The organism is Viridibacillus sp. KH_047, assembly GCF_057838945.1.
Window position 1 is genome coordinate 3,748,648 of the sequence record NZ_CM174479.1, and the last position, 57,671, is coordinate 3,806,318.

53 protein-coding genes, 1 pseudogene and 2 riboswitches (1 of these 56 running past the window's edge) are annotated in these 57,671 nt (G+C 36.2%); of the genes and pseudogenes, 15 read left to right on the forward strand and 39 right to left on the reverse strand.

Annotated features, from left to right (window positions below; translation table 11 throughout):
* Window positions 1-4 precede the first annotated feature (4 nt).
* Complete coding sequence (locus tag AC3IS5_RS18375; protein WP_489425682.1) at window positions 5-766, reverse strand: DUF4230 domain-containing protein; 762 nt, start codon at window positions 764-766, stop codon at window positions 5-7.
* A 190-nt stretch (window positions 767-956) separates the two neighbouring features.
* On the opposite strand from AC3IS5_RS18375, the gene AC3IS5_RS18380 reads away from it, so the two are divergent.
* The 5 genes from AC3IS5_RS18380 to AC3IS5_RS18400 all read left to right on the forward strand — a co-directional run bounded on the left by AC3IS5_RS18380 (window position 957) and on the right by AC3IS5_RS18400 (window position 5,163).
* Window positions 957-1,220 (forward strand): hypothetical protein, encoded by a 264-nt coding sequence (locus AC3IS5_RS18380; RefSeq protein ID WP_489425683.1) that lies wholly within the window; start codon window positions 957-959, stop codon window positions 1,218-1,220.
* 144 nt (window positions 1,221-1,364) lie between these two features.
* On the forward strand, window positions 1,365-2,198 hold the full coding sequence (gene thiD, locus AC3IS5_RS18385) for a bifunctional hydroxymethylpyrimidine kinase/phosphomethylpyrimidine kinase (RefSeq protein WP_489425684.1): 834 nt from the start codon (window positions 1,365-1,367) through the stop codon (window positions 2,196-2,198).
* A gap of 352 nt (window positions 2,199-2,550) precedes the next feature.
* Entirely contained in the window at window positions 2,551-2,901 is a 351-nt protein-coding gene (locus AC3IS5_RS18390; protein WP_053417949.1) for a YojF family protein, read from the forward strand.
* Window positions 2,902-2,917: 16 nt separating this feature from the next.
* Window positions 2,918-3,613, forward strand: coding sequence for a bacillithiol biosynthesis deacetylase BshB2 (bshB2, locus tag AC3IS5_RS18395; RefSeq protein ID WP_489425685.1), 696 nt, complete (start codon window positions 2,918-2,920; stop codon window positions 3,611-3,613).
* A 194-nt stretch (window positions 3,614-3,807) separates the two neighbouring features.
* Entirely contained in the window at window positions 3,808-5,163 is a 1,356-nt protein-coding gene (locus tag AC3IS5_RS18400; protein ID WP_489425686.1) for a YjiH family protein, read from the forward strand.
* A gap of 203 nt (window positions 5,164-5,366) precedes the next feature.
* On the opposite strand, the gene AC3IS5_RS18405 is transcribed toward AC3IS5_RS18400, so the two are convergent.
* Window positions 5,367-7,562 carry an ATP-dependent helicase gene (locus AC3IS5_RS18405; RefSeq protein WP_489425687.1) on the reverse strand — a complete coding sequence of 732 codons (2,196 nt, stop codon included), beginning with the start codon at window positions 7,560-7,562 and terminating at the stop codon, window positions 5,367-5,369.
* 168 nt (window positions 7,563-7,730) lie between these two features.
* On the opposite strand from AC3IS5_RS18405, the gene ilvA reads away from it, so the two are divergent.
* Window positions 7,731-8,993, forward strand: a complete 1,263-nt coding sequence (gene ilvA, locus AC3IS5_RS18410) for a threonine ammonia-lyase IlvA (RefSeq protein ID WP_489425688.1) — start codon at window positions 7,731-7,733, stop codon at window positions 8,991-8,993.
* Between the two features lie 357 nt (window positions 8,994-9,350).
* Here ilvA and AC3IS5_RS18415 read toward each other — a convergent pair whose 3' ends face one another.
* The 17 genes and pseudogenes from AC3IS5_RS18415 to AC3IS5_RS18495 form a co-directional block, all read right to left on the reverse strand.
* Window positions 9,351-10,148, reverse strand: coding sequence for an ABC transporter ATP-binding protein (locus tag AC3IS5_RS18415; RefSeq protein ID WP_489425689.1), 798 nt, complete (start codon window positions 10,146-10,148; stop codon window positions 9,351-9,353).
* The gene (locus AC3IS5_RS18420; protein WP_489425690.1) at window positions 10,141-11,163 is read right to left on the reverse strand and encodes an ABC transporter permease; all 1,023 of its coding nucleotides are present in this window, start codon (window positions 11,161-11,163) and stop codon (window positions 10,141-10,143) included. The genes AC3IS5_RS18415 and AC3IS5_RS18420 overlap by 8 nt, the downstream gene beginning before the upstream one ends.
* 17 nt (window positions 11,164-11,180) lie before the next feature.
* On the reverse strand, window positions 11,181-12,188 hold the full coding sequence (locus AC3IS5_RS18425) for an ABC transporter substrate-binding protein (RefSeq protein WP_489425691.1): 1,008 nt from the start codon (window positions 12,186-12,188) through the stop codon (window positions 11,181-11,183).
* A gap of 227 nt (window positions 12,189-12,415) precedes the next feature.
* Window positions 12,416-12,884: pseudogene (locus AC3IS5_RS18430) on the reverse strand (SUKH-4 family immunity protein).
* Window positions 12,885-12,888: 4 nt separating this feature from the next.
* Window positions 12,889-13,743 (reverse strand): hypothetical protein, encoded by an 855-nt coding sequence (locus AC3IS5_RS18435; protein WP_489425692.1) that lies wholly within the window; start codon window positions 13,741-13,743, stop codon window positions 12,889-12,891.
* A 174-nt stretch (window positions 13,744-13,917) separates the two neighbouring features.
* Window positions 13,918-14,307, reverse strand: coding sequence for an immunity 22 family protein (locus AC3IS5_RS18440; protein WP_489425693.1), 390 nt, complete (start codon window positions 14,305-14,307; stop codon window positions 13,918-13,920).
* A gap of 4 nt (window positions 14,308-14,311) precedes the next feature.
* Entirely contained in the window at window positions 14,312-15,913 is a 1,602-nt protein-coding gene (locus AC3IS5_RS18445) for a pre-toxin TG domain-containing protein (protein ID WP_489425694.1), read from the reverse strand.
* A 40-nt stretch (window positions 15,914-15,953) separates the two neighbouring features.
* On the reverse strand, window positions 15,954-16,259 hold the full coding sequence (locus tag AC3IS5_RS18450) for a hypothetical protein (RefSeq protein WP_489425695.1): 306 nt from the start codon (window positions 16,257-16,259) through the stop codon (window positions 15,954-15,956).
* Entirely contained in the window at window positions 16,256-16,939 is a 684-nt protein-coding gene (locus AC3IS5_RS18455) for a DUF5081 family protein (protein WP_489425696.1), read from the reverse strand. Before AC3IS5_RS18455 ends, AC3IS5_RS18450 begins: the two co-directional genes overlap by 4 nt.
* A complete protein-coding gene (locus AC3IS5_RS18460) occupies window positions 16,936-17,235 on the reverse strand; it encodes a WXG100 family type VII secretion target (protein WP_489425697.1) in 300 nt (99 codons plus the stop codon). The genes AC3IS5_RS18455 and AC3IS5_RS18460 overlap by 4 nt, the downstream gene beginning before the upstream one ends.
* 3 nt (window positions 17,236-17,238) lie before the next feature.
* The gene (locus AC3IS5_RS18465; protein WP_489425698.1) at window positions 17,239-17,616 is read right to left on the reverse strand and encodes a hypothetical protein; all 378 of its coding nucleotides are present in this window, start codon (window positions 17,614-17,616) and stop codon (window positions 17,239-17,241) included.
* Window positions 17,616-22,100, reverse strand: coding sequence for a type VII secretion protein EssC (essC, locus tag AC3IS5_RS18470; protein WP_489425699.1), 4,485 nt, complete (start codon window positions 22,098-22,100; stop codon window positions 17,616-17,618). The genes AC3IS5_RS18465 and essC overlap by 1 nt, the downstream gene beginning before the upstream one ends.
* 11 nt (window positions 22,101-22,111) lie before the next feature.
* A complete protein-coding gene (gene essB, locus AC3IS5_RS18475) occupies window positions 22,112-23,299 on the reverse strand; it encodes a type VII secretion protein EssB (protein WP_489425700.1) in 1,188 nt (395 codons plus the stop codon).
* A 31-nt stretch (window positions 23,300-23,330) separates the two neighbouring features.
* A complete protein-coding gene (locus AC3IS5_RS18480) occupies window positions 23,331-23,582 on the reverse strand; it encodes an EsaB/YukD family protein (RefSeq protein WP_489425701.1) in 252 nt (83 codons plus the stop codon).
* Complete coding sequence (gene essA / locus AC3IS5_RS18485; RefSeq protein ID WP_489425702.1) at window positions 23,575-24,060, reverse strand: type VII secretion protein EssA; 486 nt, start codon at window positions 24,058-24,060, stop codon at window positions 23,575-23,577. Before essA ends, AC3IS5_RS18480 begins: the two co-directional genes overlap by 8 nt.
* Window positions 24,035-27,406, reverse strand: coding sequence for a type VII secretion protein EsaA (gene esaA, locus AC3IS5_RS18490; protein WP_489425703.1), 3,372 nt, complete (start codon window positions 27,404-27,406; stop codon window positions 24,035-24,037). The genes essA and esaA overlap by 26 nt, the downstream gene beginning before the upstream one ends.
* Window positions 27,407-27,595: 189 nt before the next feature.
* Window positions 27,596-27,889, reverse strand: a complete 294-nt coding sequence (locus tag AC3IS5_RS18495; RefSeq protein WP_489425704.1) for a WXG100 family type VII secretion target — start codon at window positions 27,887-27,889, stop codon at window positions 27,596-27,598.
* A gap of 654 nt (window positions 27,890-28,543) precedes the next feature.
* Window positions 28,544-28,588: riboswitch (PreQ1 riboswitch) on the forward strand.
* Window positions 28,589-28,595: 7 nt separating this feature from the next.
* Here AC3IS5_RS18495 and AC3IS5_RS18500 point away from each other — a divergent pair.
* Entirely contained in the window at window positions 28,596-29,084 is a 489-nt protein-coding gene (locus AC3IS5_RS18500; RefSeq protein ID WP_489425705.1) for a QueT transporter family protein, read from the forward strand.
* 114 nt (window positions 29,085-29,198) lie between these two features.
* Here the strand turns inward: AC3IS5_RS18500 and AC3IS5_RS18505 are convergent, their stop codons facing one another.
* Window positions 29,199-30,806, reverse strand: coding sequence for a long-chain fatty acid--CoA ligase (locus AC3IS5_RS18505; protein ID WP_489427935.1), 1,608 nt, complete (start codon window positions 30,804-30,806; stop codon window positions 29,199-29,201).
* Between the two features lie 531 nt (window positions 30,807-31,337).
* Complete coding sequence (locus AC3IS5_RS18510; protein WP_489425706.1) at window positions 31,338-32,285, reverse strand: L-threonine 3-dehydrogenase; 948 nt, start codon at window positions 32,283-32,285, stop codon at window positions 31,338-31,340.
* A gap of 244 nt (window positions 32,286-32,529) precedes the next feature.
* Here AC3IS5_RS18510 and AC3IS5_RS18515 point away from each other — a divergent pair, with 244 nt between their 5' ends.
* The gene (locus AC3IS5_RS18515) at window positions 32,530-33,171 is read left to right on the forward strand and encodes a hypothetical protein (protein ID WP_489425707.1); all 642 of its coding nucleotides are present in this window, start codon (window positions 32,530-32,532) and stop codon (window positions 33,169-33,171) included.
* Between the two features lie 290 nt (window positions 33,172-33,461).
* Here the strand turns inward: AC3IS5_RS18515 and AC3IS5_RS18520 are convergent, their stop codons facing one another.
* On the reverse strand, window positions 33,462-33,896 hold the full coding sequence (locus AC3IS5_RS18520; protein ID WP_489425708.1) for an RDD family protein: 435 nt from the start codon (window positions 33,894-33,896) through the stop codon (window positions 33,462-33,464).
* Between the two features lie 275 nt (window positions 33,897-34,171).
* Here AC3IS5_RS18520 and AC3IS5_RS18525 point away from each other — a divergent pair, with 275 nt between their 5' ends.
* A complete protein-coding gene (locus tag AC3IS5_RS18525; RefSeq protein WP_489425709.1) occupies window positions 34,172-34,504 on the forward strand; it encodes a YolD-like family protein in 333 nt (110 codons plus the stop codon).
* Window positions 34,505-34,791: 287 nt separating this feature from the next.
* Here the strand turns inward: AC3IS5_RS18525 and AC3IS5_RS18530 are convergent, their stop codons facing one another.
* From AC3IS5_RS18530 to AC3IS5_RS18545, 4 genes are all read right to left on the reverse strand, one after another.
* Complete coding sequence (locus AC3IS5_RS18530; protein WP_489425710.1) at window positions 34,792-35,229, reverse strand: disulfide oxidoreductase; 438 nt, start codon at window positions 35,227-35,229, stop codon at window positions 34,792-34,794.
* Entirely contained in the window at window positions 35,222-35,902 is a 681-nt protein-coding gene (locus AC3IS5_RS18535; protein ID WP_489425711.1) for a DsbA family protein, read from the reverse strand. The genes AC3IS5_RS18530 and AC3IS5_RS18535 overlap by 8 nt, the downstream gene beginning before the upstream one ends.
* 19 nt (window positions 35,903-35,921) lie before the next feature.
* Entirely contained in the window at window positions 35,922-36,950 is a 1,029-nt protein-coding gene (locus AC3IS5_RS18540) for a copper resistance D family protein (protein ID WP_489425712.1), read from the reverse strand.
* Window positions 36,951-37,015: 65 nt separating this feature from the next.
* Window positions 37,016-37,564, reverse strand: coding sequence for a copper resistance CopC family protein (locus AC3IS5_RS18545; RefSeq protein ID WP_489425713.1), 549 nt, complete (start codon window positions 37,562-37,564; stop codon window positions 37,016-37,018).
* A gap of 180 nt (window positions 37,565-37,744) precedes the next feature.
* Here AC3IS5_RS18545 and AC3IS5_RS18550 point away from each other — a divergent pair, with 180 nt between their 5' ends.
* Window positions 37,745-38,080, forward strand: coding sequence for an ArsR/SmtB family transcription factor (locus tag AC3IS5_RS18550; protein ID WP_489427936.1), 336 nt, complete (start codon window positions 37,745-37,747; stop codon window positions 38,078-38,080).
* Between the two features lie 671 nt (window positions 38,081-38,751).
* Here AC3IS5_RS18550 and AC3IS5_RS18555 read toward each other — a convergent pair.
* The 5 genes from AC3IS5_RS18555 to AC3IS5_RS18575 form a co-directional block, all read right to left on the reverse strand.
* Complete coding sequence (locus AC3IS5_RS18555; RefSeq protein ID WP_489425714.1) at window positions 38,752-40,008, reverse strand: Y-family DNA polymerase; 1,257 nt, start codon at window positions 40,006-40,008, stop codon at window positions 38,752-38,754.
* A 362-nt stretch (window positions 40,009-40,370) separates the two neighbouring features.
* Window positions 40,371-41,189 carry a MetQ/NlpA family ABC transporter substrate-binding protein gene (locus AC3IS5_RS18560; RefSeq protein WP_489425715.1) on the reverse strand — a complete coding sequence of 273 codons (819 nt, stop codon included), beginning with the start codon at window positions 41,187-41,189 and terminating at the stop codon, window positions 40,371-40,373.
* Window positions 41,190-41,204: 15 nt separating this feature from the next.
* Window positions 41,205-41,876: a methionine ABC transporter permease gene (locus AC3IS5_RS18565; protein ID WP_489425716.1), complete on the reverse strand. Its 672-nt coding sequence runs from the start codon at window positions 41,874-41,876 to the stop codon at window positions 41,205-41,207.
* Window positions 41,866-42,879 carry a methionine ABC transporter ATP-binding protein gene (locus tag AC3IS5_RS18570; protein WP_489425717.1) on the reverse strand — a complete coding sequence of 338 codons (1,014 nt, stop codon included), beginning with the start codon at window positions 42,877-42,879 and terminating at the stop codon, window positions 41,866-41,868. Before AC3IS5_RS18570 ends, AC3IS5_RS18565 begins: the two co-directional genes overlap by 11 nt.
* A gap of 118 nt (window positions 42,880-42,997) precedes the next feature.
* Window positions 42,998-43,103, reverse strand: a riboswitch (SAM riboswitch).
* A 79-nt stretch (window positions 43,104-43,182) separates the two neighbouring features.
* Complete coding sequence (locus AC3IS5_RS18575; protein WP_489425718.1) at window positions 43,183-43,971, reverse strand: carbon-nitrogen family hydrolase; 789 nt, start codon at window positions 43,969-43,971, stop codon at window positions 43,183-43,185.
* A gap of 180 nt (window positions 43,972-44,151) precedes the next feature.
* On the opposite strand from AC3IS5_RS18575, the gene AC3IS5_RS18580 reads away from it, so the two are divergent.
* Window positions 44,152-45,315, forward strand: a complete 1,164-nt coding sequence (locus AC3IS5_RS18580) for a pyridoxal phosphate-dependent aminotransferase (RefSeq protein ID WP_489425719.1) — start codon at window positions 44,152-44,154, stop codon at window positions 45,313-45,315.
* 167 nt (window positions 45,316-45,482) lie between these two features.
* Here AC3IS5_RS18580 and AC3IS5_RS18585 read toward each other — a convergent pair whose 3' ends face one another.
* From AC3IS5_RS18585 to AC3IS5_RS18620, 8 genes are all read right to left on the reverse strand, one after another.
* On the reverse strand, window positions 45,483-46,682 hold the full coding sequence (locus tag AC3IS5_RS18585) for a glycine C-acetyltransferase (RefSeq protein WP_489425720.1): 1,200 nt from the start codon (window positions 46,680-46,682) through the stop codon (window positions 45,483-45,485).
* Between the two features lie 292 nt (window positions 46,683-46,974).
* Entirely contained in the window at window positions 46,975-47,616 is a 642-nt protein-coding gene (locus tag AC3IS5_RS18590; RefSeq protein ID WP_489425721.1) for a YczE/YyaS/YitT family protein, read from the reverse strand.
* Window positions 47,617-47,740: 124 nt separating this feature from the next.
* Complete coding sequence (gene ybaK / locus AC3IS5_RS18595) at window positions 47,741-48,226, reverse strand: Cys-tRNA(Pro) deacylase (RefSeq protein WP_489425722.1); 486 nt, start codon at window positions 48,224-48,226, stop codon at window positions 47,741-47,743.
* Between the two features lie 14 nt (window positions 48,227-48,240).
* Complete coding sequence (locus AC3IS5_RS18600; protein WP_489425723.1) at window positions 48,241-48,798, reverse strand: hypothetical protein; 558 nt, start codon at window positions 48,796-48,798, stop codon at window positions 48,241-48,243.
* Window positions 48,799-48,918: 120 nt separating this feature from the next.
* Window positions 48,919-51,102 (reverse strand): DNA topoisomerase III, encoded by a 2,184-nt coding sequence (locus AC3IS5_RS18605; RefSeq protein WP_489425724.1) that lies wholly within the window; start codon window positions 51,100-51,102, stop codon window positions 48,919-48,921.
* Between the two features lie 16 nt (window positions 51,103-51,118).
* Window positions 51,119-51,712: a TetR/AcrR family transcriptional regulator gene (locus AC3IS5_RS18610; RefSeq protein ID WP_489425725.1), complete on the reverse strand. Its 594-nt coding sequence runs from the start codon at window positions 51,710-51,712 to the stop codon at window positions 51,119-51,121.
* Window positions 51,713-51,934: 222 nt separating this feature from the next.
* On the reverse strand, window positions 51,935-52,498 hold the full coding sequence (locus tag AC3IS5_RS18615; RefSeq protein WP_489425726.1) for an NADPH-dependent FMN reductase: 564 nt from the start codon (window positions 52,496-52,498) through the stop codon (window positions 51,935-51,937).
* 209 nt (window positions 52,499-52,707) lie between these two features.
* Entirely contained in the window at window positions 52,708-53,508 is an 801-nt protein-coding gene (locus tag AC3IS5_RS18620) for an oxidoreductase (RefSeq protein ID WP_489425727.1), read from the reverse strand.
* Window positions 53,509-53,654: 146 nt separating this feature from the next.
* Between AC3IS5_RS18620 and AC3IS5_RS18625 the strand changes: the two genes are divergently transcribed.
* The 4 genes from AC3IS5_RS18625 to AC3IS5_RS18640 form a co-directional block, all read left to right on the forward strand.
* Complete coding sequence (locus AC3IS5_RS18625) at window positions 53,655-54,734, forward strand: PseG/SpsG family protein (RefSeq protein ID WP_489425728.1); 1,080 nt, start codon at window positions 53,655-53,657, stop codon at window positions 54,732-54,734.
* Window positions 54,735-54,814: 80 nt separating this feature from the next.
* Window positions 54,815-55,003: an SE1832 family protein gene (locus AC3IS5_RS18630; protein WP_489425729.1), complete on the forward strand. Its 189-nt coding sequence runs from the start codon at window positions 54,815-54,817 to the stop codon at window positions 55,001-55,003.
* An 801-nt stretch (window positions 55,004-55,804) separates the two neighbouring features.
* Window positions 55,805-57,367, forward strand: a complete 1,563-nt coding sequence (locus tag AC3IS5_RS18635; RefSeq protein WP_489425730.1) for an ABC-F family ATP-binding cassette domain-containing protein — start codon at window positions 55,805-55,807, stop codon at window positions 57,365-57,367.
* Window positions 57,368-57,615: 248 nt separating this feature from the next.
* Window positions 57,616-57,671, forward strand: the beginning of a protein-coding gene (locus tag AC3IS5_RS18640) for a YitT family protein (protein ID WP_489425731.1). It continues 832 nt past the right edge of the window; 56 of the gene's 888 nt are visible here — the first part of the coding sequence; the start codon lies at window positions 57,616-57,618; the stop codon falls past the right edge of the window.

Genomic DNA, 57,671 nt, shown 5'->3' on the forward strand with positions numbered 1-57,671 from the left:
TATTCTACTCCTTAAATTCGACTGTCACATCATATCCGACAAGTGCAAACATATCAGCGACGGAACTTTGCGCGTTACTTTTTGCTGTATCAATAACCCCTTGAGTGGTTGCTTCTTCAATCATTAATTTTTTGGCTTCTTTAGCAAGTTCATATGCTTCGCTAATATCTGCTTTTTCTCGGAACAGTCCTTCACTTGAAAAGACTTGAACATGATCAAAGTCTATTTGAGGCTCCCCTAATATTTTTGCACTTGGCAATGTAATCGTAGCTATTTTCTTCTCTTCATTTAATTCAATATCTTTTTCGGTAATCTTTGAAAAGTCTACACCTGCTTTAACTCCACCAGGTATAACAACTAATAATTCTCTTTTAGTTCCGGGTAAGTTTGCACCAATCTCTTTACCAAACAGTTTATTATCAGAGCGCTCAATCATGATTTTTGTATACGCCTCAGCTGTTGTTAGTTCATTTAAATTTTGAATACGTTCCATGATTGAACCTTTATTTTCTGTGAATGTACTTCCTTTAATAATGTTCATAGTTGCAATCGGAATGATTATTAATAGCGCTAAGACAATAATAGTTGCCCATACATACCATTGCATAAAGAACTTAGGTATTAAAAATTTCCGTATAAAGCCCTTTTTTCTATCTTTCCTATAGTAAAGAGACTCTGGAGAATCGAGAATTGTGGCAGATTGTTCTTCTGACTTTAATTCTTTTAACATCTTCTCAAGCTCTCGTATTTTCTTATTTGAAGTCACCTTAATCCCTCTCTTCTATTAATCTAAAAAGGAATTTACTATTCCTGATATTCAATTCGACATTATTCTACTATGTTCACTCCTATTATAAAAGTTTCTGCTCTATTAATACAGTCGATTGAATTTGGTGATTGACGGCAATTTTATTTAAAATCGAATTAGAGTAATATAATGGAAAGGAGTTGGTGGAATGGCTGATTTACAATGGCGAGAAAAGGTGAAAAGAATTACGAATGTAGCTGAAAGTGGTCAACACGTACCAGAGCAAGCAAAGTCATTTGGCATGGGGTGTTTTTATATATTTTTTGCTTTAATTATTTTACTTTTTCTATTTTTATTAATTGGATTTATACAAAAGGGACATTACATAGCAGCTACCATAGTAGGTTTACTTTGTTTAGGTGGGATTATTATTATACGAAGAATTATAAATGCAGATCAGTTACCTAAATAGAAATCCAAACTGACCTTATTAAAAAGTTGGCTTTTGACCATTTCATTCTAGCCAGTGATTTCGTTATAATAGGACTATTCAATTACATTTTTTATATTCTGAAAGTTTAATAAAATAAGTTTTTCATAAAAGGAGTCTATTTCAATGTCACTAAAAAAAACACTAACAATTGCCGGAACAGATGCTTCTGGTGGTGCAGGTTTACAAGCTGATTTAAAAACTTTCCAAGAGCATGGCACATACGGTATGTGTGCAGTGACTGTTGTTGCTACAATGGATCCAGACAATAACTGGTCTCATGGTGTATATACATTGCCAATCGACGTTCTTAAAGCTCAGTTAAAAACAACTCTTTCTACTGGCGTGGATGCAGTAAAAACAGGGATGATTTCTACTGAAGAAGCTATACAAGTAGCTGGTGAAGCAATTGCAAACTCTGGCACAACAAACGTTGTTATCGATCCTGTAATGGTATGTAAAGGTGAAGATGAGGTATTAAATCCAGGAAACGTTGAAGCTATGATTAAATACCTTCTACCACAAGCACTTGTTACAACACCAAATCTTTTTGAAGCTGGACAATTGGCTGGAACAGGTACACCCAAAACAATTGAAGAAATGAAAGTCGCAGCACAAAAAATCCATGAACTTGGCGCTAAAAACGTTATTATCAAAGGCGGTAAAGCGTTACAACATGAAAAAGCTATCGACCTATTCTCAGATGGTGAAAAATTCATCCTGCTTGAAGCTGATAAAGTAGATACTACATATAACCACGGTGCTGGTTGTACTTTTGCTGCTGCTATTACAGCTAATCTAGCAAACGGTTTATCTGTAAAAGAAGCTGTTTTCGAATCAAAAGCTTTCGTTGCTGCTGCAATTGAACATGGTTGGAAATTAAATCAATTCGTTGGCCCTGTTATGCATGGTGCAAAAGGCATTTATGGTACTCCGAAAATCACTACTACTGAAGTTTAATATCGAATAATAGAACCTTCGCAATTTTAATTATTGCGGAGGTTTTTTATGTATATCTTTTCATATTTAAACGCTATCTAAGAATTTATGATGGGACAACAGTTCTTTATGCAAAAAAAGGCATTTCTTTTATATAAACAGGTTGTCCTTATTTAAAAGAACAAAATAATAATCATGCACTTTTTAAATAAAGGAACCATTTTTTCTTACTCTGCTTCTATAGCTACAACTTTCAGCTCAATTCTTACAAAGCATATAAAGAAAATATATTTTTTGAGCTTTCGAATCGCATTCGTAGGAATTATTCTCTATACTAGAGAATAGATTGCTAGCTGTTGGAAGGAGAATTTAAATGGAAATAGTACAAATAGAAAAGCTTCAACAACTTCTTAATTCCTTTGCGAATAAAGATGTTTATATACATTTAGAGACAACCAACGGGGCTTATGCCTCTCATTTCAATGAAAAAGTATTCAACGCTGGTGCATTTATCCGTAACGTTAAACTTCAATATGAATTGGGGAAAGTTACAGCAGATGTTCCTCACCGCGTTGGTTTGAAAATGGCTCATGGCTGGGTTTATGCTCAAGGCATTACTCACTATGAAATAGATGAACAAAATCGCCTGTTAATGGCTGGACATGACTATGACGGCAAATTAGCAGTAGCACTTGAAATTAGCGAAACACCATTTACTTATTAATTAAGGAGTGATTCAGATGACACTACAACCTGAACGACACGTACTTGTCGTATTCCCGCATCCTGATGATGAAGCATTTGGTGTTTCTGGCACCATCTCAACTTATGTCAATCAAGGTACACCTGTCACATATGCATGCTTAACACTTGGCGAAATGGGACGTAATCTTGGAAATCCCCCATTCGCGACACGCGAGACTTTACCTTTAGTCCGTAAAAAAGAATTAATCGCTTCATGCGAAGCAATGGGCGTTACAGATTTACGTATGATGGGCTTACGTGATAAAACAGTAGAATTTGAAGATGATGAGAAAATGGTTCAAATGATGACTGATTTAATCGATGAATTGAATCCATCTTTAATTATCACATTCTATCCAAATTACGCGGTTCACCCTGACCATGAAGCAACTGCTCGTGCTGTTGTGCGTGCTGTACGCCGCATCCCTGTTGAACAACGTCCGAAGTTACACGCTTTAGCTTTTGCGAATAATACTGGCGAAGGTCTTGGAGAACCAGATATTGTAAATGACATTCGTGACGTACGAGAGCAAAAACTTGGCTCAATGCGCGCTCATATTTCTCAAACTGCTTGGATGCTTGAGGAAAATGAAAAGCGTCTAGAAGCAGGTGAACCAGAAGCTGAGAACTGGTTAACTTATGAACGTTTCTTCAGCTATCGCTGGCATGAAGATTTTGAAGAACAATTTTAAACGAATTACTCCTCTCCTCTCAATTTTTAGTGAATAATTGAGAGGGGATTTTTTTTATTTTTTATAAGCAAATATAAGGATTCACATTTGTTATTGTCTGAAAAGTACGTCTTTTACCTAAACTATTTACATCTGAATGTAAACTCTTTATGATGAATAAATATTCAACTATAAAACGAGGTATTTAATATAAAATGAAAAAATTCCCTATATCTACTTGGCTACTATTTATAATCCCGTCACTGATTGGCGTATTTTTATTTATGACGCCACTTAAGACAGCTGATGGTTGGAAGGTTCCTATTGCGATTTTGGCGAATTTACTTGCCGGATCTGCGGTTTCATTCATCTCCTGGTTCACGGTGATCGTATTTTTCATCGCAGCATTAGGTTCAGTTGCTTATCACTTTATTCCGCAAAAGAATCCTGAAAAACCAACAATGTTTGATGGGATATTCCGTGTAAATTGGTTTTGGACAATCGCACGTGTACTTGGTTTTATTTTTGCATTCATGGTTGTACAAGATTTTGGCCCGAGCGCAATCCGTAATGAAAATACAGGTGGACTGTTAATGGATCCAGACGGTGGTCTTGTGACTTTCCTATTCACGATTTTCTTATTTGCAGGCTTACTACTTCCGTTTTTAACTGAATTCGGATTACTTGAATTCTTCGGTACAATGATGGTTAAAATTATGCGACCATTATTCAAAATCCCTGGACGTTCTTCAATTGATGCATTAGCTTCTTGGATAGGTGATGGTACAATTGGTGTCCTCTTAACTAGTCGTCAATATGAAGAAGGCAACTATACACAAAAAGAATCTGCGATTATCGCGACTTCGTTTTCAATCGTATCCATCACATTTTGTATCGTTGTAATTGATACAGTGAATTTAGGTGAGTATTTCATCCCATTTTACGGTGCGGTTGTTCTATGTGGCTTAGTGCTAGCATTAATCATGCCACGTATTTATCCCCTTTCTAAGAAAAAGAATACTTATATTAATGGACAACCTCTTAATCTTGAGCGTGAGAAATTGCCAGAAGGTTATAATTTGGTTACACATGGTTTAGAAAATGCATTAAATACAGCTGAACGTAATCGTAATTTCAGTAAATTTTTCGTCGATGGTTTTAAAAACGTTTTAGATATGTGGTTTGGTGTTGCACCGATCGTTATGGCATTTGGTACTGTAGCATTAATGCTTGCCGAGTTCACTGGTATATTCACTTTCTTAGGGAAGCCATTCGAACCCATTTTAACAGTTCTAGGATTACCTGAAGCTGCTGAAGCTGCACAAACTATGGTTGTTGGTTTTGCTGATATGTTCTTACCTACTATTCTTGGTTCTGGTATTGAGTCAGATCTAACACGCTTTGTCATAGCCGGTGTTTCAGTTTCACAGTTAATCTACATGTCAGAGGTTGGTGGATTAATCCTTGGTACGAAGATTCCTCTTAACTTTTTCGAGTTAATGATTATTTTCGTATTACGTACTTTGATTTCTTTACCAATTATCGCTGGTATCGGTCATTTAATTTTTTAATAACAAAAGCAGGACAGTCTTATGTAAAAGGCTGTCCTGCTTTTTATTTATTCTACTACCACTTTATATATCAATTAACCTTTAAATAATTTTTTCCGAATTCGTACACCACTTTATTTTATAGATATTTTAACTTTAATATCAAATGCGGTTTTAAAAGTAAGTTTATTAAATCTTCTTTTTTTGTAGCCACAAATAGATACCTATTCCTCTATATTACAAAGAAACCCTTGCTTTAAACATATATCGATCATAAATTTCTTATAACCTACAGATTCAAATTCAACACCAATTGCTTGTCCACTTAGCTCTCGTATTTCACCTTTACCAAACACATGATGCTCTACATAACTTTTCAACTGTAAATCTTCTTTTTTAGTAATGGCATTTACGGGAATATCTCGGGCAGGTTTACTTTCTCGATACCCAACTTCCTTTTTCACTAATTCCTTCCCTTTTACTAAACGGCGCACTTGTTTTAAGAACTGAGACTCCTCTACATGTTCATCATCTTTTAAATGGTAAGTAAGCAACTCCAAATACTTGCGTGCACGAGTCATCCCTACGTAGAAGAGGCGCACAGCTTCTTCTATCGGTTCGCTATTATCCTCGTCCTGTTGTTTTAAATCATCATTTGAAGGAATAATGCCATCAACTAGATCAATCATATACACGGTGTCATACTCAAGCCCCTTTGCACTATGCAATGTAGATAAAGTAACTACATCACGTCCTTTGTTTGACCAAGACGTTTTCATAATTTCCTCTAATTCTTTTAAGCGTTTTGCGAATGCTTCAAGATTTGGTAGACCAATCGCAATATGCTCTAGTTGATTTAGAACACCTAATAACCCTTCCTCATTAAAGCCAAGGTGCTCAGCCGTGTTACGAATCGATTTTTCATAGCCTAGATTTTTACGGATGATTTTAATCGCTTCTTCTGGGTCTAATATGTTTATCTTTTCAATTAATTTCTTCGTTTTATTCAATGCTTGCTCCTGATAATCTGCGTGTCGAACCGTTTGAAGTTGATCAAAAACTGAAGTTTTGTCATTATTGTTTTTTAAATACATCATTTGTTTTTTCGTAATGTACGCATTCATTTTCGTATGGACTTTCTCAAGAATGTCTACACGTGAATCATTATAGGAAAGACGCATGAAATTGATAATATCTTCTACAATCCAATGTCGGAAAAATTTCAAATCGACATCTTTCATATAGAATGGCAAACCTGCTTTATTTAACTTATCCACTAATCGGATGGCTGAAGAATTATTACGGTATAAGATGGCCGTTTCTTGCGGATTACTACTTTTTTCAATTTCTTGAATGACGTAGTTCAGTTGTAACTCATAGCGCTGCATATTGTGGATTTCAATTGATTCACCAGTTGGATTTTCCGTGAACATTTCCTTCGTATAGCGCTTTGGGTTTCGTTTGATGAAGTCATTTGCTGTTTTCACGATTTCTGGTGTGGAGCGATAGTTTTGAGTCATTGTTAAAATCTTTGCTTGTGGATAATTCTTTTCAAACTCTAATAACTTTTGGACATCCGATCCACGCCACATGAAAATAGATTGATCATCATCAGCTACAACGCAAAGATTATTTTGTGGTTTGGCTAATATCGTGATAATTTCATGCTGTATTACGGAATTATCCTGACTCTCATCCGTTAAAATGTATTCAAAGCGGCGCTGATATTTTGTACGAATTTGCTCATCTTCTTGCAAAATACGTAAGCAGTACGTGAGCATATCGTCAAAATCCAGGAGTGGATGTTGCGGGTTTTCCGCTTTGAATTGTTCATACGCTTTATACATATCGGCTATGCCTGAGATGGAGGATTTCACGGTACTTAGCTGCTTATTTGAAAGCATACGATTCTTTACATAGCTGATATAGGTAAGGAGCTCATCCATTTCATCTTCAGTTGGATTTGTATCCTTTATCTCCGTAAATATATTTCGAAGAATAATTTTTTTATGAAGTGGGACATCGTTGCCCCCTTCCACTAGTTGAAAAGTTATTCGTTGCTTTGCAAAGTATTCTCGTACTACTTGAAAAGCAAAGCTATGAATTGTAGAGAAATGTACCTTTTCATGCGTAAGTTTACCAAAGAATTGGTCGAAGCGCTGTGCCATATCTTGTGCAGAGGCTTTACTAAAAGTAATGGCTAAGATCGCTTGTGCTGGTATTTTCTTCACTAGTAATAGATAGCCAATTTTCATAATCAAAGTCGTTGTTTTTCCTGAACCGGGTGATGCTAATAATAGCAATGGACCATCGGAATATCGAACTGCCTGTTTTTGTACATCATTTAAAGAAACACCCGTATGTTGTTGCATTTTATCAAAGAAATTCATTTGTACTCGTAATCCTTTCCGTTCATTCATACTGTTCTTTCTATTATAACTGAAAGCTAGTTGGAATCGCTTTTTTGCCCGCCTACGCAATAAGTCACAAAACATTTAGAATTAACTTAATATTTAGTCCATTCAGCTTGAATAATATGTTAAAATGAATAAATGCATTTTATGGAATCGGAGGTTTGACGAATAATTATGACAGTATCAGATGTGAAGACCGTTCAGGTGGAAAATGTACTAATCGCTTATCAATTTTTAAAAGATGTTGTTGCACACACACCATTACAAAAAAATGAATATTTATCTGAAAAGTATGGTTGTACCGTTTATTTAAAACGTGAAGACTTACAACATGTACGTTCTTTTAAACTACGAGGTGCCTATTATAAAATTAAAAGTATCGAGAATGATGCACGAGAAAAAGGTGTTGTTTGTGCAAGTGCAGGCAACCACGCGCAAGGTGTTGCATATGCTTGTGCAAATTTAGGAATCCGTGGGCACATTTTCATGCCAACAACTACTCCTTCTCAAAAAATCGAACAAGTGAAAATGTTTGGACGTGAATTTGTAGAAGTTATTTTGTCAGGTGATACTTTTGATGATTCTGCTAGAAGTGCGCAGGCATTTTCAAAGGCTGAAGAACATATTTTCATTCACCCATTCGATGATATAGATGTAATATCGGGACAAGGCACCGTTGCCGTTGAAGTGATGAATGATATCGAAGAGCCGATTGACTATGTATTTGGTAGTATTGGTGGGGGAGGCTTAATTGCCGGTGTATCTGCCTATATTAAAAACCTTTCCCCTCAGACTAAAATTATCGGGGTTGAGCCAGGTGGTGCTGCGAGTATGAAAGCAGCTTTTGCTAACGGTGGTCCTATTGCCTTAGATCATATCGAAAAATTTGTTGATGGTGCTGCTGTACAACGTGTTGGCGACACTACATATGCACTTTGCAAAAAGTATGTTGATGATATTATTGCCGTTCCTGAAGGTAAAGTATGTACGACAATTTTAAGCTTGTACAATAAGCATGCAATTATAGCTGAACCAGCGGGCGCTTTACCAGTTGCAGCACTAGATGCATATCAGAACCAGATTAAGGGGAAATCCGTAGTCTGTATTATTAGCGGTGGTAACAATGATATCGGTCGTATGCAGGAAATTAAAGAGAAGTCTTTAATTCATGAAGGTTTGTTATATTATTTTATCGTCAATTTCCCACAACGCGCAGGTGCGCTTCGTCAGTTCCTTGGTGAAGTACTTGGCCCAGATGATGACATTACAACATTCGAATATACGAAGAAAAACAATAAAGAAAGTGGTCCAGCACTTGTAGGTATCGAGTTAAAACGTCCTGAAGATTATGCTGGTTTGCTTGACCGTATGGAACTTAATGGTTTCTCATTTAAAGAAGTGAACAATGATAGTACATTATTTGCTCTATTAGTTTAATATTCAAAAATGGAATCTTCCGAGTGTAGGAGATTCCTTTTTCATTTCTCTACTTTCCAATATTCTCTGGTTCCATGGTAAAATTCTTATGACTTCTGGAATCGAATCCACCATACCGCTCCTATGGAGATAACATCACTTTGAAACTTGGTAAATATACCTTCAATATTGCAACTCCCTTTCAAATCATTAAACCTCTATTATAAATAAACCATTCTTCTCTTACTTGAGGCTATGCAACGGTTTTAGTACGAGATTTGTTTTTTCAAACAATCTATTATTGCTGTTACATTTTGATATAGGTAAACAAAAAACAGGAACCCATAAATAGGGCTCCTGCTTTATAGTTTCTACTTATTAAAGACTTAGTAGAGTACGATCTGATACAAGCTTTTCACCGCGAATACGTTGGAATGCATCCATTAGATCGGCGATTGTTAAATCTTTTTTTGCTTCTGAGTCAACCTCTAAAATGATTTGGCCTTTATCCATCATTATGAGGCGATTACCTAGATCAAGCGCTTGTTGCATATTGTGGGTAACCATTAATGTTGTCAGATTATCCTTTTCAACTAGCTGCTTTGTTAAATTCGTAATAAGCTCTGCACGTGAAGGATCAAGTGCAGCTGTATGTTCATCTAATAGTAAAATTGATGGCTTTGTAAATGTTGCCATTAGTAGTGATAATGCTTGGCGTTCTCCGCCAGATAGCAAGCCTACTTTCGCTGTCAAACGGTTCTCCAAATTGAGATGTAATGATTCCAATGATTCACGGAAAAACTCACGTCTCTTTTTATCGACTCCGATACGCAAACCACGACGCTTATTGCGAGAATATGCAATCGCCAAGTTCTCTTCTACGGTCATTGTTGGTGCTGTTCCTGCCATTGGGTCTTGGAAGACACGGCCTATTAAATGAGAGCGTTTATATTCTGGATATTTCGTTACGTTTTTTCCGTCTATTTCAATAGCACCAAAATCTGGTGATAAAGCTCCCGAAATCATATTCATCATTGTAGATTTCCCAGCACCGTTACTACCAATCACAGTGACAAAATCACCTGTTTTTAAATCTAGATTAATATTATCTAAGGCAATTTTCTCATCTGGCGTAGCTTCGTTGAAGATTTTGTTGATCCCCTCTAGTTTAAGCAAGATGTTTCGCCTCCTGTTCACTAGTAACCGTACGTTCTGCACGACGTTTTGCTTTGCGAGCACGCTCTTTACGTTTTTCAAAGAATTTAGGTAATATCAACGCCACGACCACAATCAATGCTGTGATAAGCTTCATATCCCCTGTATCTAAAAACTCAACACGAAGTGCGATAGCAATGACGATTCGGTAGATAATCGCACCGACAATTACAGCTAAAGTTGTACGGACAATTGTTTTCGTCCCTAAAATCGCTTCCCCGATAATAACAGAAGCTAAACCGATAACAATCATCCCTATCCCCATACTTACATCTGCAAATTTCGTATACTGCGCAATAAGGGCCCCTGATAATGCAACCAAAGCATTTGAAATACCCAACCCTAAAATGATTAATGTATCTGTATTCGCAGAAAAACTACGAATCATTTTGTCATTATCACCCGTTGCACGAATAGCTAAACCAACTTCGGTTTTTAAGAATCTATCGAAAATAATTTTAATCGCAAAAGTTACGATGATCATGACGAAGAATGTACCCCATGTTTTTGGCACATTTTCAATACCTATGCTGATTAAAACGTTATTTATTGCTGTATCAATACCTAAATTACCCCACCAACCAAAGAAGATGGTGAACAGCGAATCGATGTTCGAAAGCGGTACGTTTGGACGACCAATTGCTGTTTCTGTCGTTGCCCCCATAATACGTAAATTGATGGAATAAAGAGCAATCATCATTAATATCCCAGATAACAAAGGATTGATTTTCGCCTTCGTATGAAGTATTCCTGTCATACATCCCGCTAAAAACCCCGCGACAATCGCCGCTGCTGTTGCCAATGCTGGGTGGTAACCAAGAACAATTAAAGTCGCTGCTGTTGCAGCACCTGTCACAAAACTACCATCCACTGTTAAATCAGGAAAATCTAAAACTCGGAATGTAAGATACACTCCGAGCGCCATGATTGCATAGATGATTCCTTGCTCAACAGAGCCAAAGATTGCTGTAAACATGTAGAATCATCTCCTATCTATTCGACTACTTCTGCTTTCCATTCGTCTTTGATGTCTAAACCAAGTTGTTCAGCTGCTTTCTTGTTAATCTCGAATTTTAAGTTTTTAGGATAAGCCACTGGAATATCTGCTGGTTTTGCACCATCTTTTAAGATTTTTACTGCCATTTCACCAGCTTCATAACCAATATCTGAATACGCAAAGCCGAAAGCTCCTAGACCGCCTCGTTTAACAGAGTCTAATTCTCCAACCATTACTGGAATTTTCTTATCAGTTGCCACATCCAATACTGATTCAAGTGCTGTTACAACTGTGTTATCCGTAATGATATAGATTGAATCTACTTTTCCTACTAATGATTCAGTTGCCTGTTTTACTTCTGCTGATGTTGAAACAGATGCTTCTACAATTGTCACACCTAATTTTTTTGCTTCTGCTTTTACCATATCCACTTGTACACGTGAGTTTTGCTCTCCTGAGTTGAAAACCATACCTATTTTTTCAGCTTTTAGTTCTTCTGCTAAAAACTTCACCGTACTTGGAATAGCTTCTGGATGTGTATCAAGTGTACCTGTTACATTTCCACCTGGAGCTTCCATTGATTTTACAAGCTCTGCTCCTACTGCATCTGTTACAGATGTGAAAAGAACCGGAATATCCGATGTTGCAGCTGCAACTGCTTGAGCACTTGGCGTTGCGTTAGCGAATATTAAATCGACACCTTCACCAACTAAATTATTTGCTGCCGTTGTATTAATACTTGGATCCCCTTGTGCGTTTTCAATTTTGAATTCTACTTTAAGACCACTATCTTCAATTGCCTTTTTGAATCCTTCAGTAGCTTCATTTAAAGATGGATGTTCAACATATTGAGAAATCCCAATTTTATATGTTTTCTCATCTGATTTTTTAGATCCTGAATCGCCTGATCCCGCAGAGTCAGGTTTATCTTTGCTTCCACACGCCGCTAATACTAGCATTGCTGCAAATATCAAAAATGCTAACTTCTTGTAACCTTTCTTCATTTGAATTCCCCCTATTTGAATCGTAATCATTTCTATTGAACTAATGTGATTATAATTAGTGTTATATTACAGGGCTAAAAGCCAATCGTCAACAACATTATGAATCTTTCGACAATTCAAAATATAGTACTTTTGTCGCTTTAACGCGTTGAACGGCTGAACATCAACGTTTTAGTGTAACTCACTTAATTGTGAACATTTGGTGAACTTTTATAAAATGCTATCAGCTATTCATATAAATTCTCAATCTCAGTAAACCAAAAACATTCCTTTTCCATACACTTAGCATCAATTCTTTCTAATTCTTCTTTTAGCCAATTAATCACAGATTCTGGTATATCATTATCAATAAAGGCATCCTCACTATTCACCTCTATTGCCTTATCAATCATTTTTGAATATACTAATAAACATTCTGCAAATTGATTTAAAGAAGAATTAATAAATACCTCTTTATAATCATCACTATTATGAAGAAACACTACATTTTCTTGTTTCTCAATTATACATATCGGATCCCCGGAACCAGTCGATCCCAAAAACCAATATTTTTGAAACTCTTCTGGCATATTAAATACATTTGTAATTGGCCTTATCTGAAAAATCTGTACTCATTAAATCTTGGTAATTAAATTTAATTAGCGGGCCATCTTTGTTAACATCCCATTTATCATTAAATTCCTCTGGTAGTATCATCTTCTCACCTTCCTGAATTTTTTATAAAAGTTTCTAATCTAGTTGCAATTTCATTATCTATTCCAGTAATTCCCCAATCCTTTTCTACATTATGAATACCACCATATCCTGGATGCAAACTTTTTGGTAAAGCTACAGCTTGACCACCTTCTCCTATATGGTGATGTCTCATTGGATCTTTTAAATACTCCTTGTACTGAGGAAAATGTTTTATAAATTGTTCATCAACACTTTGAACTCGACCTCTCTTTATCAAAGCCGTATTTTCTGCACTCCAAAACTCCGGATTACTTTTAAGTAATGTATTGAAGAACTTTTTTGCATTTCTCTCCCATCCTGCAGCATTAGTTCCTGAGTTAGATTTCCCTTTAAAGTTCATTTCAACTATAAGTCTAGGATCAACTAAATACTCTTCATCATACTTTGTGAGTTCTCTACCTCTATATCCTCTAACCTTATCGTATTTGCCATCATTACTCCATTTAGGAACAGTAGAGATTTCTTCCTTATTACCCGTACCCTTAATACCACCACTAAAATGAGCATCTTTCCGAACTGTTGCTTGTTGGATCGCGTCTTTTACTTTACCTTCGTAATTCGTTCCTTGTTTCGCTATTGTTCCATTGCTTGTGACGTATGACTTCGCTGTTACATTGTCTATGGAACGAGCGGTTGCTAAGGTGCCTGATTGTACGTGTTGATTTAATAGTATACTGTCTGCTGGATATTTATAGATATAGTGTAGCTGTTGGAGTCTGCTTTTTCCAAATGTTTTTGCTTTCTGGGTTAGTGTTTTGACCGTGCTGTATGTACATTGATTAAATAATTTTGCATTTTCAATTTCTATGTGAAAATACAAAAAAGCACTTGATTGCCACTAGTCGACAATCAAGTGCTTTAAGTTCATATGTTTTCTAAAATTTCAAGTCACTAGTCACTTTAAGTTTGTGCATACAATCATTTGATACTGATAATATCATATCTTTTGTATTTCATGACAAATAGTACATTTAAACTAACGAACTTGTACAAGCTACTTATATTGTACAGTACCAATAAATTTAATTTCTATATTTTCGGATCCATCTTCACTTTTCGCTTCATTGTATTTAAAATCATAGAGTACAATAACAGAATTAATACTGTATACTAAATTATCACCATTTATTAACTCTTTTACTTTGGGGATAATTAGTTCACTGTAAGAAAAATCTTTTAAAATATCGTCTACACTATTTTTAGGATCTTCATAAAAACAAATTTCAATGTTATCTTCATCATAATAACCAAATTCAAAGTTTTTCCCAAACTTTGAGTCTATTGAATCTCCATCTTCCGTATATTCTATATCAACATACTCTTCAAGGTTCTCAAATGATTTAGAAACTCCAAACCACACCGAAACCATTCCACTATATTCCATATTATCACTCCTCATTTTTTAGAGTACCTGGTAATCCATCTACTCCGCCCTTATATCTATAATGAGACCACATCTGTAACCTTCTTACAAATGTATCATAATCAAGTGATGTGTCTATTATCTCTAATATCTCATTATGCGCTCGCTTAGAACCCGGCGCACGATGATGTTTTCCTGGTGGATTAATAAACTCAACATCTTTTGTTGGTGTTCTCAATTCTTGAATTTCTTTAGCACTTATCCCCCATCTTTTAAAGGTAGGTGCCCTTGCAATCATTAACCATTCATGTAATTTCCCAGGCGATCTTAATCTTGAAGAAATTACTTTTTTCACTTCAGGATTAGCCCACGCTATCTCTAATTCATCTAAAGTTATATTGTCAAACCACCTAATAAATTCACCATCTCTTACACTAGGAATATCTTTTGGACTATAAATATTAGTACGAGATGTAACTTTAACAAAATTATTTTGAATAACTTCCGATTTCCTTTGATTTGGAGTTTGCCTTTTTACTGTAGCTTCACCCGTACCCTTAATACCACCACTAAAATGAGCATCTTTCCGAACTGTTGCTTGTTGGATCGTGTCTTTTACTTTACCTTCGTAATTAGTTCCTAGTTTCGCTATTGTTCCATTGCTTGTGACGTATGATTTGGCCGTTACATTGTCTACGGAACGAGCGGTTGTTAAAGTGCCTGATTGTACGTGTTTATTCAATAGTATACTGTCTGCTGGATATTTATAGATATAGTGTAGCTGTTGGAGTCTGCTTTTTCCAAATGTTTTTGCTTGCTGGGTTAGTGTTTTGACCGTGCGGCTTGAGTTAACAACGGCCCGTCCTCCTGTCGCCAGTGCACTAGGTAGGACCGCGGTAAGGCCGCGGAAATATCGCTCAGAGGTGCCTAGTTCCCGCTCAGTAATGAGATCTTTTCCGCTGACTGCACTTCCTACTTCGTAAGTTGCCAATAGGCCTCCAGCAATGATGCCTGCAGGCGGGCAGATAATACCAAGACCAATGGTTACGACTGCGCCGATAATGCCTACCCAAAATTCTATTTTGTATTGATCGTCTTCTATACTAGTATACTCGAAAGCTCGCGTATGTAAGGCGGCTTGTCGATAATCTTCGGAAGAAATTTTTTCTTCTGGATTGCTGAGTTTCCATTGCTCATATTCACTTTGGAGCTGTTCGGCGTAAGCCGTATCTTCGTTAAATAAATCATCGATTGTCACATAGGCCTTTTCTCCTTTGTCGCTATTAAACAAACCTTTTTCCCGGACGCCTATACGATTTGTTGTGTTGAATTGAGTAATAGTAAGATCTCGCATTGTTTTTACATAGTGATCAATATTATTGTGAAACGGTTCGTCAATTGTTGTTTTTACTGTGTCTCCTACTTTATCTGAATAGTGTCTCATGATTGCATATTTTTCTTGAAGTTGTTTCCCATCACCGCTAAATTCTGCCGGATGGAATGAGATGACACCATCTGAGTCATGGCTAGAAATGTTACTTTTTGCTTTGTTTAAAATTGAATCAGCTTTGTTGAAATGTAATGCAATACCCGGCCATGTAATCAGCTCATGTATTGCTTTCGACATACTCTTCCATTTTCCCTGCTCAAAATGTACATCCACTTGATTACACCTCCAAACGACTAATAATCTCACGTGCAACTGTTTCATCAGCTTCTAACATGCTCTCTAAAATTTCGTTTACAACTGTAAAAGCTCGAAAATAATGGTCTTGAAGCTCCAAAAAGCGATTATTGGCATCCTCATAGCTTTCCATCGTTTCTGTAGCTTCTCCTTGCTTATAAAAGTGAGTGCCATTTAATGTATTGACCGTGGGTGAAAGTTCGCTTTGAAGTTGCGTACCAATATCCTGTATAAAGCGCATGATATCGACCATTTCATCAACTGATAATTTAATTTCAATGCTACTCATACCAGGGGCACCTCCTTATATGGGAGTTTGAACATGTCATAAATTTTTTTTACTAGAAAATACTGGCTAACATGATAAGGTTGCTCATTTGGTACATCTATTGCATAAAGTTGAGACTTCTTTTCGAAGAATAGCCATTGCTCATATTGATCTCGTGCTACTTTTCCATCTTCAAGCGCAAAATACTCTATGTTGAGAAAATCTGATACTTCCATCGCTTCAAGTTGCTGCTTTTCTTCTTCTGCTAGATTTTTTTTCAAAAAAGTCTTTTCACCTTCTAATGGTTCACGGCGAAATAAGGGTTGCTCTTGATGAAGCCGAATAAGAAATGCTGCTTGATCAAAGACAAGTAACTGATATTGCCCTAAATCGTCTTCACGGATTGCAATTATTTGCTGTTCTTTCGTAAAACTAAACATCATATTATTGATACGGATATAGCTCTCACTCTTCGCATAATTTTCAAGCAATTGAATTGTTAGAAAACCTACTTTAGTAAGATGTCCCTGTGCATCAAGAAGCTGCTTTTCTATTAATGATGCTTTAGCAGCCTCGAATTGTTCAGTTCCTTTAAGCAGTAAACTTTTTTTATCTGGTAATCCAAATAAAAGTTGGGTTTTACAACCATTCACAAGTGTATAAAGTTCTTCTGCTTTGTATTGGAGGATACTTGTTGTCATAAACTTTTCACCTCTTGAACAATTGATTCGTTTTGAAAGCTACTTATAGATTTTTCTAGTTTTTCTAATGCTTTCACATGCTCTTTAGAGGCATCTTTCATCGATTGATGGTATTGAAGAATAAGCTCCATATAAGTTAAAAACTGATCTCGTGTTTTTCCTGACCATTGTGCGCCATTAACATATTGAATCAAACTTTCTGCACTGCTATATGCATCATTCAAAGAGGATTTAATTTTCTGGGCTTGGTCAATGGCTTGTTTTAACTGCTGACCATCGATTTTAACATCCTTCATCCGCTATCCCTCCCTTTCTTCCCTTTCTTCCCTTTCTTTCCTTTCTTCCTCTTGCACAAGACGATCATAGTAAAGGTATTGCTCATATGCACGGTTTTTTGCTTCTGAGAGATGTTCAGCTTGTTTTTTTAGTGACATCCACTGCTCATTTAGCTTGCGATCCAGCTCTACTCTTTTATCGAGAAATTCAATGGAAGGAACTTTTTCTCCATCTAAAACTGGTGCATTTCCTTGATAATTAAAGCTACAATCTTCAAATTCTTTAATAACTTTTTGTAAAGATTCTAGCTGATTCCCTAAACTTCCATAAAGTGACTGATATTCTGCACGCTTTTTTTCATATTTAGAACTCGAAAATAAATTTCCAAAAATGCTAAACATCACACATTCACCTCGATTTCTTTTCCTATAACCACTTTCACTTTCTGAACTTTACCAGAACGTACTAAATAGCTTTCGTATGGCAACAGCTCTTTTTCTTTATAAGGTCGCTGTACATCCATCAAATTTTGGTCGTTTAAACGAATTGTCAATAAGGCTGTTTTCTGTTTTTTTACAGCTACTGAAACATCATCATAGCCTCTTGCCATCTGAGGTAATACACCAAGGATAAAGTGAATACCATACAAGGCACCTTTATCTAGCAGTTTGGCTAAAGTTGCCTGTGTCGTGGTAGATAGGCCTTCATTAATCGTTGCTAAATCAGTAAACAATATGATAATTGGATTTAATGATTGAACATATTCAAATAACGTTCCACTACCTGTTGATTGTTGGTGTTCAAAATCTTCCTGACGACCTTTGAGAACATCTTGTAATTGATCAATTAAATCGGTCACTTCAGATAATTGCTGTACATACTGTCCGCCAAACTTTTGCAAATGTAAGTATGGCGCTGCAACCTGGTCAATCATTACAAGTTGCCATTGTGGGTATTGTTCAATACCACTTAAAATTGCTTCAAACGCTTGTGTAAATTGCTTAATAGTCTCACCCATAATGAGTATGTTTTTATCTTCACGCCAATCAAATGAAACGGCTTGCACTTCTTCAACATCCACCGCAAATGGTAATAATTTTTGGTTGAATGCTTGTTCAACAGTTGATAGCTTATTAAAGAATCCTTGCGAAACGGTTTCAGGTACCATTGGAATCGATTGAGGCCATGGACCTTCCCAATTTTCACGGAGTGATAATACATTTTGACGTACTTGCTCTGCGACTTGTATATCATCATCCCCATCAGCAGGTAATGCAATTTGCATTAAGGACGGCTGTTCTAGTTTGATGAGCGCACGTCCTGGCATTTCTTCAATATCGATATCTGATTTACCGATAATATTTCTTGTTTCACTTTTATCAATCATATATAACGATATTTGAGTCTTTATATTTACTAGAATGGCTGATCTAATTGCAAACTGACGACTGCCTGTTAAAGCAAGATAAATTCCTACGCTCGCGCCTTCTCTCGCTAGTTGAGTAAATAATTGATCAAAGGCTTCTTTAGCTGGCAGATCTTGTACAGCATCTACCATATCGAGAAAGACTACTATTTCTGGTACTTTCTCTTTCGTTACTTCACGATACATCATGAGCGTTGTGACACCATATTCACTAAGAAGCTGCTTTCTTTCTTTTAACAATTGATGCATTCGTTTTATCCACTTTTGAAGCTTCATTTCTTCATCAATTCTTATTAAATCTGCCACTTGAGGCAATTGACGAATTGGTAGCAAACCATTCGTCCCAAAATCTAATAAATAATAATGAACTTGTTCTGGCGTATAACGTTCTGCTATCTCCAATGCTAGTGTTTGTAATAATGTTGATTTACCAAAACCAGGACTTGAGAAAATAGCGATATGACCATTTTTGGTGAAATCAATCGTCAGTGGTTCTTGCTCTTGCAAGTGAGGTAAATCAAGTAATCCGATTGTCGCTCGTAATGTATTTGCATGTGAAACTTGTTCTTTTGCATACTTCTCTAACGCATATCTACTAATACGTTCTTCTAAAGGCGGTAGCCAGGGTCTTGGCAATGATGCAATGCATTGTGACTGTACTAAATCATCAATTTCTTGTATTACTGCCTCGAGTTCAGTTTCTTGCTGCTTTGGTGTTGAGCGTTTATCAAGGCCACTTAAATCCTCAGTTAATATGGATAATTGACCGATTTCATTAATTTCATAGATTGTTAAATCATCGACTTCATCCTCAGGTTGGTCCGCTTTATAAGAGGCACCACTCCAAGCACTTTGGAATAATTCATAAATTTCATTATGCCCCACTTGCAGATATGCACGTCCTGGTAAAGTAATATCTGCAGCATCCTTCGTTTTTAAAATTTCATTTGAGTCACTTTCATTTTGAACTTTTAATGCCAACTTGAATTTCGAGTTAGACCAAATTTGGTCATCTACTACACCACTCGGCTTTTGAGTAGCCAATATGAGGTGGATACCTAATGAACGTCCAATACGAGCGGTTGAAACTAGTTCTTTCATAAACTCAGGCTGTTCCGATTTAAGTTCGGCAAATTCATCTGAAATAATAAATAGTTCTGGCATTGGCTCTTGTACCTTTTTTGATGCATAAAGTTTTTGATATTGATGAATATGATTAACTTCATGGTCATTAAAAATGCGTTGCCTTTTTTGAAGCTCTGCCTTAATAGAAGCTAATGCACGCATCGATTGAGCACCATCTAGGTTCGTTATTACGCCTAGAACATGTGGTAACTGTTTAAATAAATTGGCCATACCGCCACCCTTATAGTCAATTAATAAGAATCCGATATCATAGGGATGGAAATTGGTAGCTAATGATAAAATGTAAGACTGTATTATCTCGGATTTCCCCGAGCCTGTTGTTCCTGCTATTAAACCATGTGGACCATGTGCTTTTTCGTGCAAGTTCAAATAAACAAGATCATCCTTACCGCGTAAACCAAGCGGTACAGATAAGCTTTTATATGGAGCATTTTGTTGCCAACGTCGCAATATACTGAGTTCTGCTACAGATGATGCTTTATACATTTCTAAATACGTAACACTTTCTGGAATTCTATTTTTTAAATTTTGTACATGTTCATAACTCGCCACTCTTCTAGCCATTTCTTCAAGTATTGTTAAAGAAGGTAAACGATCTAATTGGAACGTTTTTCGAATAAGTTCACCGTTCTGTATAAATAGCTCACCTTGCTTTGAGTCTTTTATATCGATAACTGTTTGTACATGCTCTGGAAGTGACTGCAAAACATCCTGTACATAAATAACTGATAATCCAAGTAATTTAGTGTCCTCATTCAAAAATTCCATGATGGCATGATCCATTATGATTTTTTCATCAGTTATTACTAACACTAGCTGAGGAATAAAGACCTTTGCTTCCTTTGCAGCATTATTTGTAATGAACTGCTTGCGTTCCTTTACATACTGATAAAGGGAATTTAATACTTGGTCACGTGAACGTTCATGATAGACAAAAGCACGCACATTAACATCGCGAAGGTTTGCATGCGGTAACCAACGCATCCATTGCCAATAATGCTTCTCTTCTTCGGGGAACACTGTGATAAATTGAACTTCGTGATAACTATGAAAGAATGCTAATTGAGCAATGGTCATTTGTAACTGCTCCAAAACAAGAGACCTCTTCCCAATATAACCAATAGCGCCTTGCATTAAATCTACGGTAATAGGTGCTCTTTCAAGTTCATTAAACTGTTGCTCTAGCTCTATCGCCTTCTCCATCAGTTCATCTTCTTCTAAGGTAAATTCCTCTGTATTCAATTTTATCTGGAAACTAGAATCTACTGTCCCTATACCAATTCGATAGGATAGAAAATCATGATGAAAAGGTGTCTTTTCATACATTCTGGCAGATCTTTTGGTAAGCATTTGTGTAATTTTCGATACCGATGGGAAATGATACGCCAATGCCTGATTCTGCTTAACATATACTTCATGCAATTCCTTTGTTTTTTGTTTTAAATATATATTGAATTTTTCCTCGCGTTCTTTCATACCTTGCTTATATTTTTTTACATTTCTTACATAAGACAAAATGGCATAAATGATTGTAACAATTGTCATTGATAGCATTACTACGATGTAAATCCCAGTAGGACGGAAAAATGAAACGAGAATTAATACTGCAATCATCACAATTGGTGGTACAATAACTCTTCCAAGTTGTTCACTTGGCTTTGCCGGTTTATGGGGTGGTGTTGCAATTATTTTATCTTCAGTCGGCTCACGGTAAATGACGCGCGGTGAGCGTTGATAACGATTAAATTCTTCTTCCCTATGTTGTTCAAATAGTTGTGTTTGCTTCGTTTGCATCAACTCATGACCACTAATAATAACGATTTCGCTATTTCTAACAGTGAATAGCACCCCGTCTATAAAGAGTAAATCGCCCTCTAAAAAAGGCTGTGAATATTCGATTCTTTGACCGTTTAAAAAAACCGCCCCATGTATTACTGTACATTCGTAACTAACTGTATTTTGAGGCTTAGTAAAAATGGCTGCATGGTCTGAATCTAGTAGCTGTATCGTATCTAATGGGCTCGGACCAATTGTCCAAGTTGATAATCCAACTAAATCATAGATATGCTCATTCGAACTTTGTAAATAATATTTAAATTGACCACTTTGTAATTTTTCTCCTTGTCGCAATTCTTGATTATTAAGGATAATCACCTCACCATTCCACCTATGGGCCAACGTTTCACGACAATTTGAAAAAACGAACGTATGAGTTTGATCCATTCCTATTGTGATAGATTGAGAGGAGCCTCGCTTTACTTGGCTTTTTCGTAATGTATCTTCGTTGTGTACATATAATGTCAGTTGCTGCATCACATTCCCCCCTATTCATTTGTACTGTTTTCATCGTCTAACAAAAGACCATTTTCTTCTTGTAGAGTCTTGAGGCTGTTTTCCAATTCCTTTATTTTCTGCTCTCTTTCTTTACTATCAAGTGATGAATCTGACTGCAACTTCTTTATATAATTTGCTGTACTATAAATTTTGAGTTGATCGTTATTTATTAATTTTGCAATTTCGAGACCTTGTTCATACTCCCCTCTTCCGCAATAAATCCAAAAAGCTAAATATCGTTGGTCACTTTTTTGGCTTACATTATTCAAAATTGTATCCTGTTGCGTTTTCTCAAAATTGTCCGATTTAATATAAGAAGTCGCCAAAATATGCTGCATCTCTATCGGCAATTCATCAGGCTCATGCTTTCTTAAATCAGTAATAACCTCATTAAAATCATCTCTTATAAAAGCTGCATTTGTTTCTATATAAAGTTCTTGCGTAGGTATTTTAAGAAAATAGGCGTAGATTAAAAACCCTAATAATAGTATTGATCCAACCCCAAATACTATAGCGCTAGTTTTCAACATTCTAAATTTCTTAACTGATACACTTTCATAATTTTTAGAATTATTTTTAGCTTCTTCTACATAATACTTTTCTAGTAATGTAGTAAGTTGCTTAATAGAGGTTGTCTCATGCACCGCTTTCTCAAAAGCTGTAGTATTTGCTTTTGCTAATGCCCCATGTATTAAGTCATTGAAATTATATTCTTTTGAAAAAGTAGAAATTACAAGTGCTTGATATGACAAGAGAAATTCATCTTCTGATAATTCCATCGGTGACAGAACATGTTGAATGCCACGGTATACACCGAAAGGAATTAAATTACGATCAAAGACAAGATTATTTGGATGAAATACAATCGTTGCTCTTGTTCCTAAAGTTTCGGAAAATCGGCCACAATTAGCTAAGAGACGCAGCTGCTCTTTCCTTTTCAAATTTTTAATTTCTTTAAAAACTGTTAATCGCTTTGATACTTCAAATGATAAGTGTAATAATTCACCTTCACTTGATACTTGTGCTGGAACAAAATAATGTAAATCATTTTGGAAAAGTAATAATTGTTGTTTTGTTTTTAAATTGGTTTTAGATTGTTCGATTGACGTATGCCACTGATTTTCTTGTATTTCAAATTCTAATTTAAATTCATTTAATTCTAAAAAAATTTTTTCCATTGTCAATATCCCCTTTTGGACACATCATCTGTCAATCATGTACAAATAAAATCTCTCCATTAGCTATGTGGAAATCACTAAACCGATCGTCGTCCATCAGCGTTACCTTTTTTAAGGAAAGGGATATGACATAACGATTGCATGTATGCTGTGGTAATATGAGATCTCTTTGTAATTCAAGCAATAGTTGTTTAACAGTTATCTGTTTGGGAATTGCAAGATCATATGTATGACCTCCCCATTCCGTAAAATCGACCGATACACGTATATGTGTTTTACTCATCGTCTTCACCTACTTTAATACGTCTCAATAGTCGCCAAAGGAATAATGTCATTACTACTAAAACTATTGTTATAAAGCTCATTTTCAACCATTGATTTTGATCATTCTTTTCTTGTTCGCTCTCTTTTGTTGTTACGATTGATATAGTCATATCAGACTGAAAAAGTTTTTTTATGATCGGCTCAGGTTCCCCATCACTTTTTGTCTCATCATTTTCTCGGAACAGAGCAGCTTGTAAATTTGAAAACTCCTTCTCTGCTTGTTGCTGATTCTCGCGAATTTGTCTAGCAATCTCTTCATTGAATACTTCTTGCATTATATGAGAATCTTTTTTTTCTTTCTTCCCCGTCTGATCCTCTTCAATACGATCCAACTCTATTTGCAATTGACCATTCGAAGCATCCACTACTGAAAAATGAAGCAGGTAAAATGGAATAGTTAAAAGCCCGACTTTAAGCCCCTTCTGAATGCTGTTCATCTGTCTGCACCTCTTTATTTTGCAAGAATGAAAAAACGAATAGATTTGCAACAAGCGCTATTAGGCAAATAATGACTAAAAGGATAAATAATGTTGAACCTTGAACTTCATGATTCAACACACTTGAAATCAGTCGTTCTGCATAATGTAGTGGTGAGACAGGTCGAATTTCTTCTAATACTGATGATCGTTTAAAGTCATAACCAAGTGCTTCTGTAAAGAATAAATATATACTTAAAAAAACTAATAATAAGAACATACCTACAATTTTCAATTGTCTTAGTAAGTACATAGAAATAAGAACCATTCCTAATAAAAGAAGCGTTGTCATCGATATCCATAGTGAAAATTCTACATTTATCTCTTTATGAACATTGAAGGAAACAATACCTACTAGAAGCCCTTCGATTATCCCAATCACTGCTGCAATAATTGTTATAGGTAAATTAGTTTGTATTATGCCCCCTTGTTCATCAAAGTCATTTTTAATAAACTGTAATTTTTTAAAGTTTGATAACACATACCCTGTAAATAAAGCGATAAAAGATGCTATCACTAGTAAATAATATGTTGTCCTTGTATCCTTTCGATCACTAATGGATTTTTTATTTAAATCAATTGGATTGGATAAAAAGCTATACAAGTCTTCATTCGGTGCATTTCCTACTCGACTATTTGCTAATACATTCGTAAAATTCTTTGCATACTCGTTATTCGAAGCCACCTGGGACGTCATATTTGAAGCTAATTGGTTTGCTTTTTGAATTACTTGCTGACCACCACTTTTTACTTCGTTTGCTTTTTGTTGAATGCCATCAAAAGTGTCATAAACAGAACTTGCTTTTTGAACTGCGACATTTGCTTCATTCGAAATTGATTCACTCGAAGCTAAAATTGAACTAAAATCTTTTTGTACCGAAAACATGACTGTTTTCTCTTTTTTGTATTGTGAGTCTATTTTTTGTTGTTCTTTGATTAATTGCACACTATTATCGCGCCATTGCTGAACAATTGGTAATAGCTCTTGAATATCTTTGTTTAGTTGCTCCGCTTTCATATGTGTTGAAAGAATTTTTTGTTGTAGCGGTTTGGTATTTTCTATAGCATCATCAACCAACAATTGAAAGGAATCATATTTTTCCCTAACAGTATCTAGTTCAGTAGCCATAGTTACTGTCATTTGATCTATAATACTTTTAGCTGTAATATCCTTTAGCAGTTGTCCAAAATCCTTACTAGTCAATAAAAAATACATAGATTTGTCGTTTTGAAGAGCTAACTGTGTAAATGAAGAATGCTGTAATGATTGAATACTTTCATCAGAACTAATATCATAGCCAAAGTAGCTTTCCATTATTGCCTGAAGTTTTTGATATTGCCATAAGGATAAGACAGTTGCATCTTGTAATAATGAAACATCTGCTAAAGATATACTCACTTGATGAGAGATCTTATACTGATTGATAACTTTCTCTATTATTTCGGGTTCTGGTGGATCTGTTGGGTCTGGATCTGTCGGGTCTGGATCTGTTGGGTCTGGATCTGTCGGGTCTGGATCTGTTGGGTCTGGATCTGTTGGGTCTAGTTTTGTTGGGTCTGGTTTTGTTGGGTCTGGATCTGGTGGTTCTGTTGGGTCTGGATCTGGTGTTTCTGGTGGATCTATCGGTTCTGGATCTGGTTTTTCTGGTGGATCTATCGGTTCTGGATCTGGTTTTTCTGGTGGATCTGTTCCTAGTTCCTGCTCTATTTGTTCTAATGTCCATCTCCACTTTACTGGTTCAAATATATCAATAGGTGCATTTATATCAGTTAACTTCACTTGTACATTAACCATTAATTCACCTTCATCATACGAAGGTAATTGAATTTCTCCATGCGAGCTAACCGTTTGTACTTCTCCGTTTGGTAAAGTAAGCGTGATTTGCTGCGCTTCAAAGTAAGGAGGTAACTGTAATGAAAAATATTGCTGCCCTTCTTTTTGACTAGGGACTGTCATAACATCTTGAAAGGTCGTACCGTTTTTATAAAGTCCTTCTTTTATTTGTTTTATTTGAGCATTTATCGGTAAGCCATTGTTCTGAATATTTCCTATCAACTGAAATTCGTCTTTATATTGCTTAGCTGCAGTCATAATGTTTACTAGTTTTTCCTTCGTTCTACTAGAAAGCTTAGATTCATTGACTTCTGCCACATCTAATGTAGGTAAACTGTAAATTATTTGTTCAATATGTTGCTGAAACAATAGTTTTGGTGCTGTGTAAATCAAGTTTAGTTGGTCCTGATTATCTGTTACAACTTGATTTAAAGACTTATCTACTTGGTTACTTACTACTTTTTTGAGCTGATTTTGAATGTAGTCATTTAGCGCTTGTTGGTCTAACCCTACTTCCTCTTTTACCCCAACAAGTTGTTGCTGTAATTGTTCTGTTACTTCTTGGATACTATCTTCAGTATCTTCACTTGAAATAGCAGAGGTAATTGCTTGCTGATTTGTCACAAGCCCATCAAATTGATTATGTACATCAGGTGAAGTTAGCTGTTGATTATGTTGCGACAAGTTATCTGTTAAATTTTGTATACCACTTTGATTCACTTCACTTTGATTGTTTAAATCGTTAAAGTTTGACACTATACTTTTATATTGAGGTGCATCACTGGCTACATTTTTATAGAAGTCTTTTAAACCGGTATTCAGTCCCTTAAAAGCTGATTTTGTGTAATCCGTTGATTCACTAATCGACCCAAAGGCATTTGTGTACGTTTTTAATGGATCTTGTAACTGTTTTGTATAGTTATTTTTTAACTCGCCTTCTCTATTGACAATATTTTGTACATTTTTTTTGGCGTCATTTAAATTTGCAATAACGCTTGCAAAATATACATCAATTACTTTTTCATTAAATGAATTTAATACCTCATTTGAAATTTTCTCTGCCTTAGCTTTCGTCAATTCATTTTCAGATTCATTTAGCTGATACATCAACTTGACCTTCTCTGGGTTTTGACTTTCTATAGATAGCGCTTTTTGAGAAAAGTCGTTTGGAATAATGATCATCATATTATATTCTTTAGTTTGTAGACCTCCATCAGCTATTCCTCTACTAACAACACTCCAATTATGTTCTTTACTCCGCTCTATATTTTTGATAAATGCTTTCCCAAAGTTATAGTCTTTTTCGTTTAAAGTTGCGCCTTTATCTTCGTTGACAATTGCAATATCCATTTTTACTTCTGCTGTGTCACTCTTCTCTTCTTGCATTGACCAAAATGGTAAATAAGCGATAACCGCTGCTAATATAAGAGCAAGTACTACAAACAGTGGTAATTTATATTTTTTTTGTTCCATCACACTCACCCCTCATCATCAATACAAAGGAATACTTCCAATGATATTCTCTCGAGAAAACAAGTCAGGACCGTTGAAGTCATCAACGGTCCTGTACTATGTTGGAAAACAATAAAGTAGCAAAACCTACTTTTGAGACAGCCTCTATACATTTCATCCATCCATATACGACTGTCCATTATATACCTATTAAGTTAATCCAAAACTACGAGAAAGCTCTTCATCGTGTGATGTAACTGCATCAGCAGTACTATTCAATTGTCTTTGAATATCACGCATTAATTCAGCAAAGTTTTCTACTTTTGGTTTTAATTGCTGGAATTGTACATCAAACTGTTCAAATGTTTTACCTTCCCACTCAGCTCTTAACTGCTCTTGCAGATTAGATAGATCATTTAATATTGAATTTATTTGTTCCCCACTATTACCATAACGGGTAGCTTTACTTTTCAATTCCTCAGGGGTCATACGAATTTGTGCCATATTGCCATCTCCTTTGTTTTGAATTAGTTTCTCTTCATTAGCAAACAGTACTTTAAAAGCACAGTTCTTATCTTAATTCTATTAAATCCATTTATTACCGGTCAACATAAATTATTTTGATATAATTTAAAAATTAATAGTTAATTTATATATTTTCAACAGCAAACTATAGATATATATACTGATTAAGGTGATTTATAATAATTATTCTAAAAGAGGTTCTTTTTTCCTGTTTTTTCAAAATGCATTTTTTTCAAATTTTTAAAATATACGTTTTCAAGAATCTTTATATCCTATACAGTTCATTTATCTTACTAGTTCCCGCATTATTATTTCACTAAAACATTCTTTATAGGAATTAAATACCATATACATATTTTCAAATCATTTCCAATTAATCATTTTTAAAAATCTATCAAATTATAGCTTTAAACGCCACAAAAGTTATTTCGATATATTTTATTTTCCCTATTTATCTGAGGGGGTTCAACCTTTTTACAATTTATTTAAACTCTAGTTCTAATTTAGGTTATTAAAGTTTCACTCTTGTTCTGTCTAAAAGCGTTTCAAACAATCGATTTTAGACACTATTAATAGGTTTTTTTATACATGTACAAATCAAATTGACTATGATATGCTATGATGCATGCTTTTTATTACGTGGTTCGAAACCATCCCACGAAAAAAAACTAGGGGGAAATGAATAATGAAAGTAAAATCTTTGGCTACTAGCGGAATTATCGCAGCGCTTTATATAGCTGTGTCTATGCTAATTGCCCCACTCGCATTCGGTGCTATACAGTTCCGTATTGCTGAAATGTTCAATCTTCTTGTTGTCTTCAACAAGAAATTCTTTGTAGGTATCGTGATTGGTGTATTTATAACAAATCTATTTTCACCACTTGGTATGTATGATTTAATCTTTGGCCTTGGTCAATCTGTCTTAGCCTTAAGCATCACAATCTTTGCGAAACGTTTTATTAAAGGACATGTTAAGCAAATGATTTTCGGTACACTTGTATTTACATTTACGATGTTCTTAATTGCCATCGAATTGAATCTCGCATTCCAGCTACCGTTTCTATATACTTGGCTAACAGTTGCTGTCGGTGAATTAGTTGTGATGGGGATCGGTATTCCGATTATGCTAGCACTGAACAAGCGTATTAACTTTAGTAAGCTAATTGAAGATTAATATTATAACCACCTAGCCGCAATTTTGTGGATGGGTGGTTTTTTGTTTTACACTCACAATAAATTTTGGCCAAAAAATAAGAGAGAGTCTCCAATTAAGACTCTCTCTTTGTTTTTATAATTGGTAATCCTTTACTTCATCACGCAATTTTGCCTTTAAGAATTTGCCGACTGATGTTTTTGGGATTTCTTTCAAAAAGACTACATGATCTGGTACCCACCACTTTGCAAATTGCCCTTCTAAATACGAAAGAAGCTCTTCCTTCGTTGCACTACTACCCTCTTTCAAAACAACACAAGCTAGTGGACGTTCTTGCCATTTTTCGTCTGGAACGGCGATTACAGCTGCTTCAAATACAGCCTCATGTGTCATGAGTGCATTTTCTAAATCTACAGATGAGATCCACTCTCCACCGCTCTTAATCAAATCTTTCGTACGGTCTGTAATTTTGAGATAACCCTCTGGTGTCATGACTGCAATATCACCTGTATATAGCCAACCATCTTTAAATGCTTCTTCCGTGCGGTCATCCTTATAATATTCATCTGCAATCCAAGGGCCTCGAACAGTTAGCTCGCCCATAGTCTTACCGTCCCAAGGAACTTCTCCGTTTTCGTTGACAACACGTGTTTCAACGAGAGTTGTCGTCAAGCCTTGTGTAGCACGAATATTAAGTTTCTCTTCTGCAGACCAATTTTCCATTTCTGTTGTGTACGTGGAAAGACTTACAATCGGCGTTGTTTCAGTCATACCGTAACCAACGATAAATGGTACTTTGTATTTTTCTTCAAAAGCACGGATTAGACCTTTTGGCGAAGCTGATCCACCACAAACAACGGCACGTAATGACGATAAATCGCGTGGATTTTGCTCTTGTTCCTTTAATACGCCAAGCCATATTGTCGGTACACCTGCCGTTAATGTTACTTTTTCTTGTTCGATTAAATCGAGTAAGAGCTGCGGGTTAAACATTGGCCCTGGTAATACTTGTGTTGTACCAAAATTCACTGCTGCAAATGGCATCCCCCATGCATTTACATGGAACATTGGTACGACTGGCATGGCTACATCGCTCTCGCGAATACCAAGTGAATCTGCTAAACCAAGTGCGATGCTGTGTAGTACTAAACTACGGTGCGTATATACGACACCTTTTGGGAAGCCTGTAGTGGCACTTGTGTAGCACATTCCAGCTGGCATATTTTCATCTAAATCATCAGGGAATTCATAGGAATCTGATGCCTCTTCTAACAGCTTTTCGTAAGAATGAACGTTTTCCAAGTTTGTTTCAGGTAAGTCTGTTCCATCTTGCATAACAACGAAATGTTTCACCGTTTTTAGTAAAGGTGCAGCTTGAGCAATTAATGGAAAAATATCGCTATCTACTAGTAAAATTTCATCTTCAGCATGATTGATAATATACACTATATGCTCTGGTGATAGGCGAATATTAATCATATGGAGTACAGCACCTGCACATGGCACACCGAAATACGCTTCTAAATGGCGATGATGATTCCACGCTAATGAGCCTACTTTAGTACCTTTTTTCATCCCCAACTTCGTTAATGCTTCAGATAATTTTCGTGTACGCTGCCCAAACTCTTTATAAGTAATACGGTGAATCATCGTCTCACTCGTTCTTGAAATGATTAATTTTTTCGGAAAATATCTCTCTGCACGTTTCACAAAATCAGTTAGTACTAATGGCGTTTGCATCATACTCATCCAACTCCCCTTAATTAAGTAATATGATTTTATTTATAAACAAATGCTTAAAAACCAAGATTCTTTGCAATAATCATTTTCATGGCTTCTGTACCTGCGTAAATAGATGCTACTGGGATGTCTAGGAGCTTTTAATACATTCTTCACTTAGAGTTCTATTATCCTTTGAATCGATAATGCCTAAAACGATTTCCTCATTTTTCATCTGGCAAGCCAATTTTATAGCACCAAAATGTCATGATTCTATTTAATACGAATAGAGTAGTCAAGTTCATAGATTATCTTCAAAAAACGTAAGTAGTCGAACTTTTCAAACAAATATACTTTACACAATTATACATGTAAGCGATATTATATACTATTAAAATGGGATGTTTTCGAGAAAAAATATTGATTAAGAGAGAATAACTTTAAATCTATCATCCCATTACAATATGCAGTTCTATCTATTAAAATACTTATCTCCACCAATAAAAAAGCCGTACCTTCAATTAAGAAGGTACAGCTCTATTAAATGCCTATTCATTAAGCAGTTTTAGTTTCTTTCTCTTGTAACTTTTTTAACATATCTGCTGTCATTGCATCTAAGTCGTATTTTGCTTTAAAGCCCCATTCCTCTTGTGCAGCACTTGCATCAATAGAATTTGGCCAACTATCTGCAATGGCCTGACGTACTGGGTCCACTTCATAAGCCATTTTAAAATTAGGGATATGTTTGCGGATTGAAGCTGCAATTTCTTCAGGTTCAAAACTCATAGCCGTTACATTGAACGCATTGCGATGTATCAATTTCGCAGGATCTGCTTCCATCAAATCTACAATAGCTTGCAACGCGTCTGGCATATACATCATATCCATGTATGAGCCCTGTGCGATATATGAAGTATACTTCCCTTCAGATATGGCTTTATAGTATATATCAACCGCATAATCTGTTGTACCGCCACCAGGAGGAGTTGCGTAAGAAATTAAACCTGGGAAACGTACTCCGCGAGTATCTACACCAAAGCGTTGGTAATAGTAATCACATAATAGTTCACCCGCTACTTTATTTACACCATACATGGTAGTGGGGCGTTGCAACGTATCTTGTGGCGTATTGTTTTTGGGCGTAGAAGGTCCAAATGCACCGATTGAACTCGGTGTGAAAAATTGCAGATTTTGTTCACGTGCAACTTCTAAAGCATTAACAAGTCCACCCATATTCAAATTCCAAGCAAATAACGGTTTATTTTCTGCTGTTGCCGATAATAATGCAGCCATGTGCATTAAAGTATCTGCTCCAAAACCTTTCGCTATATCATTCATGCGTCCAGCATCCATAACATCCAGTGTTTCAAAAGGTCCCTTTTGTGTAGCTGGTTTGCGAATATCTGTTGCTAAAACATTTTCCGTTCCATATGTTTCGCGCAGCTTAGATACTAACTCTGACCCTATTTGACCGCACGCACCGGTTATCATAATTTTTTTCATTTTAAAATCCTCCTCACCCAATAAACATTTGTACTTCCAGAAAGAGCATTCACCTAGAGATTACAAATGTATTTCTAGAAAACACAAATAACAACAAAAATACGTTGATTTATCAATGTTTTTAATAATTCGATTATACAATGTATATTTCTAAAACACAATAATCGTTTTTTCGCAAAGGACAGTTTGTTTACGATACAATTATTTTTTGTTTATTTTATAATAAACAAAAGGAGTGGGATCGATGCATTTATTTAAACTAACTATGATTTATTTGGTCGCCATCATCAGCTGTACATTCCTACTTATAATGGACTTACCTATAGTCGTAGTCTTTTCCTTACTATTTATGTATGTCTTCGCTCTCACAATGTTCCCATACTGCAACACTTTGTTTTGGTCTAACAACCTTAGCAAAATGGACCGCTTTATAACAAAGCATAAAACAAAACTCGCATTTGCTTACCCATACGCGGTTGCACATGAAAGCTTAACAGAGCAAAAGTTAAGCGTACAAAAAATACTAAGCAGTTATAAACAACAGGATTCACAACACAATTATCGCTCTTTGCTAGCTACTCTGGACAAAGATTTTGAAACTGCTTTAGTAGAAGCAAAGCAACTTCAAAAAGAACCTATTCGTAGCTACACTATCGCCCATATTGAAACTTTACTCGGCCACTTCGAGGTAGCAAGATCACTCATACCCAACCTAAAAAAGGAATGGATGCCACACGCAATTGAAAGTTTAATCGCCTATGAACAGCAAGATTTCCAGACATTCGAAAAAGAAGCACATGCAGCTACCACAAAAGTAAGAGGGATACAAAAACATTTTTTGTTTTATTCTTTTAAAGAAATGAAGGAAAAATTAGAGGCAAAATAAAAAACCACCCGGGGGAGGGTGGTTTTTTAAGGATGGAATTTTTACATTCCAATGGGGAGTTGGTATAGTATTGGGCATTTCGAGTGGGTTTTATACATTTTTTTAAAATTTAATTGTTTTAGTTGTGACTATCTCTTTAATTAATGTAAACTCCACTTTTTTCACATGACTTTTAAGATTTAAATCATTTAACTTTTCCCGTATATCTGTCAAATAACCTTACTTAGCTAATCCATGTATAAACTTATTTACTAAACAATACCGAGGACTCTGCGTTACTATTTATTTACTCATTTAACATTAACTACATAAGTATTTGCAACCAAATCATGCAGAGCTCGTTTTTGCGGGTGGAATGCGGCGATTAAGTAGCCAAGACAGAGTAGAAGTCCACTAAAGATTCGAGCAATATTTCGAATGATGCTACGGAAAATAGAGATTGTATCACCGTTCGTATCAACAATTTCTATGCCTAGCACTTTTTTTCCGACGGTCCCTCTCCATGGCGTTGCTGGTAGTCCGACAAAATATAATATGCCTACGATAATGAGAATCCAGCTATATAAAGGGTAAGTTGATAGATATAGTTCATCACCAAATATCATTTCCGATATGACACCTTTTGGAACTTTTAAAACGACACCAATTAATGCTATCGCCACCATAACGACAGCGCTATCAATAATTGTCCCTAAGAAACGGATCCAAAATCCTCCATAATCCACTGCCACTTTCCCCTTTCGCTTTTATTAACTCACGTACCCATCATTAGTGTATGATACACCGCTTCACATATTGAGCATTTGTTCTCCAGGATATAATACGTGAAATTCCAGTTTAATAAATTCATATCAAGAGTTTTTTTTATTAACCCCTATATTAACAATGATTTTATCATTGTTAATATGTTTTCTTTGATATGCATCTATCTTGATTTTATTATAAGAACTAAGTTACAATAACAGAACAAACGTTCTTATTTATAAGGAGAGATAAATATATGTTGAGGGATCGCGGAAATAAAAAATGGAGTACTTCTATCATGTTACCGGAACATGTAGCTTTGTTGAGAGAATGGCAAGCAAATAACGATGTCCCCAAACCTATAATTGATGAGCAAAAGTCTGAAGAGATAAATTTCATAATTCAAAACGCTTTAAATAATAAATTGAAACTTGAAGTCCAATACTATTCAAATAATTCTCTTAAGATCATTAAAGGTATTATTGATAAAATTGACTATTTAAACAAAAAAATTTCTATTGAATCCTCTTATGATGGGCTTTTATGTATAAAGTTCTTTGATATTATAGATGCAACTATTGAAGAATAAATTACTTCAAGCTCAAAATATATTGGTGAGACAAGAGCCCCTTATTTAAACTACAAATTCACTTCTTGATGGAAATAGAAAAGGCTTACTTAGCTGTTGATTAACATTAACAGTAAGTAAGCCTTTTTTACAAAATTAACCAAAAAAAGCGTCAACGATTACCCTTCTATAATAGATGAATATTATTTAAACTTTAACAATCGTAAGGCATTTAAAATAACAATTAATGCTGCACCCGTATCGCTTAATACCGCGATTTGCCTCTTCAAAAAAATTTCTATACTATTTTATTTGGAGTTCTTGGAAAACAAGAAAATCATACTAATAGTTATTAATGTGAAAGCGATTAGTGCTAAAAAAGGAATTGTAATAAAACCTAACCAATTAATATATTCAGAGCTACAGGGAACACCGCTCACACAAGGTTTGATTCCACCGAAGCCCGGAACTTTTTGCTCGAGGTAATGAAAAAACGAAATGAAACCACCAAGAATAGAAAGAGGTAATACAAACTTTTTCACAGAAATATCGCTTTGAAAAGTTCCGATTCCTAATATCACCACTAATGGATACATGAAAATGCGTTGGAACCAACAAAGATCACAAGGTATGAACCCTCTAATTTCACTAAAATAAAGGCTTCCTAATGTAGCAACAACGGATACAACCCAAGCAAAGTATAATACCCATACCTTCTTTTCACTTTTACTTTGAACTTTATTCATTTTTATCATCCTTAAGTTCACGATCAATTGCTTCTTTTATTGCCTCATAATCAAATGGGTCCTCCATTGCGACTCCATTGATGTTAACGGTAGGTGTTTGAGATACATGATGTTTTGTATACAAATCCTTATCTATATTTACTTGTTTCATTGTTATTTCTTGTTCAACATCTTGTTTTAGTTGTTCTAGGTTAATTGAAGGCATCTTATCTGCAAGTTCAAGTATTTTATCCGTAGTGATCCATAATCCATCATGGTTAGCTGCTGGTTGAGCATCAAACAAGGCTTTATGAAAATCCCAATAAACCTCGGGATCCTGTTTATAGACAGATTCTGCAGCCATCGCCCCTAAGATAGATTCGTTACCATGAAATAAGACATTCACATAAGAGAATTTAACATCTCCTGATAAGATATAATCTTCTACAAGTTTAGGATAAACAGTTTCTCCCCATGCTTTACATGAAGGGCATTTATAATCTCCGAATTCGACAACAGTTACAGGGGCACTTTCTTGACCTAATAAGGGTTGTCCTGTTAAATCAACTTCCTCCCTTTCTATCGTTATCTCTTCAGGTGTTTGCTTGTTACTTATAATCACTATAATAGCGAGTAGTGAAACTACAACTACCGTACCGATTACTGCTAATTTAAATTTACTCAAAATAAACACTCCTTTTTTTAACTACTTTTTAAAAACTAACACTATTCATGAGCCCCAAATAAAAAGACACTATACATAGGATGCTCATTATAAAAGCCATTACAGAGGTGACTTTCTTTACAAAGACCAAAACTGTAAGGAGTAAAAAGCAAATGGATAATATAATAAACAATAACCCCATTAAGTTAATATCAATGCTAGCATTGATTGGATTAGTAATACCCCCGGTATACAATGCCCTAAAAAGGCTAGATAAACCATCACCCGACACGATAGAATTTATGCTATGTGGTGGTTCTTGCTGCCCTAGAACGGCAGTTGCAGCGAATATTAATATAAGTAGGCCACTTTCAGCTTTAACCCATGGAAGTGGATTAATTTGTGTATCCAATTTTATTTTCCTTCTCATCCAAATACCATTAATAAACGCGAAAAGTACGATAGGGAAAATTATAATGTGTTTAACAAGTAAAGCCTGTCCATAAGGTACCAACCAAGCATTTGCATAGTCATTAAAATCAAGAACCAGTGTCATCAAAAATAATCCCGTACCAATTACAATAGAGAAGCAAATGATAGCAACTGGTGTAAACCATTGTAAAAATGCAGACCAATTTTGGTGATTTACAGAGTACCAGCTCACCACAATTAATAGTCCTACCCAAATAGTTACTGCTAAGAAGTGAAATGTATGTGCGAAAAACCCACTCCATGCAGTTAAGGTTGCAGAATGACTTGCCCAACCGAGCGACAACACAAGTGTAAGCGTAAATAAAATGGATATAAAAATATGTAATTTTTTTTCGAAGACAGGAAATAGAGAAACATATAGATAAAATAGAATGGATAGAAGAAGAGTAAATGTCCAAGCTTGCCCTACTGCAAATCCACCAATAACATTTTGTACAGTTAATTCCAAACCAATATCCTCATATAAGAAAATGATTATCCTAATAAGGGGGGCAATGGACAGGAGCACAATCCCTAAGATTGATAACTGAAGCCACCTTTTTTTCACTTTGATTGTTGGTTTTTTATTAGATGGTATTAATGCCATAATGAGCAAACCCATTAATAGAGAAAAACAAAAGTATAATAATATTTCCGATAGATAAATCAGAATCATTTACTTTTCCCTCTCTTTAATAACCATAAAGTCGAGATTACCGCAATTATTATTAAAACAATTACTGAAATGATCAATATATTATTCGAATTGGATGGTTCTTTCTCAATGATTTCACTAATATCTGGGCTGGTTTTGTTATTTTTTCCTTCAACAATTGTTTTTGATGAATCATCGCTATTGTTGTCACTTAAAGTATCTACAGCAAATGAATACGAATTTTCAATCGGATGGCCATCTCCTCCTATTATTTTCCATTCAACTATGTATTCTCCATCACCTAATGGTGATTTTAAATTTCCTATTAAATCTTTTCCTTGTACCTGAAGTTTGTCCAAAGATATTTCCTTGCCATTTTCTCCAATTAATTTGAAGGTACTAGTATTTTCAATCTTTGTATTAAAAGTTAGTAGTAAGGAGGACAATTCATTATTAACGACTTCCCCACTTTTAGGGGTAGAGTTTTCCAGGTCTGAATGAGCTAAAACAGCTGGAGCAAAAGCGAACGTAATAAATAGTAAGAATATATATTTAGATATTTTCATCAATTTTATCTCCTCCTTTTATAGATTTACCATGATTGTAACAGTTAAAAGATAATATTCAAACATTCGTACGAATATAATAATGACGTTTTTTTGACTGTTATTACACTTCTTATTACAATCAAGTATATGAATGAGGTGAATAGAGTGACTGAAGATGTTAAAAATGAACCAAAGGATATGTGTGAAACAAGTTGTTTTGATGATGAAGTTGTTAACCGCGTTCAACCCAAATTAGAAGAGCTGAATAATGTAGAGCTTGTTTTCAAAGCTTTATCTGATGCAACACGTTTAAAAATTACTTATGCTCTAACTCTTGAAGAAGAGCTATGTGTTTGCGATGTTGCAAACATTTTGGGAACGACGACAGCTACAGCCTCACATCATTTACGTTACTTACGTAATATGGGGTTAGCTAAATATCGAAAAGAAGGAAAATTGGTGTTTTACTCCATTATAGATGAGCACTTACAACAGTTAGTGAAAATAGCGATTAATCACTCTAAAAAAGACTAAGAATATCATAGTTATACGGGTAACTTGTTGATTAAAGAAAACCTGTCATTGTTGCAAATTACATTAATATATGGATTTATCAGTAGATGAACAACATTTCTTTAATTTGATTGGAACATAAAAAACCACCAATTAATTTGGTGGTTTTCGAAATAAAGAACAGATTAAAGCAATCGATTTTCATCTCCCTTAGTTATGACTTCATATACTTTAATCACTTAATCCCCCCATCCCTCATTTAACTTAAAATACTATAAATACTTTAAAATTTTACTATTGTTTAAAATAATTTAATGATACAAAAAAAGGAAGGTTATATCATTAAATACTTTATATCCTCCCTAAAATTATACTATTGTTTAAATACTGCCTCTGTCACGAATCACCTTAAAACACCTGCTTTTCCATTATATTTTGTATGACATGATATAAAAGAACTCACTAAAACATACTTTTAATTAATTTCTTCACATTCAATATTACGACAGCTTTTTATGCGAACTGCTCCAACCTGTGAATTTAGTGCATAAGTTGTGCATAACTAGACCTATCTGTAGATAACACTTAGTTATCCACATGTTAACAAGATATTACGACGCCACCACGTTATACAGCTATTATGCAAATAGTGTATAGCAATAAAATGGATATTGAATAAATATACATCCCCATTATTTTTTGTGGCCGCCTAGTAATTTTGAGCGTGCAACAGCAGTGCCTGCTTCTGTATAAGAGACTGCACGTAAAAGAGCAGTTGGGCCATAGCGAGAGCGTAGTTGATCCATTGTAGCTCCGAGCTTCCGGCGACGAAAGCGGTCAGTGTCAAACAAACTAAGCTGCATTGAGCGTTCAGATTCAAGCTTTGTAATACTAATGGTAAGCTGGCGTACGGGTCTTTCTTCTATATAGTGTTCATCGAGCAACTGCTGGCAGACCTGATAAATTTTCATCGTTTCATTTGTTGGCTCATCAATTGTGCGTGAACGATGAAAACCTCCACCAAATGCGTTTTTGCTGTAGGAGAGCCCAAGTAAAATGGTACGGCCTATTTTAAATGCTTCACGCGCACGCCTTGCGATGTCTTCACACATCTCCAAAATAACTGCAAGCACTTCTTCCTTTTTGTTATAATCGCGCATTAAAATTTGTCCTTTTCCATAACTGATTTGCCCTTCAATTATTGGTTCACCGAGTTCAGAAAGATCAATTCCCCACGCATGATGATAAAGTTGATTACCCATAATACCAAAACGAGCCTCTAGTGTTTTTAAATCTGCTTTAGCTAAATCTCCTACTGAAAAAATCCCCATATGATTAAGTGAGCGTTCTGTCTGACGCCCAATACCCCACATCTTAGAGAGTGGTGATGTAGGCCATAACTTCTCTTCCACATCCTCATATACCCATTTAGCAAAGCCTGTTTTTTTCGCTTCTAAATCAAGCGCTAGCTTTGATAGCAACATATTAGGCCCCATGCCGACGGCACTTGGAATTCCAAACTGGTTATAAATATCTCGCTGTATCTTCTGCGCGGTTTGTTCAACTGGTCCCCATAATTTTTCTGTTCCTGTTAAATCAACGAAGCTTTCATCAACACTATAAATATGGATAGCTTCCTTTGGGACATAGCTATTGAGTAGGCGTGTAATTTCCATTGAAACGCGGATGAAAAAGTCCATTTTAGGTTCAAATAGGCGAATATCCGGATGCTTCGGAATTTCATAGAGGCGTGTGCCAGTTTTTACTTGGAAACGTTTTTTCATCATCGGCGATGCCGCTAGCACGATACTTCCCTTTTGATTGAAGTTACCAACTACCGCAATTGGCGTCTTCATCACATCTAAATGCTCCAACGTTGCAATACAACTCGCATAGAAACACCGCATATCGATACACATAATTGATCGCCTTGGCATGTTTTCGTACATACACCTATCCTCCAATAGAGAACGTTTGTTCTTATTTTAAATTGAGATAAGTGAGATGGCAAGTGGGAATATCCGGTATTGTGGATGAGTAGTGGATTTAAGTTTTATTAGGAGGACTTCATAATAAAAAAAGACTACTGCACACTTTTAAGTGTGCAGTAGTCCCTGTAGATAAATGCTCGAAACATTGAGGTTCCAGCGCTTGTCGAGTCTAAACGGACCACTTCAGCATTTACTTCAGATATCCAGCTTCAGTGGCCAGACTCTCGAGGTCACTTCCACCTTCTCCGTTGAAAACTGAAAGTACGTTTTCAATTCGAAGGTTCCAGCGCTTGTCGAGTCTAAACGGACCACTTCAGCATTTACTTCATCCAGTCAGGTTTGCCGAAGCCTTTGAATTCTTCATCAATGATTTTTTCGAATCCTTCTGATTTAACGATTTCTAAGATGTCTTTTGCTAGTTGTGAATCTTTGTTTTCTTCCTTAACCGCAATAACATTACGGAATTTATCAGGCATGTTTTCTAAGAATAGTGCATCTTGTAGTTTCAGTCCTGCTGCAAGCGCGAAGTTTCCTGGGACACCAACAAGGTCAGCACTTTCGATTGCACGAGGCAGACCCGCCGCTTCGATTGGTTGGAACACTAAGTTTTTAGGATTTTCAACAACGTCTTTTTCAGATGCTTTTAGTTCTTCGATGTTAGGGTCAATTTTGATAAGACCTTGTTCTTGTAACGTTAATAATGTACGTGCTGCATTTGATGGATCGTTAGCAATTGCTACTTTTGCGCCGTCTTTAATGTCATCAATTGATTTAAAATCTTTTGCAAAGAAGCCCATTGGTGCAGTTGGTACGATAATTAGACCAGTTAACTTCATTTTGTTTTGTTCATTAAAGTTTTCAAGATAAATTGAGTGTTGGAAAAGGTTTGCATCAATATCTCCAGAATCTAATGCTTTGTTTGGTTGTACGTAATCACTGAATTCAACCGTTTTTACTTTATAGCCTTTTTTCTCTAATTGTGGGATGATCGCTTTATTTAACATGTCACTATATGGTCCTGCAGTTGCGCCAATTTTAATGTCTTTCGAATCTTTTGGTTTGCTTTCATCTTTGTTACCACATGCAACTAAAGCTGTTGCTAATACGAATAATAACGCTGCTAGTAAAAACTTTTTCATTTTCAATTCTCCCCTTTATCGTTTATCAATTGCTTTTGAAATGGCATCGCCTGAAAGTTGAATAATTTGGACGATAACAATCAAAATGACAACTGTCGCAATCATAATTGTGTTGTCATAGCGGTAATAACCAAAACGAATAGCTAAGTCACCAATTCCGCCACCACCGACAATACCAGCCATTGCGGAATATGCTACTAAACTAATAATCGTCATTGTCACCCCTTGGATAATACCCGATTTCGCTTCAGGTAATAGTACATCTCGTATGATCATCCACGGTGTTGCTCCGACAGCTATTGATGCTTCGATGACGCCTTTATCAACTTCACGCATAGACGTTTCTACAAGTCTCGCAAAGAATGGAATGGCTGCTACAGATAATGAAACACTCGCCGCTATCGGACCAATTGTATCTCCAACTAGTATTTTTGTTAGTGGGAACAACGCTACTAATAGAATGATATACGGAACAGAACGAACTAGATTGACGATAAATCCTAGAATCCCATTAAAAAAACGGTTACGTAAAAATAAACCTTTGCTTGTAACAAATAGAATAATACCGAGTGGTAAACCGATAATTAGTGAAATACTAAGTGAAATACCAATCATCAGTAACGTTTCACCAAATGCTTTCCAAATGTCTGGAAGCATACTAATAAAGTGCTCGAAATCAAATAGCATCGTTAATCACCTCCACAAACGCACCGCGCCCTTCCATATAGGAAATAGCTCTCCCTACATTATCCGGTTGACCTTGTAGCTCCATTAGGAAAATGCCAAGCGGTTTTTCTTGAATATATTCAATTGTGCCATGCAAGAAATTACCACGTACCTCAAAGCTTTGAATCATATCTGAAATGACGCCGTCACCAGCTACATCTCCTTTGAATAGCACTTTCACAATTTCCCCTGTCACACCTTTAAGAATCGTTGGCGGTAATTCAAATGATACAACGCTGCTAATAAATTCTTGTGTTAATGGCTCAACCGGATTTGCAAAAACATCGTAAACTTCTCCTTCTTCAATGACTCTTCCATCTTGCATAATAACCATACGATCACAAATTTCTTTTACAACATCCATTTCATGTGTGATAAGGATAATTGTAATATTCAGCTCACGATTGATTTTTTTTAGTAAGCGTAAAATGGAAACTGTTGTTTTTGGGTCAAGTGCTGATGTTGCTTCATCACAAAGTAGTACGGATGGATTGTTTGCAAGTGCACGAGCAATACCGACACGTTGCTTTTGACCACCACTTAACTGTGCTGGGTAGACGTCGATTTTCTCAGATAAACCGACCATTTCAAGCAATTCTTTTACACGGGCTTTAATCTGCTTCGGTGGTGTAGCCGCTGCTTTTAAAGCAAATTCGATATTTTCGCCAACCGTTTTTTGACTGATTAAGTAAAAGTGCTGGAAGATCATACCGATTTTCAAACGCGCTTTACGAAGTTGTTCGCCTTTTAATTTTGTTAAATCTTGACCATTTACGATGATACTACCACTTGTTGGTCGCTCCAATAAATTGATACAACGTAGCAGCGAGCTTTTTCCTGCACCAGAATAGCCAACAATACCGAAGACTTCACCTTTATCAATTGTCAACGATACGTTGTCTACGCCCGTTACCGTACCCTTTTTGGTTTTATATACTTTTGTAAGATTCTGAATCTCGAGCATATTGTATCCCCTCAAATCTGTTTAAATTATGTAACTTCTATAGAAATACTTGGAATTCACTGTATTAAAAAACGCTTCTTTCGGTTATCTGAAAGAAGCATCGTAAGTGTAAATTGGCGATTTATCTTCCAGAATGTACTCATTCTGTAGGAATTGGCACCTTCCCTTTTTCAGGGGGTTGCCGGACGTCATAGGGCCTATCCCTCAGTCTCTCTAGATAAAGTTCAATATTCATTTGTAAGTTATGAACTAAATATTACTGTGAAATAATGTAGATGTCAAACACTTTTTCGAAACTTTGTATTATTTAGAAATATCTTTATATAATTCAGGGCGACGATCATCATATACCGGGATTCGTTGACGAATTTCATCCACTATAGAGAAGTCGACATCGATAATCGCCATTTCTTCATCTTCTCCACCAGTCCATAACACTTCACCCCAAGGTTCAATAACCATCGATTGACCGTTGAAATTTTGTTTTTTATGGCTAATTCGATTTACTGCAATAACAAAACACTGGCTTTCAATTGCGCGTGCTTGTAATAATGTTTTCCAATGATCAATACGTGGTGTTGGCCATTGTGCAGAAACGAAAATTACTTTCGCTCCGTTCAATGCATGAAGACGTAACCACTCAGGAAAACGAATATCGTAGCATATAACACCAGCCGCTGGAATATCACCTAGCTCAAAGTTATTCTGCTTATCGCCAGCTGATAAATACAAATGCTCGTCCATTAGACGGAAAAGATGCGCTTTGTCATATTCGCTGACAAGCTCCCCTTTATTGTTATATACGTACATCGTATTATAGAATTTTCCATCTTTTTTTGTTGATACCGAGCCACCAACAATATGAATTTGTAATTCTTCTGAAAGCTTTTGTAGAAAATTCTTTGTGCGTTCCCCATTCGGATCTGCAAGGTCTTCTAATTTCTCTAAAGCATAGCTGGAATTCCACATTTCAGGAAGAATTGCGAGTTCCGCCCCCTTATCAGAAGCCTCCCTGATAAACTTTTCGACGTTTGTAAAATTTTTTTCGATGTCCCCGAAGGCAACATTTAACTGTATACATGCAATTTTCATAGCTCCACCACCTGTAGACATTTTCTTAAAAAGGTTATAATATTTCTCTTATTATTGCGACTATTTTATACATACGTCTATTTTATCCACAAAGTAGTTGTTGTGTATAGAGTATTTAGAAGAAAGATTTTGTGGATAACAAGTTATTAAAGAAAATAATTCAAGGGGGTTTGTTCGAAGATGGAATTTTCAACGAGATTACAACAGTTGCCGAAGCAGTTTTTCGCAACTTTAGTACAAAAAGTAGGTGCCGCAGTCGCGGAAGGTAGAGATGTCATCAATTTAGGCCAAGGAAATCCAGACCAACCAACTCCTCCTCATATTATAGAAGCTATGCAGGAAGCTGTTATTAATCCGCAAACTCATAAATACTCTCCATTCCGTGGCTTGCCCGATTTTAAGGAAGCAATTGCTGAATTTTATGTGCGAGAATACGGCGTTGAAATTGATGCAAATACGGAAGTAGCCATACTTTTTGGCACAAAAATTGGTGTAGTTGAATTACCTTTAGCTATTATGAACCCTGGTGATTCAATGCTACTCCCAGATCCTGGTTATCCGGACTATTGGTCAGGCGTAGCACTAGCTGATGTCAAGTTCGATACACTTCCATTACTAGCTGAAAACGACTTCCTACCTGATTACACAACTGTGTCAGATGAGGTAAAAGCTCGTGCGAAATTAATGTATTTAAATTATCCAAATAACCCAACTGGTGCTGTTGCTAATTTATCATTTTTCGATGAAACTGTGCAGTTTGCGAAAGATCACGATATTGCAGTAATGCATGACTTTGCATATGGAGCAATTGGATTTGATGGTGAAAAACCAGTGAGTTTTTTACAAGCTGAAGGTGCTAAGGACGTTGGGGTTGAGTTGTATACTTTATCAAAAACGTATAATATGGCTGGTTGGCGGGTCGGCTTTGCAGTTGGTAATGCAAAGCTAATTGAAGCATTAAACTTAATACAAGATCATTTATTTGTCAGCCTATTCCCTGCTGTGCAAGAGGCTGGTATTGCAGCACTTACTAGTTCACAAGAATGTGTAACCGAGTTAGTGGCTATGTATGAAAGCCGCCGGAATGCATTAAAAGTTGCTTGCGATCGTATTGGCTGGGCGGTGACAGCACCAAAAGGATCATTCTTTGCATGGCTTCCTGTACCAGAAGGGTATAAGAGTGAAGCATTTGCTGATTTATTGCTAGAACAGGCTGATGTAGCAGTTGCTGCTGGTAATGGTTTTGGTGAATACGGAGAAGGGTACGTACGTGTTGGCTTGCTTGTTGATGAGGTCAGGCTTCATGAAGCAATAACGCGTATCTCCAAACTAAATTTATTTTAATGTTTATACATTGAAAAATCACCTTATCCCATAAGTTGGAGTTTCAGTGGCATGGGTTTAATAAATATATCAATAAAACAGTCGCATAATCACAAATGTGGCTATAGAATTAACAAAGAAAATTGCTTAATAAAAATGCCCAGCACATAGCGCTGAGCATTTTTTTGTTATGAAATTACACCTAGTTCTTTACCTACTTTTTCATAAGTCGCTAAAGCTTCGTCTAGCATTTCTTTTGTATGTGCGGCAGTTGGCATGTTACGTACGCGCCCAGTGCCTTTTGGTACAGTTGGAAAGACAATCGATTTAGCGTATACGCCTTCTTCAAAAAGACGAGCAGAAAAGGCTTGAGTTAGTTTTTCGTCACCGATGATACACGGTGTAATCGGAGTTTCAGATGCACCGATGTTAAATCCAAGTTTTTTCAGACCCGCTTTTAAATAATCACCATTTTCCCACAGTTGATCGCAAAGTTCTGTTGAATCAATTAACATTTGAACAGCTGCAGTGATTGCAGCAACATCACCTGGTGGTAAAGCTGTTGAGAATAAAAATGGACGAGAACGTACTTTTAACCAATCGATTAAATTCTTCTTACCTGCTACGTATCCACCTACTACACCAATCGCTTTAGATAGTGTACCGATTTGGAAGTCGATTTCTTTTTCTAAACCGAAATGCTTCACAGTACCTTTTCCTCTACCTGTTACACCTGATCCATGAGCATCATCCACATATGTAATAAGATCAAATTCTTTCGCAATTTCTACTATTTCAGGCAATTTTGCGATGTCTCCATCCATTGAAAACACGCCGTCAGTGATGACCATTACTTTATTGTATAAGCCTGATTCAGTTGCTGCTTTTGCTTTAGCACGTAAATCAGCCATATCAGAGTGATTAAAAGCAATAATCTTCGCTTTAGATAAGCGACAACCATCGATGATAGATGCATGATTTAATTGATCAGATAGGATTGCATCATTTTTGTCCATAACAGCAGAAATAGCTGCCATATTACAATTGAATCCTGATTGATATGAAATGGCTGCTTCAGTACCTTTAAATTCTGCTAGTTTCTCTTCTAATTTAACGTGAAGATCGAGTGTTCCATTGATCGTGCGGACTGCGCCAGCACCTACGCCATATTTTTCGATTGCTTCTTGAGCAATTTTCTTTAATTTATCATTTGTTGCTAAGCCCAGATAGTTATTTGAAGATAGGTTGACCAAATTTTTGCCACGCACTTGAATAACTGAACCGTTCGGGCCTTCTACAGGATCTATTTCGTTGTATAAGCCTTGGTCGCGCAGTTGTTGCAAGTTGTCGTCTACGAATGTGTTCAGTACGTTTGACAAGAAAATCATCCTTTCAATTTTGGATAAAAATATTGTAGCATACTTCCACCATTATTTGTACACCTGAAAAGTACCATCATAAACAATAAGATGAAATTCATTGAAATTACTGCATATACTGTCCCGCTAAGAAATACAGTTGTACACTCAGAAAAATTAGAATACTTAATTTTCAGGATTATCTTGGTGAAAATAGTGCATTCTATTAAGTAATATCATCAATCATAACTTCTTCTCCACACATCAGTCGTATTCTAGAGTACTAAAAAAGTGAGTAGACCATTGTCTACTCACTTTTTACTTATTTCGTTAACTCTGAAAATGTTACTTGTTCTTCACCGATACATTTCAATAATAATTTACGGCTATACGCAAGCGAAAATTGAACAATTGGGCCAAGACCAAATGCCATAAGAACAGTACCAAGACCAACAGGACCACCAAGTAACCACCCTGCTACAGCAACAGCTACTTCCATAATTGTACGGGCTTTAATAATACTTAATCCCAACTTGTCTACAGCTAAAAGCATCAAGCTATCACGAGGACCAGCTCCAAGATTTGCTGAAATGTACATTCCGCCACCTAAACCTATTAAAATAATACCGATAATGAAGCTGAAAAATTGTAGGGCTAAATGATTAACATCAGGTAATAACCAATTGAAGAAATCGATGAATATACCGATACTTAGCATATTGACAAAAGTTCCTATCTTCGGTAATTGACGAGTGCCAATTGCTGTAATACCAATAATAATAAGACCAGTTATGATTGACCAACTACCGATGGAAAAACCGAAGTTTTTGAATAGACCTATATGCAGTACATCCCACGAGCCCACCCCAAAGGTTTGTCCTTTAATTGTTAACGAAACACCGAGTGCAATGACGATAAGTCCCATCATGAAAAATCCCCAGCGCCAACTATTTATTTTATTCACAAGAATCCTTCTTTCTACAGAAAAATGAAAAGCCCTCTACGCAAGAAGCATAAAGTGGCTTTTCAATGATAACTAAACTATTATAACAAAATTCGTTCCTATTTTAAATAAAACTGTCCTAGATTTATATAATAGCTGCAAATTTCGCATTTATGATTTTCGCTAAATCAGCTGGTTGGATACATATTTGCATGCCTATTTTCCCTGCACTAACAAAGATATGGTCAATCGTTTTTGCTGATTCATCTATGAAGGTTGGAAATAACTTTTTCATACCAATAGGCGAACAGCCGCCTCTAATATAACCTGTAGTTGGCAATAAATCTTTCACAGGTAGCATCTCTATCTTCTTTTCCCCAACAGCCTTTGCAGCAGCTTTTAGATTAAGCTCTGCTGCTACTGGAATGACGAAAACGTAATACTTTCCTTTACCAGCTGTAGACATGAGCGTTTTATACACACTCTCGACAGGTTGACCAATTTTACCTGCAACTGAAATACCATCGACTTGACCGTCTGTGATTTCATATTCTGTCAGTGAGTATGGGACTTTTTTTTGGTCCAATAAACGCACTGCATTTGTTTTTTGTACTTTTGCATTTTTAGCCAAAACATTCACTTCTCCTAAGCAATACGATAAAAGCTTGGCCGCGTCACTCTAAATCCTGATTTCGCCATCTGGACATGATATGAATAGCGAGAAATTGCTTGATCAAATAGACGCTGCTTAAGCTTTTGCTCTAAAGTTTGTGTTGAATTTGTTAATTGCCCAAACTGATTAGTAGAATCTTCTGTTGTAACTTGTTGTTTCACTTCGGTGATTTGATCACGAGTTTGCTGGATTATCTCTATTTTGCCTTCAGTAACGCATACATCTTGTCTCATCGGTGCATCTGAGGTCTCAACTAATGGCGATGTCTGTTCCATGTTATCTTTTGCTTTAGCACGGAATTCCTGGTCCTTTTGTTGAAGCTCACGAATAGCAGCTTGGACTTGCGGCTGATGTTGTTTTTCCTTTTTACCCGTTAGCAAGTCCATTAGCTCTTCCAAAGCTGGATTCGACTTTGGTTGGAAATACTGAGCTGTTTTACGATAAGCATCATCTGCATTCTTTTGTCTAAGAGCTCGTTTACGATTTTCAATGTCTGTATACTGATTGTTTAATAGAGCAGCTAATTTCATGCAAATCACCTCTTTTCAAATACCATTATAGTTAAAACCTATTTTAACACCGTTATCTGAAAATTCAAAAGGCCGTTGTTCTCAAATATTCACAATATTCTATTAGTAAAAAATACCCATTTATTCATCTTTTGTTCCTAATAGCTTCTTCAGTGCCTCTGCCATTGCATTGTTTTGTGGTTGATCATCTTGTTTTTTCATGTACTTTTGGACTTCTTTTTTAGAAACTTTTGTATTGCCAGTGTCCTTCTTACGTTTCTCAAATACAGATAATTTTTCACGATGGCCGCATGAGCAAACGAAAATGCGTCCTTCTCCTTCACCACGAAGTTCCAATTTCTTATGACAAATAGGACAACGTGCATTCGTCACCATTGATACTTTTTTCTTGTGACCACAAGCTCGATCTTGGCAGACAAGCATTTTACCACGTTTACCATTTACCTCAAGCAATAATTTCCCACAATCCGGACATCTTTTCCCTGTAACATTATCATGCTTGAATTTTTGATCGCTCTTCTTAATATCACTAACAGCTTTTTTAGAGAAATTAACCATATTGTTAATGAAATCCGATTTTTTTGCTGAACCTTTTGCAATTTTCGTTAATTGTTGTTCCCACTCTGCAGTTAAAGCAGGTGATTTTAAATCCGACGGTACTAATTCTAAAAGCTGACGACCTTTAGAAGTAGCATGTAGGTCCTTACCTTTTTTCTCAATTAAAAATGAATTAAATAACTTCTCAATAATATCTGCACGTGTTGCTACAGTGCCGATACCACCTGTTTCATTTAACGTTTTAATTAAGTCCTTCGACTCACCACTCATAAATTGCGCTGGATTTTCCATCGCTGCAAGTAACGTACCTTCATTGAAATAAGCTGGTGGTTTTGTATCACCTTGTGTCATTGCAATGGCACGGATAGCAATTTTATCGCCTTTATTGTAGCTTGGTAGTGAACGCTCATCTGTGTCTTCATCATCATCTTGTTGATAAACACGTTTCCAACCTTCATCACGAATTGTACGGCCTTTTACTTTAAATACTTCATTGCCAACACCTAACGTAACTGTTGTTTGATCATATTGGAATGGACCAAAGAAAACAGCTAAGAAACGTTTGACGATTAAATCGTATAGACGACGTTCTTTATCAGATAAATCTTGTAAAATAGCCACTTCTTCAGTTGGAATGATGGCATGGTGATCAGATACTTTTGCATTATCAATAACACCTTTTTGTGGATGCACAGAATTGTTACGTAGTAAAAGGTTTGCTGCAGCTCGATTATCCCCCACAGCTGATGCTTTAATACGGTCTTTTAATGTGCTCTTCATATCATCTGTTAAATGCTTAGAATCTGTACGTGGATAAGTAACTATCTTATGGCGCTCATAAAGATTTTGAAGTGTTGAAAGTGTTTCTTTTGCAGACCAACTCCAGCGCTTATGTGCCTCTTTTTGTAGCTCCGTCAAATCAAATAATGCAGGGGCAGATTGACGTTTTGGGGACGTTTGGATATCTTGAATAACCCCTTCAGTTACAGCATCTAATGTTGTTAATAACTGTTCAACTTTTTCCTTTTGGAAAGACTGAGATTGATTGTTTTGACGGTCAAACCAAGTAAATTTTGTATCGTTTGTATGTGCTTGTAAGCCATAATACGTTTTTGGCTTAAAGTTTTTAATTTGTTGTTCACGTTCTGCAATCATTGCAAGAGTAGGTGTTTGTACACGGCCTGTTGATAATTGTGCATTATATTTTACTGTTAAGGCACGTGTCGCATTAATGCCAACAACCCAGTCAGCTTCTGCACGTGCTACAGCTGCCTCATATAAATGTTCATAAGAACGACCATCTTTTAAGTTTTTGAACCCATCTTTAATAGCTTTATCCGTCACTGATGAAATCCATAAACGTTTAACCGGTTTACGGCATTTCACTTTTTCTAATATCCAGCGAGCTACTAGCTCCCCTTCACGCCCCGCATCTGTCGCAATAATAATCTGATTGACGTCTTGACGCATTAATTGTGCTTTCACTGCATTATATTGCTTTGTTGTTTGACGTATTGGAACCAGCTTGAATGGATTCGGTAAAATCGGTAAATCTTCCATCTTCCACTCTTTGAATTTCTGATCGTACTGTTCTGGATCAGCATGAGTAACTAAATGACCGAGTGCCCAAGTAACAATATATTGAGGCCCCTCTAGAAAGCCATTACCTTTTTTCGTACATCCTAAAACACGTGCTATATCACGTGCTACAGATGGTTTTTCTGCTAAAACTAAACTTTTTCCCATATAAATTCTTATCTCCTTATTTTAACGTTTGTAAATGTTCATGTAATACATGATTAATAATTTCGGGCGTAAATTTATCAGGCAGCATTATGCAATGATAAGACATCCCTTCAAGGAGTCCATATAATCGAATGACTTCTACATCAATATCCAAATCTTCTCTTGCCTCTTTTAAGAATATTAGTAACTCCAGCATCGTTCTCAACATTTGATAGGAGTTTTCTAAAAGCTCCTGACATTTTGCCCGAATGGCTTCATCTACTAATGCTTTAGATGAAAACGATAACCAAACCTCTATTTCTAATTTTCTTTCTGCATCTAACGGCAAAAACTGACGTAAGACTTCTATTATATCTTCTGTTGAAGGACCGTTACCAAATAAACGCATCGCTTCAATTCGTTCATCCGATTTTTTTTGAATTAATTCCATCGAGTAAATTAGAAGATCACTTTGTGTTGAAAAATAGTGCCTTAAAGAGCCGACAGAAAGATTTGCTTCTTGTGCAACGTTGCGCACACTCGCATTTTCCAGTCCCTCTCTTCGAATAACTGCCCAAGTTGCTCGAGCAATTTTTTCTCTTTGTACTTCAAATTTATTTATCTTTTCCATAACCCAATCATAACACATTCGATCTTTTTGATACACTTGTATTATTTTTTTAATACAGTCGTATTGTTTTTAAAGGGGGATTTCGGATCTATAGGTGAGGAAATTAAATCGTATACTGAAATGACAAAAACAGCACTTGAAGATGCAACGGTAAATGTGTGTGCATATGGTACAGCAGTAAAATTTATATAAACTAAAAAGGAGTGGCAAAAGCCACTCCTTTTAATGTTGGTCGATTGGTTCTTTAGGAAGATCATTACTTAGTTCGCAATATTTCCCGAATACTCGTACTAATTCTTGTAATCGTTCAAGAACATTTGCATCGATAATGTTATTGTCTTTATCAAAGTGACTAGCATGTGTGTAGACGTAGTTTGGAGTTACGAGTGCACGGAAGTAGTCGAGGATTGGTTTTAGTTGGTTTTCAACAACTAGGTGATGTTGTTGTGTACCACCATTAGCTACAATTGAAACGGGTTTGTAGCGCAAAGCTTTAGGGTGTAGGAAATCAAATGCATTTTTTAATACGCCTGGAATCGATCCTTGGAAAATAGGTGTAGCTAAAATATAACCATTTGCTTCCTCGAATTTTTTCACAAGTGTTTTCATATCATCATTATATTGATCAAATGGACGTCCATCAACAAATTGATGTTCGAAGTCTGCTAGATGTATTAACTCTAGCTCTAGGCTACCATCAAATTCTTTAATATAGGTCTCTATTTGTTTTAAAATTGCACCTGTTTTTCTGCCGATAATTGTTCCGTCTACAAGTAAGATCTTCATAGATGTTACCTCCAATTCAAAATTCCTACCGTTATTGTAACAAATGCAGATTCGTTATATAAGGTGACAAGCACCATTTCAGTCTTTAGACGGAACAGAAAACTACATTTTTCGCTAAACATAGTAAACCACAATACTTTAGTAAGATGGCTTACTATGCAAATTATTTTTAGACAAAAATATAAACTCTCATCAACAGTTTTTAAATTTTATTGTCTATCATTTAACGGTTTATCTATTTTTTCCTCTTCTAGTATTTCCTTTTCAATGAAAATATCTTGACGTTTTTCCCAATTAAAGATAAGTTCTTCTTCAATTATTTCTTCATGATCATCAACTAATGGATCTATTTTTCCAATCATTGAAATTTCTGCAGATTCAAATACCCTGACCTTTTGTTTTGTATTTTTTATAGCAACACTATACATAGCTTTTGCTAATGTATTGGCAGAAATAGCACGGTATTTTTTAAGTGGACCAATGAATATAGGATTCAAGATATTCATCACAGCTCCACTAATTTTCTCTGTTGGACGTACTTCCTCACGATTCCCCAACAATAAAGATGGTCTAAAAATCGATAATTGAGGTAATTCCAGTGCCATTAAATTATGTTCCATCTTACCTTTTACTTGATTGTAATAGAATTTAGAATTTTCATTTGCACCCATAGCTGAAATAACAAGTACATGCGGAATACCACATTTTTTTGCTATCGATGCAATATTCAATGGATATTCAAGATCAACTTTTTCAAACATAGCCTTTGAACCTGCCTTTTTACGTGTAGTACCTAGGCAGCAATAAAGTTCATGTGCAAATTTGAAATCTGTTTCTTCCAATTGATCGAACTGACGAATTTTCACACTAATTTTTGGATGTTTAAAATTCAATGCACGGCGAGCGATTACTGTAATCTCTGCGTACTCTTCACTCTCACAAAGGACTTTGACAAGCTCCTGTCCCGTCAAACCAGTTGCTCCAACAACAATCGCTGAACGCATCAACATAACTGTTCACGTCCTTTCCTAATCTATATACCGTCCAAAATTACGGATAGTTTAGCCTATGTATCTAACATTCTAGTGATTTTACAGACATAATCATTAATTTCCCACCATAAAGTAGATAGATAAGTTGAAAGGATGGGATTTAAATGACTAATAACCAAACAGAAAATCATTCTAAAAAAACGATTGCATTTGCAGTTGAAGTTTCATCACATAATGACCTATACCCCGTTGAAAGAATCGCGACACTCGTTAAGATGTTCAGCGATGAAAAAATTATCATTTTCATTAAGCAACCTTCTGAGTTAGCGTTAAAAAAGCTAGCAGCGACAGGAATAGAGCCTATTTCTTACCGCGATCAAAAACAGTTGCTTCAATATATATCTAAATTAAAGCCTGATTTACTTGTACGTGATGGCATTAATACAGAACTCGAAGATACGGAGAAATTAAAAGAAATTGTCCCTGCTCTCGTTCATTTTGATGATTTTGGCGAAGGTGGTAAAGCAGCCGATTGCGTGTTGCATACACTTTATAGAGAAATCCGTGAAAAGGTAGATCCTCATTACTTAACTGGTCCCTCTTCATTTGTTGTACCTGAAAAAATCGCAGCCATTACTTCTACTGAAGATGAAGGAGAAAAACCTCATATTGTAGTTGTATATGAAGGTAGTGATCCGGAGAATTTAACATATCGGACTATGCGCCACTTAATGCAGCTACAAATTCCTGTACGTATCTCTGTATTAGTGGATCCTTCGTACGCACATGATATAGATGAATTGAAGATGATGGCTTTAAGTCGTAGGAATATTACTGTTATACAAGCTGCTGATATGCTAGAAACTCTACTTTCTCAGGCCCAAATAGTCATTTGTTCAGCAAGTTATACCCCTTATAAAGTTGCAGTTGTAGGTATCCCTTGTATCGTCGTCTCTCAAAATGAAACAGAAATTATGCATGCATTCCCTCGTGATCAAAATGGTTTTATTCAACTTGGAAGTGGTCGCAAATTAAAACAATCTCACTTGCAAAATGCTGTAATGGAACTACTTTTACATGAAGCACGCCGCGACCGCGCCATTAGAAACCAAAAAAAGCTCGATCTACAAAGTAACAACCATTATATCTATTCCATGCTCATTAATTTTGCGCACAGAACACCAAAAGCACAAGCTTTTTTAGTACAAGATCACACCAAGAAAACGCCACGTATGATACAATAATAGAAAAGCTGTGTTGAAATTTGTCTCAGTTCCAGAATTCGACATGGTAATAGTCGAAATCTATTTAAAGGAGTATTTTCATGCCTACTAAAGCCGAAATAGAATACCAAATATTAGAACTAAAAAGCGACTACATCCGTCATCAAGGTGACATCGAAAAACTCGATTCAATCGGGAACGGATTAGCTGTCGAGCAGGCCGAACAACGCCTAAAAGACATGGAGCAACAACTAGCCGAATTGAACAAACAACTCGCAGCGTTGTCATAACTGCGGGTTTTTTTTATTGTAAATGCTGATGCGGCCCGTTTAGCCCCGACAAGCACTGGAAGGCTCGAATCAAAAGCATCACTTCAGCTTTTGACCGAGAGACTGAAGTGACCTCGAGGGGCTGGCCGCTGAAGCTGGATATGCCTAAATGCTGATGGCGCTCGTTCAGCTGTGAGGTCGTTGGAAGGCGGAAGCCAAAGTCGCTCTTTGACTTTGAGCGCCCGACTGAAACGGCCCGAGCAGCTAGCGCCTGAAGCTGGATATCCCCAAATGCTGATGGCGATGGTTCAGCTGCGAGGTTGTTTAATGGACGATAGCCTAAGTTCGCCACGTCCTGTGGCAACGACTACCTGACCAACATCCTGTTGGCCCCGACAAGCACTGGAACTTTCGAATCGAAAATATCTTTTCAATTTTCGACCGAGAAAGTGGAATTGACCTCGAGAGGCTGGCCGCTGAAGCTGGATATCTATCTATATGCTGATGGCGCTCGTTCAGCTGCTAGGTCGTTGGAAGACGGAAGCCAAAGTCGCTCTTTGACTTTGAGCGCCCGACTGAAACGACCCGAGCAGCTAGCGCCTGAAGCTGGATACACCTTAATGCTAAAGCTGCCTTTCAAAGGAAGGCACCCCAAGTTCTCGACACCCTGTCGCAACTTTTGCATGATCAACACCCTGTTGACCCAAATCAAACTACTAACTATAACAAGAAATACGACTTGCCACGTTTACAATTATATGTTGGCAAACGAATATTTACTTACACAGTGCAGCTGTCGTATTTTATATGGAGGACAAAATAATGAGTATTTTAACAGTTGAAAATCTTGGCCATACATTCGGCGACCGTACACTTTTTAAAGATGTATCGTTCCGCATCGTAGAAGGCGAACATGTTGGTCTTGTTGGAGCCAATGGTGTAGGAAAATCTACATTAATGAGTATCATCACAGGACAACTAATCCATGACCAAGGAAAAGTCGAATGGTTACCGAACACACATTACGGTTACTTAGATCAGCATACTGTGTTAACACCGGGTAAAACGATGCGTGAAACTTTACGCGATGCTTTTTTACCGCTCTACCAAAAAGAAGCTGAGATGAACGAAATTACAGGCAAAATGGCTGAAGCAACACCTGAAGAGCTAGAAGAATTATTAGAACAAATGGCTGAAATTCAAGACGCTTTAGATGCTGGAGATTTTTATACCTTAGATATGAAAATTGAAGAAGTTGCTCGTGGACTTGGTCTAGATGCAATTGGCCTTGAGCGTGATGTAACAGCTCTTTCTGGTGGTCAACGTACAAAATTATTACTTGCGAAGCTTCTTTTAGAAAAGCCAAAAGTTTTATTACTTGATGAGCCTACCAACTACTTGGATGAAGAGCATGTTACTTGGCTTTCAAATTATTTAAAAGGATATCCACATGCATTCTTCTTAATTTCACATGATACAGAATTTATGAATGGCGTTGTCGATGTTATTTTCCAATTAGAATTCTCAAAACTAACTCGCTACACTGCCACTTACGAAAAGTTCTTAGAACTAGCTGAAATTAACAAACGTCAACATATTGATGCTTATGAAAAACAACAAGAGTTTATTAAAAAACAAGAAGGATTTATCGCAAAAAATAAAGCACGATACTCTACAACTGGACGAGCTAAATCACGCCAGAAACAATTGGATCGCATGGAACGTATTGACCGTCCAGAAACAGCAGCAAAACCAAAATTTAACTTTAAAGAATCACGTAGCTCCGGTCGTTACGTAGTAGAAGCTGAAAATCTATTAATTGGCTACGACAGGGACAAGCCATTATTACCACCACTTACTTTCGAAATTGAACGTGGTGAAAAAATTGCTCTTGTTGGTATGAATGGTGTTGGTAAATCAACACTATTAAAAACAATGCTTGGCAAAGTCCAACCTCTTGGTGGTAAAGTAACGCGTGGTGACTTCCTCTTCCCTTCTTATTTTGAACAAGAAGTTAAAGCGGGTAACATCACACCGATTGAAGACGTTTGGAATGCATACCCTAGCATGGAACAAAGCCAAATACGTGCGCTCCTAGCATCGACAGGTTTGAAAAACGAGCATATTTCTCGCCCGTTAAATCAACTTAGTGGTGGAGAACAAGCAAAAGTTCGTATTTGTAAATTAATGATGGATGAAAGTAACTGGATGCTATTCGATGAACCGACAAACCACTTAGACGTTCATGCAAAAGAAGAACTAAAACGTGCTATGAAAGAATACAAAGGCACAATCATCCTAGTCAGCCACGAACCTGAGTTTTACGAAGGTCTAGTAACAAAAATATGGGACGTAGCAGAATGGTTCTCAACTGGACAGCAATAATTAAATGAGTAAGGCGCTCGTTCAGCTGCGAGGTCGTTGAAAGGCGGAAGCCAAAGTCGCTTTTTGACTTTGAGCGCCCGACTGAAACGACCCGAGCCGCTAGCGCCTGAAGTTTAATATTTCTCTAAAAACTAAAACTCCGCTTTTGCGGAGTTTTTTCAAATCCTATACATTTACCATGACTTCGTAGTTATCGCTTGAAATCAGCCACATATCGTGTGAAAATTATTATAAGGAAGGTGTTTTTTATGGATTCAGACAAGAAAGCTAAAATAGTACAAAGGAAAAAAAATAAACTTAAGAA

Bases quoted from the DNA above. Each gene is read 5' to 3' on its own strand.
- AC3IS5_RS18605 (WP_489425724.1), bottom strand. From the start codon at position 51,102: ATGGGAAAAAGTTTAGTTTTAGCAGAAAAACCATCTGTAGCACGTGAT.
- AC3IS5_RS18620 (WP_489425727.1), bottom strand. From the start codon at position 53,508: ATGTTGATGCGTTCAGCGATTGTTGTTGGAGCAACTGGTTTGACGGGA.
- essB (WP_489425700.1), bottom strand. From the start codon at position 23,299: ATGGAAAAAATTTTTTTAGAATTAAATGAATTTAAATTAGAATTTGAA.
- AC3IS5_RS18460 (WP_489425697.1), bottom strand. From the start codon at position 17,235: ATGAAGGATGTTAAAATCGATGGTCAGCAGTTAAAACAAGCCATTGAC.
- AC3IS5_RS18545 (WP_489425713.1), bottom strand. From the start codon at position 37,564: ATGAAAATATCTAAATATATATTCTTACTATTTATTACGTTCGCTTTT.
- AC3IS5_RS18565 (WP_489425716.1), bottom strand. From the start codon at position 41,876: ATGCTATTTGATTTCGAGCACTTTATTAGTATGCTTCCAGACATTTGG.
- AC3IS5_RS18445 (WP_489425694.1), bottom strand. From the start codon at position 15,913: ATGTCGAAAGCAATACATGAGCTGATTACATGGCCGGGTATTGCATTA.
- AC3IS5_RS18500 (WP_489425705.1), top strand. From the start codon at position 28,596: ATGAAAGTAAAATCTTTGGCTACTAGCGGAATTATCGCAGCGCTTTAT.
- AC3IS5_RS18525 (WP_489425709.1), top strand. From the start codon at position 34,172: ATGTTGAGGGATCGCGGAAATAAAAAATGGAGTACTTCTATCATGTTA.
- AC3IS5_RS18630 (WP_489425729.1), top strand. From the start codon at position 54,815: ATGCCTACTAAAGCCGAAATAGAATACCAAATATTAGAACTAAAAAGC.
- AC3IS5_RS18405 (WP_489425687.1), bottom strand. From the start codon at position 7,562: ATGAATGAACGGAAAGGATTACGAGTACAAATGAATTTCTTTGATAAA.
- AC3IS5_RS18440 (WP_489425693.1), bottom strand. From the start codon at position 14,307: ATGGAATATAGTGGAATGGTTTCGGTGTGGTTTGGAGTTTCTAAATCA.
- AC3IS5_RS18600 (WP_489425723.1), bottom strand. From the start codon at position 48,798: ATGAAATTAGCTGCTCTATTAAACAATCAGTATACAGACATTGAAAAT.
- AC3IS5_RS18580 (WP_489425719.1), top strand. From the start codon at position 44,152: ATGGAATTTTCAACGAGATTACAACAGTTGCCGAAGCAGTTTTTCGCA.
- AC3IS5_RS18420 (WP_489425690.1), bottom strand. From the start codon at position 11,163: ATGTTTACAGCAATCTTTGGCTCTGTTGAGCAAGGAATCATCTATGCA.
- ilvA (WP_489425688.1), top strand. From the start codon at position 7,731: ATGACAGTATCAGATGTGAAGACCGTTCAGGTGGAAAATGTACTAATC.
- AC3IS5_RS18495 (WP_489425704.1), bottom strand. From the start codon at position 27,889: ATGGCACAAATTCGTATGACCCCTGAGGAATTGAAAAGTAAAGCTACC.
- thiD (WP_489425684.1), top strand. From the start codon at position 1,365: ATGTCACTAAAAAAAACACTAACAATTGCCGGAACAGATGCTTCTGGT.
- essC (WP_489425699.1), bottom strand. From the start codon at position 22,100: ATGCAGCAACTGACATTATATGTACACAACGAAGATACATTACGAAAA.
- AC3IS5_RS18390 (WP_053417949.1), top strand. From the start codon at position 2,551: ATGGAAATAGTACAAATAGAAAAGCTTCAACAACTTCTTAATTCCTTT.
- essA (WP_489425702.1), bottom strand. From the start codon at position 24,060: ATGAACAGCATTCAGAAGGGGCTTAAAGTCGGGCTTTTAACTATTCCA.
- AC3IS5_RS18510 (WP_489425706.1), bottom strand. From the start codon at position 32,285: ATGAAAAAAATTATGATAACCGGTGCGTGCGGTCAAATAGGGTCAGAG.
- AC3IS5_RS18610 (WP_489425725.1), bottom strand. From the start codon at position 51,712: ATGGAAAAGATAAATAAATTTGAAGTACAAAGAGAAAAAATTGCTCGA.
- esaA (WP_489425703.1), bottom strand. From the start codon at position 27,406: ATGGAACAAAAAAAATATAAATTACCACTGTTTGTAGTACTTGCTCTT.
- AC3IS5_RS18380 (WP_489425683.1), top strand. From the start codon at position 957: ATGGCTGATTTACAATGGCGAGAAAAGGTGAAAAGAATTACGAATGTA.
- AC3IS5_RS18465 (WP_489425698.1), bottom strand. From the start codon at position 17,616: ATGTTTAGCATTTTTGGAAATTTATTTTCGAGTTCTAAATATGAAAAA.
- AC3IS5_RS18615 (WP_489425726.1), bottom strand. From the start codon at position 52,498: ATGAAGATCTTACTTGTAGACGGAACAATTATCGGCAGAAAAACAGGT.
- AC3IS5_RS18455 (WP_489425696.1), bottom strand. From the start codon at position 16,939: ATGACAACAAGTATCCTCCAATACAAAGCAGAAGAACTTTATACACTT.
- bshB2 (WP_489425685.1), top strand. From the start codon at position 2,918: ATGACACTACAACCTGAACGACACGTACTTGTCGTATTCCCGCATCCT.
- AC3IS5_RS18540 (WP_489425712.1), bottom strand. From the start codon at position 36,950: ATGGCATTAATACCATCTAATAAAAAACCAACAATCAAAGTGAAAAAA.
- AC3IS5_RS18635 (WP_489425730.1), top strand. From the start codon at position 55,805: ATGAGTATTTTAACAGTTGAAAATCTTGGCCATACATTCGGCGACCGT.
- AC3IS5_RS18450 (WP_489425695.1), bottom strand. From the start codon at position 16,259: ATGAGTAGCATTGAAATTAAATTATCAGTTGATGAAATGGTCGATATC.
- AC3IS5_RS18505 (WP_489427935.1), bottom strand. From the start codon at position 30,806: ATGATGCAAACGCCATTAGTACTAACTGATTTTGTGAAACGTGCAGAG.
- AC3IS5_RS18585 (WP_489425720.1), bottom strand. From the start codon at position 46,682: ATGATTTTCTTGTCAAACGTACTGAACACATTCGTAGACGACAACTTG.
- AC3IS5_RS18425 (WP_489425691.1), bottom strand. From the start codon at position 12,188: ATGAAGAAAGGTTACAAGAAGTTAGCATTTTTGATATTTGCAGCAATG.
- AC3IS5_RS18560 (WP_489425715.1), bottom strand. From the start codon at position 41,189: ATGAAAAAGTTTTTACTAGCAGCGTTATTATTCGTATTAGCAACAGCT.
- AC3IS5_RS18400 (WP_489425686.1), top strand. From the start codon at position 3,808: ATGAAAAAATTCCCTATATCTACTTGGCTACTATTTATAATCCCGTCA.
- AC3IS5_RS18480 (WP_489425701.1), bottom strand. From the start codon at position 23,582: ATGAGTAAAACACATATACGTGTATCGGTCGATTTTACGGAATGGGGA.
- AC3IS5_RS18550 (WP_489427936.1), top strand. From the start codon at position 37,745: ATGTGTGAAACAAGTTGTTTTGATGATGAAGTTGTTAACCGCGTTCAA.
- AC3IS5_RS18555 (WP_489425714.1), bottom strand. From the start codon at position 40,008: ATGTACGAAAACATGCCAAGGCGATCAATTATGTGTATCGATATGCGG.
- AC3IS5_RS18625 (WP_489425728.1), top strand. From the start codon at position 53,655: ATGACTAATAACCAAACAGAAAATCATTCTAAAAAAACGATTGCATTT.
- AC3IS5_RS18515 (WP_489425707.1), top strand. From the start codon at position 32,530: ATGCATTTATTTAAACTAACTATGATTTATTTGGTCGCCATCATCAGC.
- AC3IS5_RS18570 (WP_489425717.1), bottom strand. From the start codon at position 42,879: ATGCTCGAGATTCAGAATCTTACAAAAGTATATAAAACCAAAAAGGGT.
- AC3IS5_RS18530 (WP_489425710.1), bottom strand. From the start codon at position 35,229: ATGAATAAAGTTCAAAGTAAAAGTGAAAAGAAGGTATGGGTATTATAC.
- AC3IS5_RS18575 (WP_489425718.1), bottom strand. From the start codon at position 43,971: ATGAAAATTGCATGTATACAGTTAAATGTTGCCTTCGGGGACATCGAA.